Source organism: Collinsella bouchesdurhonensis (assembly GCF_900155365.1).
Taxonomy (GTDB): domain Bacteria; phylum Actinomycetota; class Coriobacteriia; order Coriobacteriales; family Coriobacteriaceae; genus Collinsella; species Collinsella bouchesdurhonensis.
The window spans coordinates 56,150-109,025 of the sequence record NZ_LT699738.1 but is presented as its reverse complement, the minus strand read 5'-3'; the positions used below and the strand labels follow the sequence as shown (position 1 = coordinate 109,025).

Below are 52,876 nucleotides of genomic sequence, written 5' to 3'. Positions count from 1 at the left end.
CGACGGCGGCGGCCAAGCGCCGTGACGACGCCGTGGCGGCCAAGAAGGCGGAGGAGGAGGCCGCAAAGCGCGCCGAGGAGGCAAAGCGGGCGCGCACGATCGACACCGACTACTTCACCATGGTCTTGCCCGACTGGTTTCCCATTGACGAATTTGAGTACAAAACCGAGGAGCGCCCTGACTATGGTGGCGGGACTGGCAATTGGAGCGTGACGAATTTCATTCGGAACGGAGATGCAAATGATGATGCAGACTTCATGATCGTGACGTATGAACAGGGCATGCCGGGTTACGGCTGCGGCTATGCAAAAGAGCTCGGATCTTCTAAGGGACGAACGGTACAGCTGCTTGTTGGCGGAGTGACCGCGCAAGAAGCCCTCGGAATGTCCCTGGAGGACTACGGCGATGCGCTGGCGGGCTGCATAACGCTCAAGTAGCCATCACGCAACAATCCAAGATCGCATTGAGATCAAGCGGTCCGCCTTGCCATCGAGTGGGGCGGACCGCTTTTTCGCACGTTGGCATCCCATTTTCGCGGGATTTTCACCCGCTGCCTGAGCTACTACGGCCGTTTGCCGATTACACTCCACATCAGCCTAGCGTTAACCAATGGAAACATTTTGAAGAAAATGGGCCTGCAAGCCTTCCCAAAAAGTTAACCACGTGCTAGTTTACTTAAGTAAACATAGAGACGGCTAACTTTTTGGCACACAGGCGTTGTCAAAAGCCAGCTCGATGTATGCAAAGGATGGAAGCGACATGACGAACAAACCCATGATGCCGGCAATGCCATTATCGCTGGTCAAGGCAGGGGAGACCGTCAAGGTTTCCCGCGTCAAAGGTGGCGATGACATGAAGCGCCACCTCAACGACATCGGTTTTGTCGAGGGCAACGAGATTCACGTGGTGAGCTCGAGCGGGGCGAACATCATCGTCACCATTTTGGGCGCGCGCTTTGGCTTGGACACCAAGGTTGCCCAACACGTTATGACTGTCGCCGCCTAGCCTATCCAAGCACATTTCGCAGCGAGATTCTTGGCGACCGAATGCACGCCGGCGGCCAAGATTCTCGTGCGTGAAGGTGATATGCAAATCGCAAGCACGAGTATCCGGAAGGGGGATGCAATGAAAACTCTGGGAGACGTCAAGGTAGGCGAGAGCTCCACGATCGTGAAACTGCACGGCGAGGGTGCGCTTCGTCGTCACCTTATGGACCTGGGCCTCATCAAGGGCACCTCGTTCAAGGTCGTGAAGGTTGCACCGCTGGGCGACCCTGTCGAGATCAACGTTCGCGGCTACGAGCTGTCTATCCGCAAGGAGGAGGCAGCTGTCGTCGAGGTTCAGTAAGTTGACCCAAACGAACATTTATGCAGGTAAAGTTAGGAATTTCTAACTTAAAGACATCCAACTCGGACGGTATGGAAGCAGTCCGAGCGCAATGGGAAGAAGGATTGCATGGCGGATTCTCAGATCCATGTTGCTCTTGCGGGTAACCCCAACTGCGGCAAGACCACGCTGTTCAACCTGATCACCGGTGCCAATGGCTACGTTGGCAACTGGCCGGGCGTCACGGTTGAGAAAAAGGAAGCCAAGCTCTTGAGCGACAAGAGCGTAACCATCACGGACCTTCCGGGCATCTATTCACTGTCGCCCTACAGCCCCGAGGAGCAGTGCTCGCGCGACTACCTCATGAGCGGCGAGCCCGATGTCGTCGTCCAGGTGATCGACGCCACCAACCTCGAGCGCAACCTGTACCTGGCTCTCCAGGTTATTGAGACGGGCCTGCCCGTCGTGGCTGCCCTCAACATGGCCGACCTTGTGGAGAAGTCCGGCGACAAGATCGACGTCAAGAAGCTCTCCGATCGTCTGGGCTGCCCCGTCGTCATGATCTCTGCTCTTAAGAACAAAGGCATCGACGAGCTGTTTGCTCAGGTCAAGAAGTCTGCTGCTACTAAGGGCCGCGTGCCCGAGCACAAGTTCGACTCCGCTATCGAGGACGTTCTCACCCATATCGAGAACTTGCTCCCCGCAAGCGTCTCCGCCGAGAAGCGCCGTTACTACGCCGTCAAGCTCTTTGAGCGCGACGAGGCTGCGTGCAAGCTTATCAACCTCACGAAGGACCACGCCGAACGCGTGGAGCAGCTCGTTGCCCAGTGCGAGAAGGACTGCGACGACGATGCCGAGTCCATCATCACCGGCGAGCGCTACGGCGTGATCGCCCATATCATCGACGAGTGCCTCACCAAGGCTCCGGCAAAGATGAGTACCTCCGAGAAGATCGACCGCGTAGTCACCAACCGTATCCTTGGCCTGCCGATCTTTATCGTCATCATGTTCGCTGTCTACTACATTGCCGTTTCCACGCTCGGCGGTACGGTGACCGACTTCACCAACGATCAGCTCTTTGGCACCGATGGCTGGTTCGTGCTGGGCCAGGGCCGCGATGCATATGACGAGGCTGCTGGCGAGTACACACAGGCCCAGGCCGAAATCGCCGCGTTTATCGACGCTGCCGACGCCAAGGGTATCGACGTTTCTGCCTATAACGACGCTGTCGACGCCGAGGACGGCGACGCTGCCGCCGACGCACTCAAGACCATCGCAGCCGAGCCCAAGGCCGCGTCCGTGAAGGGCGAGGTCGAGGAGGACGAGGACGCTGGCACGACTGCCGCCACCGTCACTGCGTCTCAGGCGGTCGAGGACCTCGATGTTGCCGAGCCCGACCCCGCCGACTACGGTCCGTTCGTCCCCGGCATCACCACCGCGGTGCATGACGCCCTTGTGGCGGGCGGCACCGAGGACGGCGGTCTTGTCGATTCCCTCGTCTGCGACGGCATCGTGGGCGGCATCGGCGCCATCATGGGCTTCGTCCCGCAGATGTTCCTGTTGTTCGTGATGCTCTCCTTCCTGGAGGACTGCGGCTACATGGCCCGCGTCGCCTTCATCATGGACCGCATCTTCCGTCGCTTTGGCCTGTCTGGTAAGTCGTTCATTCCGATGCTCGTCTCTTCTGGCTGCGGCGTCCCGGGCGTCATGGCCACCAAGACCATTGAGAACGAGAAAGACCGCCGCATGACGGTCATGACCACGACGTTCATTCCCTGCGGCGCCAAGCTGCCGATCATCGCCTTGCTCATGGGCTCGATCATCGGCGATTCCTCGACGAGCGCCAGCTGGATTTCTCCGCTCTTCTACTTCCTGGGCGTGTTTGCCGTCATCGCTTCTGGTCTGATGCTCAAGAAGACCAAGCTCTTTGCCGGCCGTCCGACTCCGTTTGTCATGGAACTGCCCGCCTATCACTTCCCGGCGATTCGCTCTTGGGCGCTGCATGTGTGGGAGCGCTGCTGGGCCTTTATCAAGAAGGCCGGTACGGTTATTTTCGCCTCCACCGTTGTGGTGTGGTTCCTTTCCAACTTCGGTATGTTCGAGGGCGCCTTTGGTTACCTGCCTTCCATGGAGGGCATCCCCGAGGAGTTCATGGACTACTCCGTGCTTGCCATGCTTGGCAACCTTGTAGCTTGGATCTTCGCTCCGCTTGGCTTTAGCACCTGGCAGGCAACGGCCCTTACCGTCTCTGGCCTTGTAGCCAAGGAGAACGTCGTTGCGACCGCCGGTTCGCTTCTTTCGGTGGGTGACGTGGGCGAGACCGATCCGAGTCTTTGGACCGCGTTTGCCGCTATGTTCCCCACGATGGGTGCCTGCGTGGCATTCGGCGCCTTCAACCTGCTGTGCGCTCCGTGCTTCGCGGCCATGGGCACCATCCGCAACCAGATGAACTCCGGTAAGTGGACGGCTATCGCCATCGGTTACGAGTGCGCCTTTGCCTGGGTGATCGGCCTTATCATCAACCAGCTCTACGAGCTGATCGTGCTGGGTCAGTTTGGTTTTTGGACGATTGTCGCCTTTGTACTGCTGGCGGGAATGCTCTTCCAGATCTTCCGTCCTATGCCTCACTTTGCATGGACGGATGAGGATGAGACCAACTCCTCCAGTGTGGTGAACGCCACCGCTTAAAAGGTGCGTAGGGTTTCAACTCCCCGCCTTCTCCCCAGCCGCTCGTGGGTCTGTGCCCGCGGGCGGCTTTTTTGAGAAGATGGCGTTGAAACTGGGCCTATAGGGTAAAGTTGCAGTAGGAAAACTTATGAAAGGGAGGCGTCGATGGCCCCTATCGATATCGTTATTTTGCTGCTTGTCGCCATCGCGTTTGTGGCGGTGTGCGTGCGCATCTACCGCAAGGGCACCTGCGCCGACTGCGCTCAGGGTGGCGTTTGCACGGGGCATTGCTCCAACAAAAAGACGTGCGCCGCGCTTAAGGACGTGGACAAAATCGCCGAAGACTTGGGCCGCGGTATCAAGTAAAGCTCAGACATCCAAGTGCCCCGCGGGCATCCGCTCGCGGGGCACTTTGCGCATTTGGACGCGAGCGCGGCGAGTTGAAGAGTATTTTTTGGGTATCGTTAACTATGTGGTCAACGGCCCGCTCGCGGTCGTCCATGCCGTGGCCGGCGCTAAACTCGCCGTCGAAGGTATGATTGCCTACCTGGGCCCCTAACTCCACCCCGCCCATCAGTTGCGGTGAAATACGGACTGTTTTGGCTGTCAAAGGCCTTATCTACTCCGTATTCCACCGCAACTTTTTTGTGCGGGTCGGGATTGAAGGTGGGGAGTGCGAGCGAGTGCGAATGCGGCGGGTACTGATACGATAGGTGTGTCAGCAACTGCCGCCGAGCGGCTCAAACGAAAGGAACCCTGTATGGAGTCCTCCGCCTACCCGATGCTCTTTAGTCCGATCAAGGTCGGTACGACCGAGGTCAAGAACCGCGTCTTTATGCCGCCGGTGTCCACCAACCTGGCCGATCATGGCTATGTGACCGATGACTTGGTCGATCATTACCGTGCCCGCGCCAAGGGCGGCGTGGGCCTGATCATCACCGAGGTCGTGACGGTCGAGCCTACCTATACCTATCTGCCGGGTGACATGTGCTGTTACGACGACACGTTTATCCCCGGCTGGGAAAAGCTCGCCGCGGCCGTCCACGAGTACGGCTGCAAGATCATGCCGCAGCTCTTCCACCCCGCCTAAATACCTCTCCCATCTCGCCGCAACTGAGGGGATGGGGGATGCGATAGTATTACGTGGCGATATTCGACAAACCGTGAGCTTCATCCGAGGGCTTTATGGAACAGCACCAGCATTATCAGAGCTTGCAAGATCAGGCATACAACGCATTGCGCTCCAAGATCATCTATGCCGAGCTCAAACCCGGCACGCGTCTTTCGGCGATTGGTCTGGAAAAGGAGACGGGAATCGGGCGCACGCCCATTCGCGAGTCTTTTGTGCGCCTGCGCGAGCAGGAGCTGGTGGAAACTCGTCCCAAAAGCGGCACCTATGTCTCAAAAATCAGCATGGAGCGCGCCGAGAACGCCTGTTTCTTGCGCGAGAAACTCGAAAGAAGCGTGCTTATTAAATGTTGCTCTGCCGCCACGCCCGAGCACAAGCATCGGCTCGAGCGGATTCTTGCCGAGTCCGAGTCGCTTGACCATAGCGAAACACGTCGCTTTTTCGACTTGGATAACCTGTTTCATGAGACGTGTTTTGAGATTGCCGGCCGCCATATGTTGTGGGATTGGATGAAGAGCGTCAATACGCATTTTGAGCGATACAACTGGTTGCGTATGGTGTCGCAGGATCTGGATTGGGAGCCGATTCGTCGGCAGCATCGCCGGATTCTCGAGGCCATTAAGAGGGGCGATACCGACACGGCGAGCTATCTGGCAGAGACGCACCTGCACCTGATGCCCGAGGAACAGGGCCCGGTTATCGCCTTACATCCCGACTATTTTGAGCCGTCTAAAGACTCGGCTATCTAGCCCATCATCGCATCTGCTCGAGACGCAAAAAGTGCGTTGCTTGGACGGGCATGTGGGCAGGCCTGTTGGTGCGCCTGATATAGGCGCGCCCGGGAAACTCCACCGAAACAATCGTGTGAGAAAGTAAAATGTCTAACGTATCGATTCGGCAACTTTGCTGTGTGCGTGAAGGGATGCCCCATGAATCAGCAGCAGAATATCGACTTCGTGCTCCGAACCGTCGAACAGCGTGACATCCGTTTTGTGCGCCTGTGGTTCGTCGACGTGTTGGGTCGTCTTAAGAGCTTTGCCATCAGCCCCGAGGACCTTGAGGTCGCCTTCGAAGAGGGCGTGGGTTTTGACGGCTCTGCTATCGAGGGCTTTGCCACGCCTGAAGAGGCCGACATGCTGGCCTTCCCCGATCCGTCTACATTCCAGGTTCTTCCTTGGCGTCCGAGCGACAACGGCGTTGCGCGTGTGTTCTGCGACATCTGCACACCCGATCGCAAGCCTTTTGCGGGCGACCCCCGCGAATGTCTGCGCGCTATGTTCTATCGTGCCGAAGAGGCCGGCTTTATCATGAACGTGGGCGCCGAACTGGAGTATTACTACTTTAAGAACGACCAGGTTCCCGAGCCCCTGGACAACGTGGGCTACTTTGACCTTTCCGAGTCCGATTCTGCTCGCGACCTGCGCCGCAACACCGTTCTTACGCTCGAGAAGATGAGCGTCCCGGTGGAGTATACGTTCCACTCTGCCGGCCCCTCCCAGCACGGCATCTCGCTGCGCCACGCCGAGGCCCTCACGATGTCCGATGCCATTACCACCGCGAAGCATATCATTCGCTTGGAGGCATTTGAGGCTGGGTGCCACGCCGCATTTATGCCCAAGCCTCTCTCGAAGGCTCCCTCGTCTGCGATGTTTTTGCACCAATCCCTCTTTGACCGCGAGGGCAATAACGTGTTCTATGGCGATGACGACCCGGTCTACCATCTGTCCGATACGGCCAAGCATTACATGGCGGGCATCCTGGCGCATGCACGCGAGATCTCGGCTATCACCAACCCCACGGTGAACTCCTATAAGCGTCTTACCACGGGCGAGGGCACGACGCCCGAGTACGCCATGTGGGGTCTGCGCAACCGCTCCGCAATGATTCGCATTCCCATCTACAAGCCGGGCAAGCAGCTTTCCACCCGTATCGAGCTGCGCAGCCCCGATCCCATGGCCAACCCCTATCTGGTGAACGCCGTAACGCTGGCGGCTGGTCTTGACGGCATCGAGCGCAAGCTCGAGCTTCCGGCGGAGACCACCGCGGCTGCCTTGCGCATGTCCGAGCGCGAGCTCGAGCAGGCGGGTTACACGCAGCTTCCGCGCAATCTTGAAGAGGCGCTGGACATCTTTGAGGATTCTCAGTTCATGAAGGATGCTCTGGGCGAGCATATCCACAGCTTCTTCCTTACCAAGAAGCGCTTGGAGTGGAAGAAATACGCTTCATGCGTCTCGCAATGGGAAGTCGACCGATATCTTTCCAACTCATAAAGGCCAGCCAAGGGCATATGGGGCCTGTGTGGCCCAAATTGCCTCGCCTTACCGTATGTGACCCGTATGAGCTGCTAAAATGTACCCTGTAAGGGGGTTTGGTATGTCAGAGAAAAACATCCTTTTCATGGCTCGCACTACGCGATACCACGAATTCACGCGTTCCCTCACTCAGACCATGGGAGCGGAGGTTTTTGCTGCGACTCCCGATTCGCCGACCGCGGCACACGACTTCGACCTGCTCGTGCTCGACGCCGACGGCATTCGCAATGATCGTATCGAGCAGATTGCCAAGTGGCTGGACGATCGTGGCAACATTCCCATGCTGCTGATTGTGGACGAAGATGCTTTGCCTGACTTGCGCATCCCCGCCCATGGTCATGCCGACTTCATCTGCTCGGGAGGTTCGACGGGGGAGCTTGAAGCGCGCGTGCGTCGTTTGCTGGGCGAGGAAGAGTCGTTTTCGGTCGATGATGTTTTGCATATCGACAATCTTGTGATTAATCTGGCAACCTACCAGGTGTATCTGGACGGCGAACCCGTTGACCTTACGCTTATGGAGTATTCGCTGCTCTCGTTCTTGGCTATGCATCCCAATCGTGCATATAGCCGCGAGGTCTTGCTGCATCGCGTGTGGGGCTTTGAGTACTGCGGCGGTACGCGTACCGTTGACGTACACATCAGGCGTATTCGTTCCAAGGTGGGCCCGCAGATTGCGGCGCACATCACCACCGTTCGCGGTGTGGGCTATCTGTTCAAGCTCTAAGTGCTTGTGGCAAAAGCGGAAGAATCATCTTTGGATGCGGCGGCAATGGTGTCGCCGCGTTTTTATATTGAAGCCTCTTTGTGCATACCTTAGATTTAGCTTAAGGTACTCGTTGTTGGGGACAATGGTGCTCGCAATGGGGTACAACGGTGCTTGATTAAGGGCATATGGAAAGGAAGACCAATCCATGAGTGAAGATATCGATTCGCGTCGCGACGACTCGGGTGCTACCGCGCCGGCGCCACGCGTCGCCGTTGAGCCCACACCGCAGGCGCCTGCCGGGCAGGCACAGCCAGGTCCTGAGGCTGCGACTCCAGGAGCTGCGACGCAGCCTCCCTTCAATGCCGGCAATCCGTACGCCGCCCAGACGCAGACCGTGGCGCACACGGTGGTGAAGACCAAGACCAAGAAGCTGCCGGTGTTCCTGTGCTCCTTGGCGGGCATGGTTGTGGGCGCTGTCTTGGTCGTGGCGCTTATCATGACGGGCGCGCTTAACGTCAACCGCGACGCCGGCACCGCAACCGCAACAAGCGAGTCTTCCGGCGGCTCTCAGACCATCAAGATCGATGCCGAGGACACGACGCTTGCCGAGGCTGTTTCGGCAAAGGCCTTGCCTTCCGTGGTATCCATTACGGCATGGAGCTCGGGTTCGTCCGAGAACGTCATGCAGGGCGATGATTCCGAGGCTTCCGGCTCCATCGGTTCGGGCGTGGTGCTCGACACCGATGGCAACATTCTCACGAACAACCATGTGGTCGAGGGCGCAACCGACATCACTGTTTCCCTTAATGGCGAGAGCTATGAGGCCGAGCTCGTGGGTGCCGACACCTCGAGCGATCTTGCAGTGATCAAGCTTAAGGACGTGGATGCCAAGAACCTCACACCCATCGAGGTCGGCGACTCCGATGACCTTAGCGTGGGCGAGTGGGTTATGGCTATCGGCAGCCCCTTTGGTAACGAGCAGTCTGTCTCGACGGGTATCGTGAGCTCGCTGTATCGTTCCACGGCGCTCCCCACCACGAGCGGCACGTATATCTACGCCAATATGATCCAGACCGATGCTGCCATCAATCCGGGTAACTCCGGCGGCGCACTCGTGAACGATAACGGTGAGCTTGTGGGAATCAACTCTATTATCGAGAGCTATTCGGGCTCCAGCTCAGGCGTGGGCTTTGCCATCCCGTCCAACTATGCGGTGAAGATCGCCAAGCAGATCATTAGCGGCAAGACGCCGGAGCATGCGTATTTGGGTGTTCGCCTGGGTACGGTGACCGCATCCAACGCGCGCCAGAATGACCTTTCGGTCAATGAGGGCGCCTATGTTGGCGAGGTTATTGCCGGCAGCCCAGCAGATGAGGCGGGCATCAAGAAGGGCGATGTTGTTACCAAGGTTAACGACGAGCAGATTTCCTCTGCAGACAGCCTGATCATCGCCCTGCGCTCTTACGACGTGGGCGACACGGTGACGCTCACTGTCCAGCGTGGCAAGAACGAGAAGAAGATCGATGTGAAGCTGGGCTCTGACGCCGATGCGCAAACGTCGCAAGGCGAGGAGACCAACACCGACAGCGCGGAGGGAGCCGGCAACGGCATGAGCGAGGAGGAGTTCCTCGAGTATCTACGGGAGCTCATGGGCAATGGCGGCGCCGGCAGATAGCTTCCCGTGAGAGGACGCTGGTTTTCCCAGCGCCCTCTTTTTATGTGACAGCAAAACGACAGGTTTATTTTGTCACATTCGACCGTTCGCCGAACGTCTCTTCGCGTTCACGGTGCTAGGCACTGATGATGCGCGGAAGGGGAAGGTCGAAGGTATCGACGGGTACGCGCGGGACCTGTTGTTCGCTAAAGGCGACGCCGACTACGAAGCAACGGGGCTGGAGCTTGGGAAGATAGCGGTCATAGCAGCCGCCGCCATAGCCTAAACGCATGCCAGTGGCGTCGAATCCCACAAGGGGGACTACGATTGCGTCGAGTTCATGCGGGGCGACAGCGGGATAGCGCCCATTTTCAGCATTACCGACAGGCAAAAAGGGCCGCACCGGATGTGCGATAAACGGGGCGGAACCGTCGAGATAATCCTTGTACGAGACAATGCGCATCTGCATGCGCTGACCATCTTGAAGATTTGGAAGCATGGCAGGGAAGGCGACGCGCGCTGGCGCATCGTAAAGGGCGGCGATGAATTCGCCCAAATCGACTTCACTTCCCATGGGGGAGTAGACGGCAACGATGAGTTGGCGGCTCATCCGTGTCGGGAGGGCTTGCTTGGCTGCATCTGCAAGATCGGTGCAAATTGCGCTCGATTTGCGGGAGCGAAGGGCAGGGGCCAAAGCATCGCGCTGCGCGATGATCCGGGCGCGAACCTCTCGTTTTAACTGGGCAATATCGTTATCGCGGGGGCTATTATTTAGCATGGCAGTTGCCTGCGGTGACGGCATGTACAATTGGTCGATACGCTTCTACAAGCTGGTCCAAGCGCACGCGCGCGTTTGCGGCGCTTGTGGATGGAAGGCCGGTGAGCGGAATATTTCGAGCGCTGAGCACCTCTCCATCCATGCGCTGACACAGCTGCGTGGCCTTTCCTCCTGTTGTGAAGACGTGCGTGATGGGTGCCGTGCCGAAGATGCGCGTGAGATCGTTGGGAATCGCGTCGACGATGCTTGCGTCGGCAGCCCCTTCGATGGTGCATGAGGCAAGCACATCCCAAAGGGCAATATGCTGCTTGAGGAGAAACGCGCGACGCGCATTGTTTTCGACAAGAGAATGGCTGGGCAGCTCGAATAGCGCCTCCATCACGCGCCAGAAGCGGTTTTGCGGATGCCCGTAATAAAAGCCGACTTCACGGGACTTGGGTGAGGGCATGGTCCCCAGCACGAGCACGTGCGAGCGCTCGTCAAAAATCGGTTCCAACGTATGTTCGATATGCTGAGCTTCCATCTACCCCACCTGCGATGTGACAAAAAGTCGACAGGTTTATTTTGTCACATTTTGCTGCTACTCTCCCAACGCCGACCGAGGGCTGCTGTAGCTTAGATTCAACATGGGCTAAATGCAGCAAAAAGTCCCACTTGGAGGACCCATGGGCGTTCCAAATGGGACTTTTTGCTGCAAATGCCGACAATGGAGACGGCAGCCTGTCTGCGTGCGCTTCTTTTGCTCGTGTGCCCTTGGCTATTCCTCCTCGCCCAGGCAGTACTGCTCGATTATCTCGCGCAGTTCCTCGATGCCTTGGCCCGATTCGGATGAGGTGACGATGACGTTTTTAGCGGGGACGTTGAGCTGGCGCTTGATCGCTGCTGTCTGTTTTGCCTGCTGATTGCGCGAAAGCTTGTCTGCCTTGGTGAGCGCCACGATAAAGGGGAACTCGCCTTCCTGCAGAAACTCAATCATCTGATGGTCGAGCTTGCTGGGGTCGTGGCGGATATCCACCAGCGAGACAACCAAGTTGAAGCTGCGATCCAGGTCAAAATAATCGCCGATAAGCTGCGCCCAGCGATCGCGCTCTCCCTTCGAGCGCTGTGCAAAGCCGTATCCAGGCAGGTCGACGAAGTGCACGCCGTCTGCCTCGAAGAAGTTCACATTGGCCGTTTTGCCCGGGGTGCTCGACACCTTAACGAGATTGCGACGATTGAAGATCTTGTTCATGATAGACGACTTGCCCACGTTTGAGCGGCCTACGAAGCTCACCTCGGGGCAGGTCGAAGGCGGAATCTGCGAAGCCTTGCCGTATGAAGCGACGAACTTGACGGTGTTGTAGTTGATCTGGTTTGCCATAGTGCTCCTTTACGCCTCGTTGCCGCAAATGACGCGACGGACGATGCCGAGAGTGATGTTGCTTGCGCGCTGTGCGTACTCCTCGAGGTCAAATTCACGCGTGCACAACGCGTCGTATGCTTCGTCGCAATTGTCGGAAATGGCACGCATGACCAGGCAGTCGATGCCGTTTTTGGCGGCGATGTGCGCGATGGCGGCGCCTTCCATCTCCACGCAGTCCGCGTGGGTTGCCTCGATGGCGCGCTCGCGCATCTCGGCGCCCGCAACGAAGCGATCGCCGGTGGCGATGATTCCGCGCAGGTATTGCAGGCTATCGGGACCTGCTGCTTGCTCGGCCGCGTTGCAGTAGCCGCGGCTCGTGAGAAGCGCCTCGGCAGCATCGACAAGGGCTGGGGTCGAGGTGTACTCCTCGAGTCCCGGGGCGGATTCGGCAAGAAGCGCCGTGTCGGTATCGAGGTAGCGCAGGCGCTCGCCGATCACGATATCGCCGATATGCAGCACGGGGTTAAGGCCGCCTGCGATGCCCGAGAAGATGAGGGCCTCGGGATGATAGGTGCTGATAAGGTGCTGTGCGGCGGCTGCGGCGTTGACTGTGCCCATGCCCGCCGTGGTGGCAACAAGACGGGCACCATGGTAGGTGCCGGCGAGCACCGTGAGGCCGGCCTCTTGTGTGGTGACGGCTCCGTCAACGGCGGATGCAACCTCGCGAACCTCTTTTTCAAGGGCGCCGATGATAGCGATTGTTTTCATGATTTAACCCCCATATCCTTAGGTTTTTCTGCCCTATGGTATCAAAGCGCCGGCCATCGCGCCTGCGTCGGGTGCCTTTCCAGAGGAAACCGACGAACGCTGCCGCCACGTGACCGTTCGCCGACTTGCGGCTACACTGATGCCGTGGCACAGCCGCCTGGAGCCGGCAGGGTACATTATTGCGCTGCCGCATGCGATGCCCACGCCTGTCCGCGGCGGCCGTGCGCTGACGCTTGTTTGCGTCTTGCTTGCCAAGACGCCCGAGAGAAGGGGGCCCTTGATGGCGCTCGTCAAAGTCGATTTCCTTTCCACCTCGCTCATGCGTACGGTGACAATTAACGCCGTTGTCCCCGCAGACTGGGCGTCCATCGATTCGTTGGGCTATGCACGGTCGGTGCCGCGTGATCAGCAACGACCTTTCAAGACGCTCTATCTGCTCCATGGCGTGTACGGCAACTATACGGATTGGGTTACGCGCACGCGCATCCAAAGCCTTGCGGAGGCGCGAAACCTTGCCGTTATCATGCCGTCGGGCGAGAACGGCTTTTATAACGACCGAGCCGACGGCGCGCGGTTTGGGGAATTTATCGGTCATGAGCTGGTGGAGTTCACGCGAAAGCTCTTCCGTCTTTCCTGCGAGCGCAAGGATACGTTTATCGGTGGCCTGTCCATGGGCGGCTACGGTGCTATCGTCAACGCCCTGCGCCATCCCGAGACGTTCAGCAACGTGGTGGCGTTGTCCTCGGGCCTTTCCCTTAATTCGAAGCGGGTTCTTGAAAGCACATACGATGCTCCAGGCATCCTGGGCAATCGTGGCTTCTACGAGTCGGTCTACGGCCCGCTGGATGCGGTGCGTGGCTCGCAAAACGATTATGATGCTCTGGCCGAGCGCGTTGGCGCCTCGGATGGTCCACGGCCGAGCTTTTATATGGCTTGCGGAGAGGACGATGACCTGCTCGAACCTAACCGCGCGTATCGAGACAAGTTGATAGGCGAGGGCTTTGAGGTGGATTATCACGAGGGTCCCGGCGCACACAATTGGAAGTTCTGGGACACCTGGATCGAGCGCTCTCTTGACTGGCTCCCGCTTGACGATTCTGATGACCCGTTAAGCAGCGGAAACGTGTTCTAGCGATCGCTGCCGTCCGTGTCGATGTGACAGCAAAACGACAGGTTTATTTTGTCACATCGACAAAAATGCAGCGTCGGGGGCATGCGGTGCTGCGCGGGCGCGTGGAGAGTGTGACAGAATAAACCTGTCGTTTTTTTGACACATGATGGTATGCGAGGGGATATGCGATGACGGAACAAATGAACCTGTTTGGCGATACGGCGGGTGCGGGATCTACGGAGCCTGCGCTGTCGCATGAACAGGCTGCGGCGCGTGCGGCGGAGCTCCGTCACGAGTTGGACTACCATGCGTACCGCTATTACATGCTCGACGCCCCAGAGATCACCGATGCCGCGTTCGATAAGATGCTTGTCGAACTTCAGGAAATCGAGTCGGCATACCCCGATTTAATAACCCCTACGTCATATACGCAGCGTGTAGGCGGCTACGTCTCCGATCAGTTTGCCCCCGTCACGCACATGGCGCGCATGTACTCCATGGACGATGCCATGAATCTCGAGGAGCTCGACGCTTGGCTCGAGCGCACGGAAAACGCCTTGGGTGCCGGTCACGTGACGTATACGTGCGAACTCAAGATCGACGGCCTGGGCGTAGCCATTACCTATGAAAACGGCGCCTTTGTGCGCGCTGCTACTCGCGGCGACGGTACGACCGGCGAGGATGTCTCGTTGAATGTCCGCACGATTCAAGACGTCCCCATGCATCTTTCTGAGAAAGCCCTGGCACACATGGGCACCGACCGTGACCGCGTGATCGAGGTCCGCGGTGAGGTCTATATGCCCAAGGGCAGTTTCGTGCGACTGAACGACGAAGCCGATGCCGAGGGCCGTGATCCGTTTGCCAACCCCCGAAACGCGGCGGCGGGCAGCCTTCGCCAAAAAGATCCCAAGGTTACGGCCAAGCGCGACCTCTCTACCTTTATTTACGCTATTGCCGATACGGCACCGCTGCACGTTCACAGCCAGCATGAGTTTTTGGACTGGTTGCGCGACGCCGGGTTCCACGTGAATCCCAACGTCGCGACCTGCAAAACGCCGACCGAGGTGCACGAATTTTGCGCTGATGCTCTGGCACATCGCGGCGACCTTGATTACGACATCGATGGCGTGGTCGTGAAGGTCGATTCCTTCCAGCAGCAGTCCGATCTGGGTTTCACTGCCCGCGCCCCACGCTGGGCTATCGCTTTTAAGTTCCCGCCGGAAGAAAAGACAACCGTGTTGCGCGAGATTCGCGTGCAGGTGGGCCGCACCGGTGTGCTCACCCCGGTTGCCGAGTTTGACCCGGTGACCGTTGCGGGCTCCACTATCGCTCGCGCGACCCTCCACAATATCGACGAGGTGCATCGTAAGGATGTGCGCGTGGGCGACACCATCGTGGTCCATAAGGCGGGCGACGTGATTCCCGAGGTTGTGGGCCCCGTGCTCGACAAGCGCTGGCCCGACGCCCGGCCCTGGCAAATGCCTGCGACGTGCCCCGTGTGCGGCAGCCCCGTGGTGCATGAGGAGGGCGAGGTCGCTTATCGCTGTGTGTCGCTCGACTGCGCGGCTCAGCTCAAGGAGCGTTTGCTGCACTGGGTGAGCCGCGGCTGCATGGATGTCGATGGCGTGGGCGATGAGCTGGTGGACAAGATGATTGCCGCTGGTCTGCTCCATGACGTTGCCGATTTCTATCAGCTGACGGTCGAGGACATCGCCGGCCTTGATACGGGCCGAACATATGCCGCTTCTAATGCGCGCCGTGGCGTGCGCGCGGGCGACCCGATCCTCGTGGGTCAAAAGACAGCGAAGAAGGCGATTGACGAGATTGCGCGCAGCAAACAACAACCGCTTGGTCGTGTGCTGTTTGCCCTGGGTATTCGCCTGGTGGGAAAGAGCGTGGGCGAGCTTTTGGCCCAGCGCTTCCTCTCCATCGACAAGCTCGTGCTGGCGAGCGAGGAGGAGATTGCAAGCATCGACGGCGTCGGTCCCAAGATCGCCGCGAGCGTTAAGGGCTTTTTAGCGGTGCCTGAGAACCTCGAGGTCCTGGAGCGCCTACGTCAGGCAGGTCTTACGCTTGAGGAAGATTTGGGCCAGATAGCGGCGGATGCCGCAGCTGCCGCGGGCGTCTCGGCGGACCTCGCATCCGAGCAACCGCTTGCGGGCCTCACCTTCGTGCTCACCGGTACGCTCGTGCGCCGTACGCGCGACGAGGCGGGGGCAGCGCTCAAAACCCTGGGTGCCAAGGTGACTGGTTCGGTCTCGAAGAAGACGAGCTTTGTGGTGGCAGGTCCAAAGGCGGGGTCAAAGCTCGCTAAGGCAGAGAGCTTGGGCGTGCCCGTTTTGGACGAGGAACAGCTTGAGATAATCCTGACGACAGGTGAGTTGCCCACGGCGTAGAAAAACATGCTGACATTTGGGTTTCAAGAAGACTCCTTCAAGCTCTAGACCAAAATGCTATATCATAATTGTGTACATAATTATGATAGGAGTGTGCCATGCCAGTTTGCGTGCCAATCAAAGATATGCGTGACACCGCCAAGTTCTCGGAGCTTGTCGAGTCTACTCCGGGTCCCATCACGGTGACGAAGAATGGCTATAGCAAGTTCGTCGTCATGCGCTCGGTGGACTATGATCGCATGGTCCAGGAGCAAGCCAAGGCCCGTCTTATGGAGCGAGTTGCGATTGCGGAGCGCGAGCGGGCGGCCGGTTTAGGACGCAGCGCCTTTGAGGCTTTGAGTGATCTTGAGACAAAATATGGCCTATAACGTCAAAATCCTCCCCACAGCAGAGCAAGAGGTTGACGATATCGTTGAGTATCTGATGGGTCATGGTGTAAATACCGCGCGTCGCTTTTTGGCAAAATATCGGCAACAACTCGAGATTCTGCAGAGCGGGGTTGCCGACTACGGGCTCTCCTTTCTGCGGGAGTTGAGAGGTCTTGGATACCACGCGTGCTCCGTGAACTCTTATGTCATGCTGTACTACTACGAAGGCAGCGATGTCGAAATTGCTCACGTGTTTCATCAAAGCCAGGATTATGCGTCGCTTGTCATCGCTTATGACGTTTGCAATGAACTTAAAGGGGGAGATGATTAGTCGCCTCGTCGTTCGCTCCCCTAACCCCATGCGGGCCAGTGGACGGACGTCGTGCCGCCGCGTGCTCTCTGAGGCCCCCTTAATGAAGCAGAAAATCCCTTTTAGCGCGTCTACCAGGCGGTCTAAAAGGGATTTTTTGCTCCATTTGGCGCGTGTGCACATCCCTCCCCGGCACCGCGCTGTGCCGCGTGCCCCTGTCGTGCACTTTGTTACTTACGTTACAAATTCGGGCGGGTACTTGACCCCGGGCCTCCTTTCACAATACTTGAGTAGTCATTAGTTGAGTATTCAAGGAGATGAAGATGGCACAGGATGATTCCATCTCAACAGACGCGCCGATGCAGCAATCGGCCTCCGACGAAGACATGCGTGAAGACATGCGTTTGGGCATGTCGCTCAACGATATCCATATGAGCATCAGCCGTGCATTCCATACCATGAACAACACGACGCGCCCGTGCGCCCGAAGCCTGGGGCTGGGGCAAGGCCAGCCTCGCATCCTTTCGTATATCGCGGTGCATGGCGTGAGCACACAGCGCGAGATCGCCCGCTTCTACTCCATCGATCCCTCGGCTGTGTCGCGCCTGCTCGATCCGCTGGAGCGCGAGGGCTTTTTGACGAGCGTTCCGGGTCGCGACCGTCGCACGCGCGCCCTCGATATCACCGAGAAGGGCAGGCATGCCCTTGCCGCTTGGGAAGATGAGTGCCGTCGCGTCGATCGCATCATGTTTCGCGGCTTTACCTCAGAGGAAGAAGCTACGTTGAGGGACATGCTCGAGCGCGTACGCAAGAATATGGCAGATGAGCTTGAGGCAGGCAAAAAGCATGAATAACCTGCGTCGCATGATTCATTACCTGGGAACATACAAGATCGACGCCGTGCTCGGCATCCTTATCGTGGCTATCGAGACCTCTATCGAGCTCTTTATCCCCGTGCTCATGGCGCGCATTATCGACGAGGGAATCGCGCATGCCGACATCCCCCTCATCCTACATCAGGGCGCACTGATGCTTGCCTGTGCGGTCACATCGCTTGCCCTGGGCTTTTTCTACGCGCGTTTTGCGTCGAGGGCTTCGGTGGGGCTCGGAGCGAACTTGCGTCAGGCGGAGTACGAGAAGATCCAGCGCTACGCCTTTGGAAACCTCGACCATTACCAAACGTCGTCGTTGATCACGCGCATGACCACCGATATCACCGTCATTCAAAACGCTATGGCAAACGGCTTTAGACCCTGTGTGCGCGGGCCGATGATGCTCGTCATGTCGCTTGTCTACGCGTTTTCGCTCAACCGCGAGCTTGCCATGGTGTTCGTCTGCATTCTGCCGGTCCTCGCGGTGGCCCTCGGCATTATCACCTGGCGCGTATCTCCGCTCTACCAGCGCCTTCAGACCTCAATGGACCACGTGAACCGCGTGGTGCAGGAAAACCTGACCGCCGTTCGCGCCGTCAAGGCCTACGTGCGCGAACCGCAGCAGTGCGACGTGTTTGGCAGCGTGAACAGCGAGCTTGCACAGGGGGCTACCAAGACGTTTGGGACCGCTCAGTTCAACCTGCCGGTATTCCAAGCGGCAATCTACACGGCAGCCACGCTCGTGCTGTGGGTGGGCGGCCAGATGATTTGCGCAAACACCCTGACCGTGGGCGAGCTCACGGGCTTCATGAGCTATGTCTTGCAGGTCATGAACTCGCTGATGATGATCTCGAATGTTTTCCTGCTGCTCACGCGTGCGCTTACGAGCGTGGAGCGCGTGGGTGAGATTCTTGACGAAGAACCCCTGATCGCCTCTCCGGCGGCTGCGCATGCGCTCACAGCCGTGCCAGACGGCTCGGTCTCCTTTCGCGATGTCACCTTTAAATATCGCGCCGAGGCGGAGGAGGACGTGCTCGAGGATATTTCGTTCGATATCGCAAGCGGCTCCACAGTGGGCATCTTGGGCAGCACAGGCGCGGGCAAAAGCTCGCTCGTGCAGCTCATTGCGCGCTTGTACGATGCAACGGCGGGCGAGGTGCTGGTGGGCGGCCATGACGTGCGCGAGTACGACCTGGCTGTTCTTCGCGACGCCGTGGGCGTGGTACTGCAGAAAAACGTGCTCTTCACAGGCACTGTGCGCGACAACCTGCGCTGGGGCAATGCCGAGGCAACCGACGAAGAGCTCCTTGAGGCGTGCCGTCTGGCATGCGTGGACGAATTCTTGGATCGTATCGGCGGTCTCGACGGCGACCTGGGGCAGGGAGGCGCCGGTGTATCCGGCGGCCAAAAGCAGCGCCTGTGCATCGCCCGCGCTCTGCTCAAGCGTCCGCGTATCTTGATCTTCGACGATTCGACAAGCGCCGTGGACATGGCCACCGAGGCTAAGATCCGTGCCAACTTGGCGAGCATCCCGGGCGTTACCTGCATCATCATCGCGCAGCGCATCACTTCGGTGATGGATGCCGACAAGATCGTCGTTTTGGATGACGGCCATCTCCATGCGCAGGGCACCCATGCGGAGCTTCTCGAGACCGATGCTATTTACCAGGAAATCTACGCTTCTCAGGTGGGGCATGCCGACAAAGCGACGCCTGATGATTTTTTGAGGGGAGGCGAGGCCCATGCCTAAGACTGCAGCTCAGGCACGCCCGGAAAACCTCAAGCATACGCTGCGTTGCCTGCTTTCCTACATGGGTCACGCCAAGATCTCGCTTGGCATCGTGAGCGTGCTTGCCGTTGTTTCGGCTCTCGCTAACCTGCTGGGTACCTACATGATCAATCCCGTTGTGACGGCGCTCACCACGGGACATGCCGCTAGACTGGGCTCGCTTATCGCGCTTACCGCCACCATCTACGCGCTGGGCGTGGCCTGCGCGCTGGGCTACACGCAGATTATGGTTCGCGCGGCGCAGCGAGTGGTGTTTGACATTCGCCGCGACCTGTTTGCGCATATCCAGACGCTTCCGCTTGCCTATTTTGACCGTACGCGGGCGGGCGACATCATGAGTTTTTTCACCAACGACGTGGATACCGTTTCCGAGGCGCTCAACAACAGCTTCGCAACGGTGATTCAGGCTGCCGTGCAGACGGTGGGAACGCTGGTCTTGATGTTTGTTCTCAATTGGCGTCTTGCGCTCATTACTGTGGCGTGCGACGTGGCCATCGTGGTGCACGTGCGCTATTCGGGCACGCGCAGCAAGAAGTTCTACGCGCGTCAGCAAAAGGCGTTGGGTGCGCTCGACGGCTATATCGAAGAGATGGTCTCGGGGCAAAAAGTTGTCAAGGTCTTCAACCATGAACAGGCAAATGTTGCCGAGTTTACCGACCGTAACGAGGACTTGCGCCAGGCGGGAACCTCGGCACAGACATATGCCGCAACGATGGTGCCGGTCACGGTGTGCATCGGGTACGTGAACTACGCGATTGTGGCCGTGGTGGGCGCAATCTTGGCCATCCATGGCCTGGCGACCGTGGGCGCGCTCGCAAGCTACCTGGTATTTGTACGCCAGGCGGCAATGCCGTTCAATCAGGTGACGCAGCTGGGCAACTTCTTGCTCAATGCCCTTGCGGGTGCCGAGCGTCTGTTTGCCGCGATGGAGCTTGAGGGCGAGTACGATGAGGGCCGCGTGACGCTCGCGCAGAATAGCGAGGACGAATGGTCGTGGAAGCTGCCGGAGGGTCAGGGCCTGGGAGCCTATGGCAAGCTCGTGCCCGTGGCTGCCGATGTGGATGCCGGAGAGCAGACCGCCCTCGCGGTTGATTGCGTGGCGGATGCCGAGGCATCGGGCGCACGTCCGCAACGTACAGCACTGGGCACAGATGGCACGCTGCTGGCAGTCGAGTCGGTTCCGCTGCGAGGTGACGTACGCTTTCATGGCGTGGACTTTGGCTACGTGCCGGGGAGGCTGGTCCTGCACGACCTCAACCTGTTTGCCAAACCAGGCCAAAAGATCGCTTTTGTGGGATCGACCGGTGCCGGTAAGACCACCATTACCAACCTCATCAATCGCTTCTACGAGCTTGACGCGGGCGAAATCACCTTCGATGGTATCGACGTGCGCAACATCGCCAAGGCAGATCTGCGTCGAAGCCTCGGTGTCGTGCTGCAGGATACGCATCTGTTCACGGGGACCATTGCCGATAACATCCGCTTTGGCAAGCTTGATGCTACCGACGAGGAAGTGCGTGCTGCAGCGCGTGCGGCTTGCGCCGATTCGTTCATTCGCCGTATGCCGCATGGCTACGACACGATGGTGACCTCCGACGGCGCGAACCTGAGCCAAGGACAGCGCCAGCTGCTTGCTATCGCTCGTGTGGCGGTGGCCGATCCTCCCGTGCTGATTTTGGACGAGGCTACGTCGAGCATCGACACGCGTACCGAGAAGCTTGTGGAGCGGGGCATGGACCGCATCATGGACGGCCGTACGACCTTCATGATTGCGCATCGCCTGTCGACTGTGCGCAACGCCAACGCCATCATCGTTTTGGAGCATGGACGTATCGTCGAGCGCGGCACGCACGAAGAGCTGCTGGCCCAGCACGGCGAGTACTGGCAGCTTTACCAGGGCCTCAAAGAACTCGACTAATGTGACAAAAAGTCGACAGGTTTATTTTGTCACATTTTCACAGGTCCTACATATTGAGCTCCGGCAGGACTTGTTGGGCCGCATGTAACGGTTCTGTACGCACTTGCATGCCGGACACGGAAGATGGATATAGTAGAAGCAGTAGAAGCGAACGCTATTACGATTGAAGAGGACCGTGCCCGCGCATGCGCGTTTTTGATTTCGACAACACCATCTACGACGGCGAGAGCCCTTACGACTTCTATTTGTTCTCGCTCAAGTACAATCCGAAAGTCGTGCGTTTCGTGCCGCCGCTTGCCTACTACGGCATGCGTTACTCCAAGGAAAAATGCACGTTGGAGGAGCTCGAGCATGCCATGGCCAAGTACCTCAAGGCGTATCTGAACTCCTTTGATGATATCGACGGTATGGTGAGCGCCTTTTGGGACGCGCACATGCATAAAATCAAGCATTGGTATCATCCGCAACCTGACGATGTGATCATGACCGGGTCGTTTGACTACACCATGAACGAGATTCAGCGGCGTCTGGGTATCAAGACTATGGTCTGTTCGACGGTCAATCGCGATACTTTGGAGCTCGAGCACCTCAATTTTGGAACTAACAAGGTCAAGGTGTTCCGCGAGATGTTTGGGCCAGATGCTGTGCCCGACGAGTTCTATAGCGATAACATGATCGACCTGCCCATGATGAAGCTCGCGCGCCGCGCTTATCTGGTGCATGGCAACCATATCAAGCAGGTTAACGTTTAGGCTGCGGTGCCACCCAAGCCATGTCATTTTGATTGACGCCGGGGTGACCAGAGAGTCCTTTTGGCTAGTGCCCGTGACTTCAATGAACAAAAGATGTTACGAATTTGTGCACATTTGTGCAATTTGCGCGGGTGCGGGCAACTCTTGTGTGACCCAAGCACGACAATGCGGGTGAATGCCGGCGATGAGGAGGACATCATGGAGTCATTCACGTTTTTTGCCCCGACTCGCTTGCTATTTGGACCAGGCAAGCTCAATGAGCTCGGAGACCAGGAGCTGCCGGGCAAGCGCGCCCTTTTGGTTACCACGGGCGGCAAGTCCGTTAAGGCAAATGGCTATCTTGCGCGCGTGGAGGCTCAGCTCGACCGCGTCGGCGTAGAGCACGTCCTCTTTGACCGCATCGAGCCCAACCCCTTGCGCGACACCGTGAACGCGGGGGGCTGGATGGCGCGTGTGGAACACTGCGATTTCGTGCTCGCACTGGGCGGCGGCTCCGTTATGGACGGCTGCAAGGGCATCTGCGTGGTGGCGGCCAACCCCGGGCATGATGTCGAGGGTAACGAGGTCGCTGGTGACATTTGGGACTATGCCATGGGCGGTACCGCAAAGGGTCTCCCCATTCCAAACGATCCGCTTCCGTTGGTGTGCGTGATCACGACGGCGGGCACCGGATCCGAGGTCGATGCGGGCGCCGTGCTTTCTTGCGAGGAGACCGACGAGAAGCTTCGTTTGGGCAACCCTCGCCTGTTTCCAAGTCTTTCGGTGGTCGATCCCGAGCTCATGCTCACGGTCCCTTCGCACCTCACGGCTTTCCAGGGGTTCGACGCCCTGTTCCACTGCGTGGAGTGCTATATCAACAATGCGCACACTCCCATGGGCGATATCATTTGCCGTGAGGGCATCCGAAGCGCTGCCATGGCGCTTCCCGCCTGCGTGCATGACGGGTTTGACCTCCATGCGCGCACGCAGCTTGCCTTTGCCAATACCCTGGGCGGCTACGCTATGGTTTGCTCGGGTTGCGCGGGCTGCCACGGAACGGAGCACGCCATGAGCGCGCACCATCACGACCTGCCGCATGGGGCGGGCCTCATCATGATCAGCGTGGCCTATCATCAGCATATGATCGACGCCCACGTGTACGATGACCGCTATGTCGACATGGCGCGTCTGATGGGCAATTGGCTTGCCAGCAAGCCCGAGGATTTTATCGTCGAGCTGGAGCGCTTGATTGACGAGTGCAACATGGGCGACCTCAAGATGAGTGACTGGGGCATCACGCCCGACGAGTTTGATGCTATGGCGAGCAACGCTCTTGACACCAACGATGCCCTGTTTGCGCATGACCCGGCACAGCTCTCTCATGATGACGTGGTGAATATCCTTCAAGCCTCTTGGGTAGAGTAGCGCGCAAACAATCATCCTGCTGGGAGCGGGGAGATCTTCTCGGTTTTGGCTCAATGTGGCATAGCGAGCCTGTGGCGGCTGCCTCATGTGAGATAGAGGGGAATGCGTGTGAAAAAAGGTTACGCAACAAGACGCGGCAAGATTGCTGTCGAGGATGCTGCGGCGTACGTGCGTGACCTTGCTCAACGTCTGGAGGCGCGAGGAAGGCTGGGCGCGACGCGCTCGTTTATTCAGCACGGTGACGTCTCGGTGTATGACCATGTGCTTGCAGTGGCAAAGACGAGCATTTGCATGGCTCGTGTGCTTTCTCGTGTGGGTATAGCTGTCGACGTGCACGCCTTGGTGCGCGGCGCGCTTTTGCACGATTACTTTCTCTACGACTGGCATGATTCCGATCCGAGTCATCGCCTTCATGGGTTCAAACACCCCTTTTTTGCTCTTGAGCGCGCCGAAGAAGATTTTGACTTGACCCCCATCGAGCGCAATATCATCGCTCGCCATATGTTTCCCCTTGTGCCGATTCCGCCTGCGTGCCGCGAGGCGTGGATCGTGTGCTTGGCGGATAAGGCGTGCGCGCTGGGCGAGACGATTGACGGGCGTATTGGCGGCAGTCGCCAGGTAAAACGAAAGAGGAAGCGCGCATGAACGGTGCGTTGAGGCATACGATGGCGGCAATCACTTCCGCTGTTCTGGCTATTCAAGTTGCGATTTCCATTCCGGGCGCTCCGCTTTCGGCACTCGTGCTTTCCTTTATGGTGTATGGCTTTGCGGGATGGCTGTGGGAGTCGACGGTTTGCGCCATGCTCAACCACGGCTCGTTTTCCAATAGCGGCTTTTTGCTTGGGCCGTGCTGTCCTATTTACGGCGCGGGCGCGCTTGTCTGTTGGTTTGCGCTGCGCGGCATCGAAAACGTGCCGGTGCAGTTTTTGGCAGCGGGCGCGCTGTGTTGTTGTATTGAGTACCTTGTGGGCGTGATTCTCGAGGTCACGACCCATGCGCGTTTTTGGGATTATTCGGACATGCCGCTCAATTTTCAGGGACGCATATGCCTGTACGGCTTTTTGATGTTTGGCGCAGGGTGCGTGCTTATTTGTCGTATTGCCGAGCCGGCGCTCTTGGGGATGCTTGCATCGATGCCGGTGTGGGCGGTGAGGGCGCTTGCCTTGGCCGCGCTGACGCTGCTTGCGGTTGACGCGGTGGCATCGATGGCGAGTTTCCGACGTCTTTCCGACTCGCTGGAGGAGCTGCGCGGCGAGCTTGCCGACCGCATCAACGATTCGCTCAAAGACGCTTCCGATTCGCTGGTCGAGCGTATTCCGGAGACAGCCCTCGATTCTGCGCAGACGGCGCATGTGCGTGGCCGCGCCATCAATGGTTGGCTGCTCGAGATTTCCGACGCGGTGATGGATTCTTTGCGCGAGAAGGTCGAGATACCGTCGTTTATTGCCGACGGTGCCCGTGGTTTGCGCCTGGTTGCACAGCGCCTTGCAGATGCGGCGCCTCGTCCGCGCCTGTCTAAACGTTCGGTGCGCGCGATTGCCATTTCCAAACGCGACCTGCGCTTCTTCAATGCGTTTCCGCATTTGCGCATGATGAAGTACGAAGGCGTTATCAGGGCGACGAGGCTTAAGGCCCACGCCTACGCCCTCTTCCGCCGCAAGGGGCTGTAGCACCGCATCTTGCCCCTCAAGCCTGCGGGTGCCGCACGCAAGGCGTGCACCCTTGTCTTCCGGGGCAACCTGCGGCGCTACAGCCCCTTGTGGGCGTTGACAGTGCCGGTGCATCTCGGCCCTCAATCGTCGGGCGCCGCATGCTCGGTGCGGTGTCCTCTTCTTTTTGGTCGGCCTACAGCACTGCGGTACTTTGCGCACTGCTTGCCCCTCACAGAAGTGTGGCCGCCCGCCAGGCTCATTTGTCAGATAATGGATTGCATCGGTGTGCGCAGTTTGCTGTTGACGTTGACGCGTGAGCAGCGCATAACATTGCCGAATGATGCGAGGGCCCGTCAACGCATGGATGGGCATGGCGAGCGCGAAAGGGGAGGTAAAAGGCATTGCAGGACGTTATCGCGTATTTTTCGACGCATGGTGCGGACTACATCCAGATGGTGCTCGAGCACCTGAATGTCAGCATCCTTTCGCTTGCGGTGGCCATCCTCGTTGCCGTGCCGCTCGGTATCGCCTGCAGCCGGTCCCCGTTGCTCGAGAAGATCTCGGTTGGGGTCTCTGGTATCCTGCGCATCATCCCGAGCCTTGCTGTGCTCGTCGTTTGCGTGCCGATTTTGGGCACAGGGGTGCTGCCTGCGGTCGTGGCGCTTACCGTGCTTGCCATCCCGCCCATTCTCATCAATACGGCTCTCGGCTTTCGTTCGGTGCCCGTCGATGTCCTCGAGGCAGCGCGTGGCATGGGAATGGACGAACGTTTGGTCTTCTTCAAAATCAAGGTGCCGTTGGCGTTTCCCGTGTCCTTTGCGGGCATTCGCACAGCGGCTTCCGAGGTCGTGGCCTCCGCGACGCTTGCCGCCTATATTGGCGCGGGCGGCCTGGGCCAGATCATTTTCACGGGCCTTGGCCTCATGCGTACCGACCTGCTTGTTATCGGCGGCGCATCAGTTGCGGCTCTTTCCCTTTTAGTGGGTATGCTTCTCTCGGCAATCGACCGGCGGATGCGTCCGTACGAATTTGCCAAGCAATGACGGAGCACCAACGTGTCATGTCAAATCGTCTTGATATAGATCATTCAGAAAAGGAGATGCACATGTCTCAATCTATCGATTCTGCGCCGCCGATGCCTGGTGGCCTCACGCGTCGCCAGTTTGTTCGCGCCGTCGCGGCGGCGGCTCTCGCTACAACCGTTCCTGCCGCGCTCACCGCTTGCGGTTCCAAGGGCGCTGCCGGCACCATCACCGTGGGCTCCAAGGATTTTACCGAGGGCGAGATCATCTCCGAGATCTATGCCCTGGCGCTCGAGGACGCTGGCTTTACCGTCAAGCGCTCGTTTGACATTGCGGGCTCGGTGATCGCCACGGCACTCGAGAAGGGCGAGATTGACCTGTATCCCGAGTACACGGGTACGGCGCTGCTCACCGTTCTCAAGGCGGAGATGGAAACCGACCCCCAGGCTGTTTATGAAACGGTCAAGAAGCAGTACAAGAAGAAGTGGGACCTGGTGTGGCTCGATATGGCCGAGGCGGCCGACAGCCAGGCCCTGGTCATCACCACCAAGGCTGCCGAGCAGTACGGCATCAAGACTATCAGCGACCTGCAGGCCCATGCTTCCGAGCTGCGCTTCGCATCGCAGGGTGAGTTCGACGAGCGCTCGGATGGTCTGCCGGCCCTTGAGGCAGCCTACGGGGCTTTTGACTGGAAAGAGCACACGAGCTTCAACAACGGCCTCAAGTACGAGGTCCTCAGGAACGACGAGGCCGATGTCGCGCCCGTCTATACCACCGAGGGCCAGCTCGTGGACGACGCATTCACCCTGCTCGAGGACGACAAGCACGTGTGGCCGCCCTACAACGTGGCGCCCGTGGTGCGCGGCGAAGTCCTCGACGCCAATCCCGATATCGAGGACGTTCTCAATGCTGTGAGCAAGCAGCTCACCACGAAGGGCCTGACCGAGCTCAACGCCAAGGTCGATATCGACAAGCAGGATTACGAGGACGTTGCTGCCGAGTTTTTCGACAGCCTGTAGAAGTGAAAGATGCGAGCGCCGGGCTCCAACGGGGCTCGGTCGATTCCCTGAAGGAGTGCCGAGATGACCGCGGCCGTCGAATTCAAGAACGTGACCAAATGCTTTGCGGGCATGTCGCACCCGGCGCTCGACGACGTGAGCCTCACGATCGACGAGGGGGAGCTCGTATGCGTGCTCGGCACCTCGGGCGGCGGCAAGACCACGCTGATCAAGCTCATCAACCGCCTGCACGACGCCGATTCCGGCCAAGTGCTCGTGGAGGGCAGGGACGTCTCGACGGTCGACCCGGTGGAGCTTCGTCGAGGTATTGGCTACGTGATTCAACAAATCGGCTTGTTCCCGCACATGCGCGTGGGGGAGAACATCGCCACCGTGCCGCGCATCCTCAAGTGGGACCGAGCCCGCACCGCCGCGCGCGTGGACGAGCTGCTCGACCTTGTGGGGCTCGACCCGGGGGAGTTTCGCGATCGCTGGCCCTCTCAGCTCTCGGGCGGCCAGCAGCAACGCGTGGGCCTGGCGCGCGCCCTCGCCGCCGAGCCCAGGCTCATGCTGCTCGACGAGCCCTTCGGTGCCCTCGACGCCATCACGCGCGGTGATCTGCAGGACGAGCTGCTGCGCATCCATCGCGGTTCGGGCAAGACCTTCGTCTTCGTGACCCACGACGTCGCCGAGGCGTTCAAGCTCGGCACCAAGGTTCTCATCATCGACCGGGGCCGCGTCCAGCAATATGACACTCCCGACCGCATTCGCGAACAGCCTGCTACGGAGTTCGTACGGGCGCTGCTGAGCTCCGGCGTGGGCGGCGGGACATTTTGCTCTGTTGCCGGCAGGGACGGTGCCTGATGGGTGATTTTGTTGCATACTGGGCGAGCCATCAGGACAAGTTCATGGCGGCGCTCGGCGAGCACCTCGTTATCATGGGGGTTGTGCTTGCGTGGTCCCTCGCGGTGGCGGCGCTCGTCACCCTCGCGATCAGGCGCTCGCGCCGCGTCGAGGGCGCGGTCCTGCAGGTCCTCGGCGCGCTCTACTCCGTTCCCAGCCTGGCCCTGTTCTCGCTGCTCATCCCGCTCACCGGCCTGGGGCTTACGTCTGCCACGATCGTCATGGTGGCGTACAACCAGTTCCTGCTCGTGCGAAACATCGTCGAGGGGCTGAACGGCGTGGACCCGGGCGTGGTCGAGGCAGCGACGGGGATGGGGATGAGTCCGATGCAGGTGCTCCTGCGCGTCGAGCTGCCCCTGGCCTTTCCGGTGATCATGGCGGGCATTCGCCTTGCCGCGATCAGCACCATCGGCATCGCCACTATTGCGGCGACTATCAACGCCGGCGGCCTGGGGACTATCCTCTTCAGCGGTCTGCGCACCATGAACGTCTACAAGATCGTGGACGGGACTGTCCTGTGCGCGGCGGTGGCGCTCGTTGCCGACGTCGTTCTCAAAGGGATCGAGAAGCTCGTTACCAAAAGGATATCGCGATAGGGACCGGCGTTTGCGCGTTCGTCGCGTTTGATGGACGCGCGCCGGCGCAGTCTGCGAGGCCAAAAACGCACCGTTTCCATGATGCGTGCTGCCTCTGATGGGCGGCACAATCCTCGCTTCGACAACGAACTTCCTGATTTCAGTAGCAGTATTGCGTTTTGCTGAGTAGACGCCGGCTTTCTTTAACAAAACCCCAGTTGGCGCGAGATTAAAGGAGCCGGCTACTCGCGCAGTTGCAATACTGCTACTGAAATCAGGAAGTTCGTTGCGTGATGGGGCATAAAGGGCAACGTGGGCGGTGAAATAGGACCCGGAAAAGCCATGCTTGCCGTTTGCGCACCGCCCGCAACGGGGCGCACGGCCTTTCGGCGCACACCGCCGCTCGCCCATTCGCCCCGGGCACTTGACGCTTGACCTGCTGCGCTGCCTTATCGCGCCTTCTTTTCCGCTATGCTGGGAAAAACGCGCGGAATGGAGCCCGGTATGATCAAACTGTTCGCTTGCGACCTGGACGGTACGCTGCTCAATCTCTTTCATACTACCGACGATAAAATCCTCGCAGCGATTCGCGAGATCACCGATGCAGGCGCGCATGTTGCCGCAGCTACAGGCCGCACGAGCGTGTGGTACACCGACGGTGGTTTCGAGCCCGGAACCATCGAGGCGATTTGCGCCAACGGTTCTATCATTCGCGGGCGCGACGGCGAGGTCCTTAAGTCCTACATCGTGGACCCGGCGTTTTTGGAAGAGCTTATCCCAGCTTTTCCTGGCATTTGCTTTGACTGCGTGACGAGCGATTCGATTCTTTCGAGCAACACGCGCGAGGTGCGCGAAGCGGGTTTTGTGACCGACAGCCCCTGGCGCCGCATTCTCATGCGCGGCATGCGCGCAAAAGCTTCCTTTTTGGCGCACCACCGCTACGAGGTGCCACTCGCCGAGATCTTGCAGCACGATGTGTGCAAGGTAAACTGCCGCGTGCCCGATCCTGGCATGGAGCGCGAACTTCACGCGTTTTTGGCCGAGCACGCCGACACCGTGGTCAACGCCCCGTTTAATCCGGCGATGTTCGAGATAACCGACCGCGCCTGCAATAAGGGCGAGAGCGTGGCTTGGCTTGCTAACTATCTGGGCTTCTCTGAAGACGAGGTGGCAGTCTATGGAGACGGCGGCAACGACATCGTCATGCTCGATCGCTTTGAGCACGCCTATGCCACGAGCAATGGTTCGGATGCTGCCAAGCGTGCGGCTGGCAACGTCATTGGTAACTGCGCGGCTCATGCTGTGCCGCGCCATATGGTTGCCACACTTCGTAACGACCGCAACCGTACCGTGATTTCCTAGCAGTAGGGAGACAGCGGGTGTGCCGGGCGACGCGCTGGCCTGCCGCTTGGCGCGGCGGAAAAGCAGGGAATCGTCGGGCGCACTGGGCAACGACGCGCCAAACCTGTCGACTTTGTGGCGCGTGGAATAAAATACACACAGTGTGAAATAATACTCGGAGTGTGAAATAGCACCCGAGGAGGCCTATGCCGCAAACAGATTTTAAGTGCGACCCCCGATCTCTGCGTTCGCAGACGTCGCTTCGGGACGCACTTGTGCAACAGCTTGGGGCGGGCGAGGATCTGTCGCGCATCACGGTGGCGTCGCTTACCGATTGCGCGGGCCTGACGCGCCGCACGTTTTATAGCCACTACAAAGACATTCCCGATTTTATCCAACAGGTCGAAGATGCCATTATGGATGAGATTCGTACGCTCGTCCGCAATATCGGCGCAGCCACGCTGCCCGAGCTTTATCACAGCATCGACGAGCTGGAGCCAGCGCCCGGCGCGGTTGAGCTGCTCGAGTACCTGGCGGGCAATCGCGACCTCATCGGATCGTTGCTGGGCCCTGGCGGTGACCCTGCCTTTATCAAGCGCCTAATCGACCTTGCGCGCGACGAGATTTCGGGTCGCATGCAGACGGGTATTTTCCCTGCGCTCTTGGGGTCGTTTTTCGATTATTACCTGAGCTATGTGGTTACCGCTGAGGTGGGCGTGGTCCAGCGCTGGTTCGAAAACGGCCTGCCCGAATCGCCCAAAACCATGGCGCGCATCATGACGGTGATCGCCTTTGTGCGTCCCGGCGACCTGTATGGCCAGCCTATTGATATCAACGTGCCGGCATATGGCATGAAACTGTTGAATCTTCAGCTCGACGACACCGACGAGCGCAACGAGAGGGAGTAACCGATGAACGAAGTGAACGAGGAGACGAGCGAGATCCGTCCCGGCGTGGTTCCCGAGGGCGCCATCTACAACGCCGAGGCCGCGACTGGCCAGCTGCACCTGGGCATCGACGTGGGCTCTACCACCGTCAAGCTTGCCGTGCTGAACGACGAGAACCAGATTGTCTACGCCAAGTATCAGCGCCACCATACCGATGTGCGTGCCTGCGCGCGCGACCTGTTTGTGGGCGCTGCGGGCCTGCTGCCCGAGGCTCAGATGACCTGCGCCATCACCGGCTCGGGCGGCCTGCTGCTTTCCCAGTGGCTGGGCCTCGAGTTCGTGCAGGAAGTCATCGCCAGCAAGCGTGCCGTCGAGACGCTCATTCCCGCTACCGACGTCGCTATCGAGCTGGGCGGCGAGGATGCCAAGATCATCTACTTCGATAACGGCATCGAGCAGCGCATGAACGGCACCTGCGCCGGCGGCACGGGCGCCTTTATCGACCAGATGGCCACGCTTTTGCACACGGATGCCGCGGGCCTAAATGAGCTCGCCAAGCAGGCCACGACTATCTATCCCATCGCCAGCCGCTGTGGCGTCTTTGCTAAGACCGATGTGCAGCCCCTGCTCAACGAGGGTGCGGCTCCCGCAGACGTCGCTGCCTCCATCTTCCAGGCCGTGGTGACCCAGACCATCTCCGGCCTTGCATGCGGCCGTCCCATCCGCGGCAATGTCGCCTTCCTGGGTGGTCCGCTGCAATATCTCTCCGAGCTCCGTCATCGTTTCTACGTGACGCTTGAACTGGACGAGGAACATCGCATCGTTCCCAATAACGCCCACCTGTTTGTGGCCTCGGGTGCCGCGATGGCTCATGAGTCTAACAAGCTCTCAACGTTCCCGCAGCTTATCGATGCAATCGATGCCTTGGGTGACACGCAGGGTTCCGAGGTCGCGCGCCTGGAGCCGCTTTTTGCCACGCCTGCGGAGTACGACGAGTTCAAGAGCCGCCACGACAAGGAGGTTGTGCCCAAGGGCGACCTCGGCAATTACCAGGGCCGCGTGTTCATCGGTATCGACGCTGGTTCTACCACCATGAAGGCCGCGCTTGTGGGCGAGGACGGCCAGCTGCTGCATACCTGGTACGGTAACAACAACGGCGACATCCTGGGTACGGCCAAGGTCATCATGGCCGATTTCTACGAGCACATTCCCGCGGGCTGCACCATCGGCCACGTAACCACTACCGGTTACGGCGAGGCGTTGCTCATCGAGGCCCTCAAGGCCGACTCCGGCGAGATCGAGACGGTCGCGCACCTGCGCGGCTCCAAGGCGTTCTTGCCCGGCGTGCAGTTTATCCTCGACATCGGTGGCCAGGACATGAAATGCCTGCGCGTGCGCGACGGCGTGATCGAGCACATCATGCTCAACGAGGCATGCTCCTCGGGCTGCGGCAGCTTTATCGAGAGCTTTGCCGTGTCGATGAATATGGACGTGCGCGCCTTCGCGGCTGCGGCGGTGAATGCCAAAAACCCCGTCGACCTGGGCAGTCGCTGCACCGTCTTTATGAACTCCCGTGTGAAGCAGGCGCAAAAAGAGGGCGCTACCGTGGGCGATATCGCCGCCGGCCTCTCGTACTCCGTGATCAAGAACGCTCTGTTTAAGGTCATCAAGCTGCGCGACTCCAAGGAGATCGGCACGAGCGTGATCGTTCAGGGCGGTACCTTTATGTCTGACGCCACCCTGCGTGCCTTCGAGAAGCTCACGGGCGTCAACGCGGTTCGTCCCGACATCGCCGGCTGCATGGGCGCCTATGGTGCGGCCCTACTCGCGCGTGACCGCGCGGGCGAAGACGGCGTCTCCACCATTCTCTCTGCCGAGGAAGTGGCTGCCCTCACCGTCACGCAAAAGCATGCGCGCTGCGGCCGTTGCTCCAATAACTGCCAGCTCACCATCAACGACTTTGGCGGCGGTCGTCGCTTTATCACTGGCAATCGCTGCGAGCGCGGCGCGGGCCACAAAAAGAAGAAGAGCGAGGCCCCGAACCTCTTCAAACGTAAAAACGAGCTGCTGTTCGACCGCGAGTGCCTGGCACCCGAGGACGCTCCGCGCGGCACTGTGGGCATTCCCCGCGCACTCAATATGTACGAGAACTACCCGTTTTGGCATCGCTTCTTTACCGAGCTCGGCTTCTCGGTCGTGCTGTCCGACCAGTCCAGTAAAAAGACCTACGAGGCGGGCATCGAGTCCATGCCGTCCGAGAGCGTGTGCTATCCGGCCAAACTCAGCCACGGCCACATCATGAACCTGCTGGACAAGGACCCCGATTTTATCTGGATGCCCTGCGTGCGCTGGGAGCGTAAAGAAGATCCCACGGCGGGCAACTGCTACAATTGCCCGATCGTCATGAGCTATCCCACCGCGCTCGGCCTCAACATCGATGAGCTCTCCGAGCAGCACGTCGAGTTCATGTATCCCTTCGTGCCGTATCACGATAAGGTTGAGCTCAAGCGCCGCCTGTATCAGCTCATCGCTGTCGACCGCGTGGCCGATGCCGAGGCCGGCCGCGGCCGCGTGACAGGGCCTAAGATCACGCGTTCCGAGATTGACGCTGCCGTGAACGCCGCCTATGAGGAGGATGCTCGCTTTCACGAGGCCATCCAGACCATGGGCGAGGAGACCATCCATTGGATCGAGGAACACGGCGGCCATGGCATCGTGCTCGCCGGTCGCCCCTACCATAACGACCCCGAGATCAACCATTCGCTGCCCGAGCTCATCAGCTCCTTTGGCTTTGCCGTGCTCACCGAGGACTCGGTGGCACATCTCATCAAGCCCGAGCGTCCCATCCGCGTGGTCGACCAGTGGATGTTCCACTCGCGCCTCTACGCGGCGGCACGCTTTGTGACCATGCGCAACGACCTCGACCTCATTCAGCTCAACTCGTTTGGTTGCGGCCTTGATGCCCTTACCACCGACCAGGTGCAAGAGATCATGGAGGCATCCGGCAAGATCTACACGGTGCTCAAGATCGACGAGGTGTCAAACCTCGGTGCCGCGCGCATTCGCGTTCGCTCGCTCATGGCTGCCCTTAAGGACCAAGAAGCCGAGCGCCGCGCCGAGGCCGAGGCCGCGGGCGAGGCCTACAAGGTGGGCGAGGCAAGTCCGGTCGAGCCTTCGGACGAGCAGCCGGTCTTTGACACTCACAAGTACCGCATCGAGCCGCAACGCGAGAGCAAGTCCACGGCATGGGATAAGGTTCCGTTTACCGAGGAGATGCGCCGCGAGGGCTACACCATCTTGTGCCCGCAGATGGCGCCCATCCACTTTGACCTGGTCAAAGAGGTATTCCACGCTTATGGCTACAACCTGGAGCTCCTGCCTTCGACCGACCGCGGTGCCGTCGAGGCGGGTCTGCGCTATGTGAACAACGACATCTGCTACCCCTCGATCCTCGTGACGGGCCAGATTATGGAGGCCATCGAGAGCGGCAAGTACGACCTCACCAAGACCGCTGTGGTTATCAGCCAGACGGGCGGCGGCTGCCGTGCCACCAACTATATCGCGCTCATTCGCAAGGCGCTGCGCGATTCGGGCCATCCCGAGATCCCGGTCATCTCGCTTTCGGCCGTGAAACTCGACGAGAAGAATCCCGGTTTCAAGCTGACGGTTCCCATGCTCAAGGCTGCTGTCTACTCCATCCTGTTTGGCGACGTGATGATGCAGATGCTCTATCGCTGCCGCCCGTATGAGGTGACGCCTGGTGCTGCCAATGCGCTCTTTGACGAGTACATGGCGCGCGCCCGTGCACTGGCGCCCAAGTTCAATCGTCGCAACTTCACGCGTCTGGCGCGCGAGGCTATCGAGGCGTTCGATACCATGCCGCTTGAGGGCGAGGGGACCAAGCCGCGCGTGGGTGTGGTGGGCGAGATTCTCGTCAAGTTCCATCCCACGGCAAACAACCACGTGGTTGAGGTTATCGAAAACGAGGGCTGCGAGGCCGTGGTTCCGGGTCTGCTCGACTTCTTCCTGTACTCCATGAGCAATTCCAACCTGCAGAAGGACGAGCTGGGAAGCTCTGCCGTCACGCGTGCGGGCATGGATGCGCTCATTGGCATGGTGGACTGGATGCGCAAACCGGTGGAGGATCTGCTGGAGAAGTCCGATCGCTTTGAGGCTCCCGAGCCCATCAGTGCTATGGCGGATAAGGCTTCGCAGGTGCTGTCGCTGTGCAACAACATGGGCGAGGGTTGGTTGCTTACGGCCGAGATGCTCGACCTTATTGACCACGGCGCGCCCAATATCATCTGCACACAGCCGTTTGCGTGCCTGCCCAACCACGTGGTGGGCAAGGCGGTGATCAAGGAGCTGCGCCGTCAGCATCCCGAGAGCAACATCGTGGCGGTGGATTACGACCCAGGTGCCTCGGAGGTCAACCAGCTTAATCGCATCAAGCTGATGATCAGCGTGGCCAAGGAGAACATGCGCGCCGGCAAGGGCTTCGTGATGGAGCACATCGCCCCGCTCGAGATGGACGCAGTGGACTCCAAGTTCCGCCCGCACCATTAACCCGAATGTGACAAAAAGTCGACAGGTTTATTTTGTCACATTTTGCCGTTCACCGGTCGTTACCTGCCACTCGGCACATTGCCAGACCGCCGTGGGGTTGCCCACGGCGGTCTTTTTTACAGACAAAAGATAGCTAACAGATGTAACCGTTTCCCGATGACCCACCGCCGCTGGGCGAGGGGTGTCTTCCATGTATCGCCGCATCATTTTTAATGGTGTCTATTGCAAGGTTGCCAAGAGCAGAAGGAGACCCCCATGAGCTACAAGAACGTTTGCGTGGCCGGAGGCGGCGTATTGGGAAGTCAGATTGCGTTCCAAGCAGCGTATTGCGGCTTTGATGTCACTATTTGGCTGAGGAGCGAGGGCTCCATTGGCCGTACGCAGCCCAAGATCGACCATGTGCGCGAGGAATACGTCGCAGCTATCGAGGGTATGGCGGACGGTACGGGCGAGTGGTGCCCGGGCATTGCCGATAGCGATGAGCCGTTCGATAAGCAGGCGGCGCTCGATGCGGTGGAGCGCGCGTATAACTCGCTCAAGCTTGAGCTCGACCTGCCTGCCGCTGTGGCAGATGCCGACTTGGTAATCGAGAGTATGGCCGAGGACACGCAGGCAAAGACTGAGTTCTATCAAAAACTTGCGCCGGTGCTGCCGGCAAAGACGGTCGTGGTCACGAACTCGTCTACGTTGCTGCCCAGCACGTTTGCCAAGTACACGGGCCGTCCAGAAAAGTACCTGTCGCTCCACTTTGCCAATTCCATCTGGAAGAACAACATGACCGAGGTCATGGCACAAGCGCAGACCGACAAGCGCTATTTTGACGAGCTCGTCGAGTTTGCAACCGAGATTCGCATGCTCGCGCTTCCCGTCAACAAGGAAAAGAACGGCTATCTGCTCAATTCCATGCTGGTGCCATGGTTGCTTTCCGGCCTTGACCTGTACGTGTCGGGCGTCTCGGATCCCAAGAGCATCGACCTTGCTTGGACGCGCGGTACCGGCGCGCCCAAGGGTCCGTTCCGCGTGTTCGACACCGTGGGCATCCAGACGGCTTACAACATCGTAATGCAGTATCAGAAGGTTCCCGGCCTTGTGAGCCCGCTGCTCAAAAAGATGATGATGCCGTACAACTTCAAAGCCATGGCAGCCGTTCTTAAGAAGATGCTCGACGAGGGCAAGCTTGGCGAGTCTTCGGGCGAGGGTTTCTTTAAGTACTAGGTATGGGCTCCAAGGCGAGCATTCTCCCGCATATATGAAGCCAGGGTGAAAATGTGACAAATTAAACCTGTCTTGCTGGTGTTACGGAAGCTCGTTGCAGGCCGCCTCGATAGGGCGATCAACAAGGCCGGCATGCCGTCTTTTGGAACAGCATGCCGGCCTTTCTTTGTGCCGCTATAAAGCTCAGAGGGTGGTTGCTCGCCAACGCTTGCACGGCAGTTATGAAGCCTCTGTGAAAATGTGACAAAATAAACCTGTCGACTTTTTGTCACATCAAGATTCGGTGCTACGGCAGGCCGATCTGGTTGAGTTGACTTTTAAAAGTCGGCGTTGCCTACGGTGCGCGGGTGCGGCAGGACGTCGCGGATGTTGCCCACGCCGGTGAGGTACATCACCAGGCGCTCGAAGCCCAGGCCGTAGCCAGCGTGCTTGCAGGAGCCGTAGCGACGCAAGTCCAGGTAGTACTTGTACTGCTCGGGATTCATGCCCAGGTCCTTGATGCGGCCCTCAAGCAGATCCAGGCGCTCCTCACGCTGAGAACCGCCGATGATCTCGCCGATGCCGGGAACCAGGCAGTCGGCCGCGGCGACGGTCTTGCCGTCGTCGTTCATGCGCATGTAGAACGCCTTGATCTCTGCCGGATAGTCGGTTACGAAGGTCGGACGGCGGAAGTGCTCCTCGGTAAGGAAGCGCTCGTGCTCGGTCTGCAGATCGATACCCCAGCTAACGGGGTAATCAAACTTGTGGCCGGCAGCAACGGCCTCTTCCAAGATCTTGACGGCCTCGGTGTAGCTCACGCGGGCAAAGTCGGAGCTGGCCACGTGCTTCAGGCGCTCGAGCAGACCCTTGTCCACAAACTTGTTGAGCATATTGAGCTCGTCGGGGCAGGTGTCCATCACCTTGTTGAGCACGTACTTGAGCATAGCCTCGGCATTGTCCATGTAATCGTTGAGGTCGGCGAAGGCCATTTCGGGCTCGACCATCCAAAACTCTGCGGCGTGGCGCGTGGTGTTGGAGTTCTCGGCGCGGAACGTGGGGCCAAAGGTGTACACATCGCCAAACGCCATGGCAAAGTTCTCGGCATTGAGTTGGCCAGAGACGGTGAGGCTTGCGTGCTTGCCAAAGAAGTCCTGGCTCCAATCGACCTCTCCTGCGTCCGTCAGGGGCGGATTTTGGGGATCGAGCGTGGTCACGCGGAACATCTCGCCGGCGCCCTCGCAGTCGCTCGTGGTGATGATGGGCGTGTTCACGTAGACAAAGCCCTGCTCCTGGAAGAAGCTGTGGATGGCCGCCGCTGCGACGGAGCGGATGCGGAAGACGGCACGGAAGAGGTTCGTGCGCGGGCGCAGGTGCTGCTGCGTGCGCAGGAACTCGACGGTGGCGCGCTTCTTTTGCAGCGGATAGCTGGGGTCGGAGACGCCCTCGACCACAATTTCGGTCGCGGTGAGCTCAAAGGGCTGCGGCGCGTCGGGCGTGAGCTTAACCTCGCCGGTGCAGATGAGGGCAGCCGAGACGTTTTGATGTGCGATCTCGTCGTAGTTGGAAAGAGCATCGCGGTTCATGACAACCTGCAGGTCGGCAAAGCAACTGCCGTCATTTAGGGTCACGAAGCCAAAGTTCTTCATATCGCGAATGGACTTGACCCAACCGGCAACCGTGACGGTCTGGCCGCCAAACGCCTTGGCGTCGGCGTGAAGCTGGGCGATCTTCGTGCGTTTCATGCATCCTCCTTTAGGCACGATATACAAGGCGAAGTACCTGCGTTGCGTATCGTGCAAAAACCAATCAGCTCATCATTCTAGCAGGGACACCGCGTGCCGATGGCCGGGTTTGGCACGCGGTGTCCGTCGTGGCGATTTCGCGGTCAGCGCCGCTTTGCCTCTATTGCCCGCACAGGGCGCGGCGCACCATGAGGGCGTAGGCGTCCCTACCCGCGCTGGTGAGGTGAATGCCATCGTCGGCAAGATATTCGTCGTGCCCCTCGCTTGTGCCGTACCAATCGATGATGCCCACGTTGTCGTTCTTGGCGGCAAAGTCGCGGAAGACCTGGTTGTTGGGATCTTGCAGATCAAGGGGGCAGCGGATGGTAACAAAATAGAGTGGCTTTCCGCCCACGGCATCAACGAGCGCCTGTACCGTGGACGTGTCGCGAATCAGTCCATTTGTTCCCAGCGCAAACACCACAACGTCGGGGTCGTATCCGGTGGCGACATCTTGCGCGTAGACGTCTTGTCCTACAAAAAGCTGGCGACTTACCTTGCCATCGACATAGGCACAGGGCAGGTATTGTTGCAGCGCGGGTGCGGCTCCCTCGGTTACCGAGTCGCCAATATAGAGAACCTTGGCGCTGCAGGTGCCCTTGTTGGGGTCGAAGGTCCAGCGGCTGGGGTCGAGATTTTTAGGCACAACCTCGGCTGCGGGTTTAGGACTTTTGTCCTTTTCCTTCTTCTGTTTTGCGTCGGCCTCCTTTGCGTCTGCTTTGGAGGTTGCCTTTTGCTTGGGCGTCGCTTTTGTTTGTGCAAGCTCGGGGCGCAGCTTCTCCGCACGTGTTTGGGCAATATCGCCCCAGTTCACGGGCACGATGGCGAGCGCAAGCACCATTGCGCAGGCGACGACGCAAGCGATGCGCCTACTCGCGGCGATGGGCTTTTGCGAGGCAAAGGGCTGCTCAAACAGGCGATAAAACACCTCGGCCGCCAGCAGGATGACGACAATCTGGATAATCCATCCCCACCAGGGGAGCGCCTGGGTGCGCGTTGCTGGGTTCATGATCTCGAGCAGCGGGTAGTGCACCAGGTAGATGGAAAACGAACGGCTGCCCAGATAGACAAGCGGGGCAGACGAAAGCACGTGTCCGACCTTGCAATCCGGGTGCTGGACGGTGCAGATAAGCAGGCCGCAGACAAGCGCCGTCGCCAAAAAGCCCCCGCGATAAAGCCAGGTGTCCTGGCCCGTTGCCAGGATAAAGCCTACGAGGAGCGCAAAAAGCGTGACCTTTGCCACCGTGTCCACATGCCTGACCAAGTGGGCGCGCCCGGCAATCAGTCGCTTTACATAGGGAAAGCCCAGCGCGAGCTCGGCGCCCACGAGCAGCTCCGCCGCGCGCGTGTCGAGTCCGTAATAGACGCGTGCCGTGTCTTGACCGGGGACGAACTGCAGTGCCATGGCGATCGTAGAGAGAAGTGCCAGCGCGGTAACGCAGACCATGAGCGGCTTTCTTTTATGCGTGAACTTTGCCAGGCCCAGGAACACAAGCGGCCAGACGATGAAGAACTGCATGCTTACGCCCAGGTACCACAGGTGGGTGAGGGGCGAGGGGAGACCTGCGGCATCAAAATAGGAGACCTTACGAAAGATATAGGACCAGTTGCTTACAAACAGCGCCGAGGGCAGCGCATCGGCCTGCAGCTTGGGCAACAGGCTGGGGCTTGCAATGTAGACCGCAAGGGCCGTAAGCGCGATTGTCGCAAGCACGGGCGGCATAAGCCTGCGCAGGCGTTTGACCAGGTAGCGTTTGTAATCAAACGATCCGGTATCTTTAAGCTCGTGCACCATGCTCCGGGTAGCAAAGTAGCCTGCGAGTACAAAGAACAAGGTAACGCCCAAAAAGCCGCCGGAGAGCAGCGATGGACGCGTGTGGTAAAAGATGACGCCGATGATGGCGAGCGCACGCAGGCCATCAAGCGGAAGGATTCGCGAAGAAGGGGAAGCTGCCTTTTTCGCATGGGCCCCAGTATTTGTTTGCTTTGATTGCCAGGGGGCAAAGCCCTTGATGTCTTTTTTGCCAAATCGCTCGGCAGCCAGTTTTTGCTCTTTCGTCAATTCGGTACGACTCGGTTCCGTCGTCATGTACATCCATCCCCCTTGAGTTCATGAACTCAGTCTACACGGGAAGGCGAAGAGGTGCGCGCCCTTGCGAGAGACTCTGCAGAAGTTTGACGGCGATTGCTCAAATTGCACGGCGAAAGCGGGCGGTGAGGGTAAGCTAGTGCCCGATTAACAACAAGGATAGGTGGACAGCATAATGATCATCGAGCAGCTTGCCCTTTGGGGAGACGAGGCCACGCAGGAGCATCCCGCGACGTTCACGACGTATTTGGCAGACCCCATGCCAGAGCATGAGGACGCGCGTCGGCCGGCGGCGATTATCTGCGGCGGCGGAAGCTTCACGCATGTGGGGGTGCACGAGAAGGAGCCAGTCGCCCTGGCTTTTTTGCAGGCTGGCTACCAGGCGTTCACACTCGATTACGTGACGAGTTCTACCGGCGATGTTTCCTATCCCAATCCCGAGGCCGATCTTGCGCGCATGGTCGCGACTGTTCGCGCAAACGCTGCGGATTGGCGCGTAGACCCTGCGCGCGTTGTCGTTGTGGGTTTTTCTGCTGGCGGCTTTGTATGCGCCAGCCTTGCAACCTCATGGAGGGGAAACGCGCTGCCTAAGCTCGTGGGGGCTCCTTCGGAATCCATTCGCCCCGATGCGGTGGTGCTTGGCTATCCTGCGCTGGACTATGCGCATTTGTGCCGCATGCAGCTTAAAGATCCCCGTATTGACCTGCGCGTTCCCAAGACGGGCGGCAAGACAGGTCGTGACCTTCTTAACGATTACGGCCGCATGATCGCCGAGGGTGAGCCGACGGACGATGAGCTGCTTGCCGCGCTTGATTCCATCTGTCCCACCATGCATGTCGATCGTCATGTCCCGCCGGTGTTTATGTGGGGCACTGCCGATGACGACACAGCGCCCGTGGCGCAGCTCTATCCGTTCGCGCAACGTCTTGCCGAGGCGGGCGTGGTGCATGAGCTGCATGTTTTTGACCGCGGAGGACATAGCCGCTCGGTTGCCAATGCCAATTCCGAACACGGCGATGCCGAAAAACAGGAGGCCGTGCGCCCCTGGTTCAATCTCGCGCTGTCCTTCCTTGCCCGCGTGATGTAGCGAGCGGGCCCTGCGCCCACCCGCCGTCTGCGAGATTTGGGACTTCTGGCCCGTTTTTCGAGACGTCCCGTCGGTAAAATTGAATAGCTATGAGAACGCGTGAGCGACATACCCGCCGCATGGCAAATCCTTTCATACCTGCTGCAGATTTGCGAAGCAACAGGCTTTTTGCCATGCCGCGCTTTCTTTCCGACGTGCCGCACGAGATATATCGTCATCGCGCTTTTGCGATTGCGGCTATCGTTACGGGCCTGTTTTTGCTCCTGTTCGCCAGTCTCCCGTTGCTATTTCGCTCGAATCCGTTCCTCTCCTTAAGGACGCCCGCCTATGAGGAAATCGCTACGGAGGTGCTCGAAAATCTTGTGCGGTCGAGTTCCTTTCCGTTGCTGATCGCCTCTATCGTTTTTTCCATCTGGGGCGTAAGCGTCTATCTTCGCTGCTTGGATGCCGTGCTCAGGCGGCGCCTCGTTGCCATTGCTGCGATTTGTACGCTTTGGATGATCGAGGTCATCGTTAAGTACAAGTCGTTCACGCCGGCATACGCTTCGCTGCTGTGGTACCTCTACTACGTCCCCATGACGCTCATTCCGATTTTGTGCCAGCTGTGCGGCTTTAGGCTTGCGGGCCTGGAGCGGCGTCGCCCTTGGCGCCGCTATCGCAACGTCTTGTGGGCTCTAGCGGGCATCATTATTCTTTTTGTTCTTACCAACGACTTTCACCATCAGGTGTTTTGCTTTGATCCCGCGAGCGATAACTGGAGCAGCGACTATACCTATGGTTGGGGATATGTCCTTGTTCTCGTGTGGAGCGTTGCCAACTTCGTGGGCTTCTTTATCTTGATTGGCCTATCTTCTTCGTATCGAATCAGGCGCTTTACGTTTACTGCTGTGCTCGTCTTCTGTGCGGGCGTATTCTTTGCCGTCTCTTACGCACTGCGCGTTCCGTGGGCGTGGAGGCTCAATTTTTCCCTGGTATATTGCATCTTTTGCGTGGTGGTCCTCGAGATCTGCCTGGAAAGCGGCGTTTTCCCCTCGTATCACGACATTGCGGGCATCTTCGATACACTGCCGCTTGACCTCAAGGTCATGACACGTGATTTTGAGGTGGCGTACGCTACGCCAGCATCGGAACCTCTTGCCGATGGCGTGTGCGATGAGCTGCGCGCACAAGAGCACGGTCGTATGCATGCCTTTACCGTGATTTCGAAGCCCGATGTGATTTATCGTGCCTTTCCGCTGATGGGCGGGTGCGCCCTTCTTGCCCAGGACGTTCATGAGCTCAATGAGCTCAACGGCGAGCTGGCGCATCGTCGCGCTGAGCTTCAGCGTCAAAACGAGCTGCTTGCTGCCGACTACGACCTCAAGGCGCATCTCGCCGACCAAGAGGCCGAAGCGCTGCTCATACAGGATGTCGACCAGGCGCTCGCGCGCTCGTTGAGCAGTCTCTACGATCTTTTGAGTTCGCTTCCGCCGCTTACGGACGGAACGTCTTTGGATGAGCGGTACCGGCTGCTGCAGTGTGCCAAAATGCATATCGCCTACTGCAAGCGTAAGGGGTCCCTCACGCTCGCCCAGCACGGCGAAAGTGGCTTTGACCGCGACCGCATCCAGCTGATCGCAAACGAGCTGGCAAGTGACCTGCGCACGCTTGGTGTCGATTGCGCCTCGATTATCGCAATTGGACAGCCGATGCATGCAAGCACTGTGAGTGCATTGTACGACTGCGTTTACGATTTTGCATTCTTTGCCTATACGACTGAGCGCCCTGCCCTTATGTACCACCTGAGCGACCATGATCCAGGTAACGTAGAGCTGCGCGCGACGTTGGTCTCGACTGATGACATCGATCTTTCTGAGGTTCCTGCGGCGCGTGAGCTTGAGCGTGCCCTGCAAGGAAGAGACATCGCGTATCGCCTGGAAGGCGAGCCGGGCGAGCTGCGCATGATTGTCTTGATGCCGCGGGCGGGTGAGTGACCATGCGATTTGATCTGATCCTTCCCCAGTTTGTACTGCTCGATGTGATCTACGTTCTGGCAGCCTGTATGCAGACCATCCATGTGCCGCTTATCACTTCGCGGCGCATGCCCTATAGCCGCATAGCGGTATGCATCTATGAGGCAAGCCTGGTTGTGCATCTGGCCATCGTAGCCGATATCCTCTTATGCTCGACGGGCAATCGTTTGCTGGCACCGCCGTTTGCCATCGCGCATGCTCTGACGGGCATCTTGTGGCTTAACCTGCTGCTTGTCGCCTTTGGTATTGGGCTTGCTGCGTACTACCGCCGTCCTTGCATGATTCCCGAGTTGGCGCTTATCGCGGCGTCGATTCCTCCCGTCGTGAAACTGCTGGGGCCGGCATGGGTCGGAGCTGCCATCATCGAAGGGGCGTTTTTCCTCTTCCGCTCTATTTCGGCGCTTCTTTTGGATGCGTGCCATCGGCAAGAGGACGTCACTGCATTCTCGACGATCGAGACTATCAATGTGATTCCGGTTGGCATTCTTTACCTCGACCTGCAGGGTCGCCCGCTGCTTATGAACCGCTGCATGCGCTCGAATCTTACCGACTTGCATCTCCCCACCGATCTGCGCGATATGAGCGAAACGTGGAACGAATTGCGCAAGCTGGGGGCGAAAGAGTCCGACGAGAGGGGAGGAGGCCACCGCCTTGACTTTGCGCGCTTTGGCGACGCTCGTTCGGTTGTCGAGCTCTCGCCTTCGGAGATTCGTCTGTTCGTGCGGGACAATCTCATCATCTCGGGCCGTCCGTTCGAGCGGATTATCGGTCTCGACGTGACTGAGTATGCCCATGCCTATGACCGCCTGGCCCATGCGAACCATTTGCTCGAGCTTGCGGCAAAAGAGCTTCGCGTGCAGATCGAAGAGGTCAAAAAAGTTGCCGACAATGCTGCGTACCTGCGCATGCGCGCCCGTGTTCACGACGTTATCGGGCAGCGTCTCTCCATCATGCACCGTTATTTGGAAGAGGGGCGCCTGGATGACGAATCGCTCGAGCAGATCGAGCCGCTGCTGCGCTCCATTGCTATCGACTTGCATGGAAAAGACGGAGACGGCACGCGCGACGCTGCCGAAGAGCTAGGCGATATCGTTCACGCTTTTGCCTTGGTGGGCGTGCGCATCGTTGTTGACGGCAAGCTTCCTGTCGATGTGCGCACTGCTGCGGCCTTCTTGCAGATTGTTCGCGAGGCCTCGACCAACGCAACCAAACATGCGCAGGCCCATCAAATCCAAGTACGCTTTTGGGAAGAGGGCGCCGAGTCGTGGCGTACGGCGCGCATGACCGTCTCGAACGACGGAACTCCAGCCCCGGCATCGATTCGCGAGGGAACGGGTATTCCAGGTATGCGGCACGTTGCTCAAGACTTGGGAGGGTCACTTGAGGTTGACCCAGGACCGCCGTTCACGCTCGTTGTATCCATCCCGCTCTCTTCCGATATCACCGCCCAGAGGAGGAACTCATGATCAGCGTCCTTATCGTCGAAGATCAAGCTATCCTGCGTGAGAGCCTTGCGCGCTCCATTGCCGATCAGCCCGATATGACGGTGGTTGCCGCTATCGCAGACGCCTCTTGTGCTCTCGATGTCGTGCGCGAGCAGCATCCCGATATGATCTTGATGGATGTGTGCACCGAGCATGATTCCAGCGGCATCGTTGCGGCTGGGCACATCAAGGAGGAAGTGCCAGAGTGCCGCATCGTTATCATGACGGGCATGCCCGAGATCACCTTTGTCGACCAAGCACGCGAGGCGGGTGTCGATAGCTTTGTGTACAAGAACGTAGGCATCGAGGAGCTGCTTGCCGTGATGCGCTCCACGCTTGCGGGCTACTGCACCTTCCCTAAGCCGCCACAGAGCATCTTCTCGGGCACAGCAGCACTCGACGAGGTGGAGGTCTCGATTTTGCGACTCGCCTGCGAGGGGAAGAGCCGCCGCGAAATCGCAGCCGAGTTGTTTATGAGCGAGGGTACGGTCAAGCGCCGTATCTCGGAGATTCTCAACAAGACCGGCTACGACAACATCATGCGTCTGGCGGTCCATGCGGTGACGGAGGGGAGCATCGTTCCCAACATGGAGCGTTAGTTAGCGTTTGAGAACGTATGCATAAAAGCGGCGGGGCCGCGGGGGAGTGTTCCCTCGCGGCCCCGCTTGCTGTTCGAGTGGGCGCTGCTCGTTGTTGCCTGCTGCGCGCATTACGGGATGAGAGCGCTGTAGGAAGCGACGTCCTCATAGGTCTCGGTCTCATAAGCATCGATGCCGATGGTGATGTTCACGAGGTCGTCGATGCTATCGAGGTCGCCAGTCGAGAACGTGAACTCCTCGGTGGCGTTGGTGCCGGGCATCAGATCGCAGGAGAACCAAGGCTCCTTCATGGTGCCGTCGACATTGGTCTTGCCGCTGGGGGAGTAGAACGTCAGGTCCTTGTCGCTCTTGTTGGTGATCTCGACGGTCAGGCCGATGGTTCCCCACTCGTCCTCGAACTTCTCGGTGACGGTGATGGTGCACAGGTCGTCGTCGGCAACGGTGACGGCGGGAGTGATGGCCTTGCGGGTACCCTTGCCCTCAGCCTCTTCCTCTTCGGCCTCTTCGTTGGCCTTCGCCATATCGCGGTCCTTCTTCACGGTGTCGGAGAGGTCCTTCTTGGACTTGGTGAAGGAGATGTTGTCGTCGCCGTCCTTGAGGGTGAGGGTGTCGTCCTTGAGGGTTGCCTTGAAATCGACGCCTTCGGCGCTGATCTTCGCGGTGCCGTCGCTCTTGACCTTCCAGGTGATGTCTTCGACATCGCCAAAGAGGTCAAGCTGGCCCTCGCCGTCCTCATCGAGGATCAGGATGCAGTTGAGGCCCCACTCTTCCATGGTCTCGATGGTCTCGTCATCGAGTTCCTCGCCGTAGATCTCGCCGCCGGAGAGCTTCCAGCTACCCAGGAATGCTTCCTCGGGGTCGGCCTTTGATCCGCCGCAGCCCACCAGGGCAAAGGCGAGCGCTAGGATGCAAGCCATGAGGGCGAGAGCCGATTTCTTGATCGTTGTGGTCTTCATAGTGTCCTCCTTACGGTTGGAAAACCCATGTATGCAAGGCGCGGGGCTTATGCTTCCGCGCGGGTTGCCGATGCTTGGGCGCTAGGGCCTCGGGGTGCCGCAGTTGCTGCAGAACTTGCCGTTGTTTTCGGTGCCGCAGTTAGGGCAGTACCATTTGGTGGGCGCCGGCGCAGGCGCGGGGCTGCCGCATTCGGAGCAGAACTTGCCCGTGTTGGTGGCGCCGCAGCTGCAGGTCCAACCACCGGCTGCGGGGGCAGGTGCCGGCGCAGGCGCGGGCGCTGCCTGCTGGACGGGTGCCTGCTGGACAGGCATCGGCTGCGCCTGGGCTGCCGCCTGCTGTGCCTGGCCCGCAGCGAAGAGCTGGGTCGCATTCATGCCGCCCATGCCGCCTGCCATGCCCATGCCCATGAAGCCGGCCATGGCACCGTTGGGGTTCGAGGCCGCTGCGCGCATGGCGTCACTCTGGGCGCTTGCGAGGTTCGCTGCCGCCATGGTCGGGTCGCGCATGACCGCTGCCTTCTGCAGGTCCTTGATCATCTGCTCGTCTTCCTGCGAAGCTGCGATGGAATTCACGCCAAAGCTCACGATCTCCACGCCGCGCAGGTCGCGCCAGTCGGCCGAGAGCACATCGTTCAGTGCGCGAGCGACCTCGGTGGTGTGGCCGGGGATGGCGCTATAGCGAATGCCCATTTCGGAGATTCGGGCAAATGCCGGCTGAAGTGCCGTGAGCAGCTCGGATTTAAGCTGGCTGTCGATCTTGTCGCGCGTGTAGTCTTCGGTCACATTGCCGCAGACGTTGGTGTAGAACAGCAGTGGGTTGGTGATGCGATAGGAGTACTCACCGTTGCAGCGCACGGAGATATCGACGTCGAGGCCGATGTTGTTGTCGACCACGCGGAAGGGGACAGGCGCGGCGGTGCCGTACTTGTTGCCGATGATTTCCTTCATGTTGATAAAGTAGACACGCTGGTCCTTGCCGGCGTCGCCGCCAAAGGTAAAGCGGCTGCCGATGCGCGCGAAGGTGTCCTTGATGGTGTCGCCAAGGTTGCCCGAGAACACGCTGGGCTCACTGCCGGTGTCGAAGACGAACTTACCGGGCTCGAGGGCCACTTCGATAATCTTGCCGTCTTGTACCACAAGCATGCCTTGGCCGTCGTTGACGGCGATGACGGAACCGTTGGAGATGACGTTGTCCTCGCCGTGAACGTTGGAGCTGCGATCGCCGGTGCGCTTGCAGCCCTTGCACGCCAAGACGTCAGCGGGCATCGATTCGCAATAAATATACTCTTTCCACTGGTCGGCCATAACGCCGCCGGCAGCTCCCATTCCAGCTTTCAAGAGTCCCATAGCAGTCTTCCTTTCCTATCGAGGGTGGTATACGGGATGGGTGATCGTTTACTTCTTTTGCTGCTTCATCTCGACGCGGGTCTCGGTGCGGATGAAGGTATCGCTTTCGTCTGTAAGGTCGAACTGTCCGCAATAGCTATCGGCATTCGTCGCTTCGACCGCGGTCTTGAGCTGGCCCACCAAGAACAGGTCGGCGATGGCTGCAATCACAAGGGGAATGACGATGTTGATGAGAATGCCCTCGAGGTCAAAGTCGAAATACGCCGGATTGAAGGCATTTGATCCCATGCAGGCAAAGCGCGTGACGACAAAGGCCACGATAAAGAAAATCAGCGTGGCGAGTGCGAGCTTGGGCTTGGAGCAGGGGAGCTCGCCCACCATGCGGCCCGTCTGTCCGTTCATGGCAAACAGGTAGTTCTTGCCGTTCCACGAGGTGGAGAGCATCCAAACGGGGAAGAGCGCATAGTCGGCATCCTCCCAGTTGTAATCGAGGTTTTGGCTCATGAGGGACGCGGTGTTGTAGGAGCTGACGGTCTGTCTGAAGGCCGAGATCAAGCTGCCCTCCATGCGCTTTTCGGCGCGGTCCCTGCATATGCTGCTGTCCTCGTCGTAGCGATTGGCGATAAATCCGGGCATGTACGCTACCGAGAACGGGCGCAGCGAGCTGTAATCAAAGGGTTCGATGGCGTCCATGTGACCATCCGGCATCTTGGTCGATCCGTCGACGGGCACACGCTCAAATGACATGTTTCCCTTGCGATAGGCATCGTAGTGATTGATGGTCGTGACGGTGCGATCGGAGTACTCGGTCACGCGGTGGTTTTCGGCATCGAAGTGCACCTCGCCGTCCACATGTGCTCCGTAAAGCCAAAACGGCACGTAGACACCCTGGACCTCGTCGATATGATTGCCGGAGATAAAGCTCTTGGGAAGCAAGATCTTGCCTTTGTAGTGCTCTTGGAGAGCAGAGAGGGCGTCCTTGCGTTCGAGCTTGAACGGAATCACAAGGTCGGGGGAGAACGAGCCCGAGAGCTGTCCGGGCGCTACGGCAGGGTTGCCGCAGTAGGGGCAGGTGCTGACGGCGACGGTACCGTCCGAAATCAGCTCGGCTCCGCACGAAGAGCAGATATAGCCAGCGTTCATGCCGAGTACTTCGGCTTCGCTGGGAGACGCGGCCTGCGCCGGTGCAGGCGCTGCGTCTGCCTTGGCATCAGCCTTTGCTTGGCGTTCGCGGTAGAGAGCCTCAACTTCTGCCACCTCGAAGCGAGAATCGCAGTAGTCGCATGCCAGTTTTTGCTCTGCGCTCGAAAAATGCAGAGGTCCGCCGCATGCGGGGCATTGATAGTTGACGCTCTCGTTCGCCATGACCGGTCCTTCCCAGTTGTCGCGTTATGCGCCCGTTATGCGCCGATGGCGCCGCCGCAGTATTCGCAACGGCCGCTGGCATCGGGGATGGTGGTGGCGCCGCAGAAGGGACACGTTACCGCGGTCTTGGGGGCCTGAGCAGCAACGACGCTGTCGCGGGTCTCCTGGCGCAACTGCATCAGGGCATCGCGGATCTCGTTTGTTTGGCGTTCCGCCTCGCGGTACTCGATGGAGCCGCGCTGCTCGATGGTCGAATCGTTGACGCGCAGGTTGATCTCGGTGAAGTACGGCGTGTTGACATGGATCGTGACATGGAAGTCGTAATCGAGGTCGTAGCGCGGGGGATTGTAGCTCACGCGCTCGCCATCCTTGTTTTCGCGATACTGCTCGGTGCGATGCTCCTCAATCTCTGTATCACAGCCCAGTACCTGGGTGAACTCGATGATGTCGGGGTTGGCGTCGCGCCAGCGGGCCGCCGAGGTGATGATCAGGAGCTTTGCATCTTCATCGAGCATGATGTTGGTGCGACCGGCCGAAAGCGTGCGCGTAGGATTGAAGGAAGCCAGGCGCTGCGCGTTCGCCTCGCGATAAGCGAGCTGCTCGCGAATGTCGTCTGCAGTGCTCGAGCGATGGCCGCGGAAGAAAGGCGAAAGCTTGCCTGCGCACTCCTTGCACAGATACCCTTCGTTGATTTTGGTCTTTCCCAAAAGTCCCAACTCGGTACCGCAGATTGCGCACTCTTTCTTTTCGAACATCTTGTCAAAGAAGCCCATGGCAGCCTCCAATCATCTTGAGTTGCTCTTCGCTTTAGATGATGGGGGTGCGCGGAGTTTTGCACGATGCCCCTGCGGCCCGAGGTGCTCAACCCAGTGGGACATATGGCCCAATGTGCTGGTCAATTAAGGGATATAGGGCTATGAGCTGGGAAAACGCTTCAAAATGACGGGGCCCGCCTGCGGTTTGTCGCGGTGTGCGATATACTGTGCGTTAGCCGATGGGGTCGCGGTAGAAGCCGCCGTAGAAGTCCTCGGTGCGCAGCACGTTGATCACAGCGCGCTCGTCTTGGGTGCGCACGAGCGCCACGATGTCGCCCACTTCATAGGAGGAGACAACGGTTGAGATGAGCCAGTACTTGTTGCCGCTGTAGCCGCCCGTTGCCTCGATGCACGAGGAGCCGTGGCGGTATTGCATGCTATAGGCTTCGAGCACCTGCTTTGGCTTGGACGTGGTTATCTGCAACGTCATGCGATCGTAGCGGTGATAGAACGTCTCGATCGTTTTGGTCGAGATGAACTGGAAAATAATCGAGTAAGCGGCAAGGTCCCAGCCAAACATGGCGCCAAAGATGCAGATGACGGCGCAGTTGCCCGCAAATATCAACCCCCAGATGGAGTGGCCGGTGCGATTAGAGACCATCAGCGAGATAAAGTCGGTGCCGGCCGTGGAGGATCCGCCCTTGAGGGCGAGCGCGATGGAGAGGCCGTAGAGGAATCCGCCGAACACAACTTCAAGCAAGATGTTGTGGAAGGGCGGCAGAATATGCATCTCGGTGAAGGTGCGCAGAAAGAACGAGGATAAAAAGACCTGCGCCATGGAGAAGAGCACGAAGCGGCGGTTGATGGACCTCCAGCAGATCGCCGCGACGGGGATATTGAGCGCCAGCATGCCTACGAAGGTAGGGAATGAGAATCCCACGAGCGAGGTGATGCGGTCGATGAGAATGGCGAGTCCGGTAAAGCCGCTGGACAGAAGGTTTGCAGGAGTCACAAAGGCGCGAATGGTAAAGGCCTGCAGCAGCGCAGACAAGAAAACCAAGCTTGCAGTGATCAGGTTGCGTACAAACGCAATGCGGCGCAGGCGGCGGAGCTTTTCGAATTCTTCGCCCAGATTGGGAAGATGCGCGTGCCCTTCTTTGCCGACATTCTTCTTTTTTGAGACCGATGTGTCTTTCGAATCCCTGTCCGTCTGCATATATGTGCTTTCCTCTGCAAAACCATCCTTGTTGCCGGGTTATTCGGCAACCAAACTATAGCAACGCCCGCAACGGTGACACTAGGCGAAACGTCGCGGGCGGTATTGAATCGTATGTGAGTGAACGGGTGCCTATTGTGCCGGGTCGTTAATGACCTCCACCTGGCAGCTGCGCAGGGTGGCGAGTGCCGCCTTGTGGCTGTCGGGCGTGACGCCGGCGCAAAGCGACGCGTCCACCTTGAGCGGGACCTCGGGAATCCAGCCCTTGATGAGAAGCGCATTGCTGACCACGCAGATGTCGGTGCACAAGCCGATAAGCTCGATGGACTCGATGGGTTCGGCGACGTTTTCCTCGGCGAGCCACATGGCAAGGTCGAGCGAGGCGAAGGTCGTTTTCTCGAAGACAAAGGAGTTGCGCTCGTCGCGAATCGCCTGGAGCTCGGGCATGAGTTCCCAACCCGGCGTGCCGTGTAGGCAGTGCTCGACGGGCAGGTTCTTGCCTTCAAGGGTCTGAAGGTAGTCACTGTAGTGCGTGTCCTTGGTGAACACGACAGTGCCATCAAAGGCTTGGGCCTTAGCGGCGACACTTGCTACGATGGCCTGCGCCTCGGGCGTTCCCAGCGCACCGTCGACAAAATCGTGCTGCATATCAACGACAACTAAATACCTCTGACCCATGATGCCCCTCCTCATTCGTGGATGTACCTGGAATAGTACACCCCATGTTTGCGGTACCGCAGCGCATGATGGCAGCTATCGGCGAATGTTCAAAAAAGATTAGGTAACGAAGGGGGCCGGTTAATGACGACGCCTGGCAAACCTTACGAAAGGGAAAGCGGCGTGTAAGGCAAATCGATGGCACGGGTAATCGTCGCGCGCGAGTATGGATGACAAGGTAAGACCTTGTTTGAAGGAGGAACGCCATGAGCGCGCGTGGACCGTATGACATCGACCGGTATGCAGATACTGCTTCGGAGGTGCCGGGCAACCCCTTCGTAACCCTGGGCAGCAGGCTATGCTGCTTGGCAGCCATGGCCGTGCTTTGCCTGGGCGCGATCGTGATGCTGTGGAGGGTCTCGGGACGCTAGAGAGTGTTGACGATTAGCTCAAAATCCCTGCGCAGGGGGCATCGTGCTTCTTGTGATGCGTGCCCAACGAGGGGTATTCATTGCTGGCATGCGCGTATAATCGCGCAGGCATTGATGGATACCATAAAGGCATGGCGGAGGAAAACCTGTGGCGCAGCGAGGAATCACGATACGGCAATGGCTTCCATTGATTGGTTTGACGTGCGCCGCCTTTATCTTTAACACCTCCGAGTTCATGCCCATCGGTCTTTTGACCGATATCTCCGCTTCTTTTCATATCAGCGAGGCGGCGACAGGCGTGATGATCTCGGTCTATGCCTGGGGCGTCATGCTGCTCTCTTTGCCGCTTATGGTGTT

General features: G+C 59.0%; 47 protein-coding genes (1 of these 47 only partly in view). 35 read left to right on the top strand and 12 right to left on the bottom strand.

Translation table 11 applies throughout. The annotated features are described in order from the left end of the window. From BQ9843_RS01125 to BQ9843_RS01080, 10 genes are all read left to right on the top strand, one after another. Window positions 1-437: hypothetical protein (locus BQ9843_RS01125; RefSeq protein WP_195906590.1), on the top strand; the 437-nt coding region annotated here is incomplete at its 5' end. A gap of 322 nt (window positions 438-759) precedes the next feature. Then, window positions 760-1,005: a FeoA family protein gene (locus tag BQ9843_RS01120; RefSeq protein ID WP_075843543.1), complete on the top strand. Its 246-nt coding sequence runs from the start codon at window positions 760-762 to the stop codon at window positions 1,003-1,005. A 120-nt stretch (window positions 1,006-1,125) separates the two neighbouring features. Then, window positions 1,126-1,347, top strand: a complete 222-nt coding sequence (locus BQ9843_RS01115; RefSeq protein WP_006234774.1) for a FeoA family protein — start codon at window positions 1,126-1,128, stop codon at window positions 1,345-1,347. A 108-nt stretch (window positions 1,348-1,455) separates the two neighbouring features. Further along, window positions 1,456-4,014 (top strand): ferrous iron transporter B, encoded by a 2,559-nt coding sequence (gene feoB, locus BQ9843_RS01110; RefSeq protein ID WP_075843542.1) that lies wholly within the window; start codon window positions 1,456-1,458, stop codon window positions 4,012-4,014. A 144-nt stretch (window positions 4,015-4,158) separates the two neighbouring features. After that, window positions 4,159-4,359, top strand: a complete 201-nt coding sequence (locus BQ9843_RS01105; protein WP_040219852.1) for a hypothetical protein — start codon at window positions 4,159-4,161, stop codon at window positions 4,357-4,359. Between the two features lie 394 nt (window positions 4,360-4,753). Further along, a complete protein-coding gene (locus BQ9843_RS01100; protein ID WP_230205520.1) occupies window positions 4,754-5,083 on the top strand; it encodes an oxidoreductase in 330 nt (109 codons plus the stop codon). 95 nt (window positions 5,084-5,178) lie between these two features. Next, window positions 5,179-5,871 carry a GntR family transcriptional regulator gene (locus BQ9843_RS01095; RefSeq protein WP_075843541.1) on the top strand — a complete coding sequence of 231 codons (693 nt, stop codon included), beginning with the start codon at window positions 5,179-5,181 and terminating at the stop codon, window positions 5,869-5,871. 180 nt (window positions 5,872-6,051) lie between these two features. Beyond that, window positions 6,052-7,392 (top strand): glutamine synthetase family protein, encoded by a 1,341-nt coding sequence (locus BQ9843_RS01090; RefSeq protein ID WP_075843540.1) that lies wholly within the window; start codon window positions 6,052-6,054, stop codon window positions 7,390-7,392. 103 nt (window positions 7,393-7,495) lie between these two features. Continuing rightward, window positions 7,496-8,158 carry a response regulator transcription factor gene (locus tag BQ9843_RS01085; RefSeq protein WP_075843539.1) on the top strand — a complete coding sequence of 221 codons (663 nt, stop codon included), beginning with the start codon at window positions 7,496-7,498 and terminating at the stop codon, window positions 8,156-8,158. 187 nt (window positions 8,159-8,345) lie between these two features. Then, the gene (locus BQ9843_RS01080; RefSeq protein ID WP_075843538.1) at window positions 8,346-9,815 is read left to right on the top strand and encodes a S1C family serine protease; all 1,470 of its coding nucleotides are present in this window, start codon (window positions 8,346-8,348) and stop codon (window positions 9,813-9,815) included. Between the two features lie 115 nt (window positions 9,816-9,930). On the opposite strand, the gene BQ9843_RS01075 is transcribed toward BQ9843_RS01080, so the two are convergent. From BQ9843_RS01075 to mtnN, 4 genes are all read right to left on the bottom strand, one after another. After that, a complete protein-coding gene (locus BQ9843_RS01075; protein ID WP_195906589.1) occupies window positions 9,931-10,572 on the bottom strand; it encodes a 5-formyltetrahydrofolate cyclo-ligase in 642 nt (213 codons plus the stop codon). Further along, complete coding sequence (locus tag BQ9843_RS01070; RefSeq protein ID WP_075843537.1) at window positions 10,562-11,095, bottom strand: DNA-deoxyinosine glycosylase; 534 nt, start codon at window positions 11,093-11,095, stop codon at window positions 10,562-10,564. Before BQ9843_RS01070 ends, BQ9843_RS01075 begins: the two co-directional genes overlap by 11 nt. 234 nt (window positions 11,096-11,329) lie before the next feature. After that, window positions 11,330-11,932, bottom strand: coding sequence for a ribosome biogenesis GTP-binding protein YihA/YsxC (gene yihA / locus BQ9843_RS01065; protein ID WP_022387027.1), 603 nt, complete (start codon window positions 11,930-11,932; stop codon window positions 11,330-11,332). A gap of 9 nt (window positions 11,933-11,941) precedes the next feature. Next, window positions 11,942-12,685, bottom strand: a complete 744-nt coding sequence (gene mtnN / locus BQ9843_RS01060) for a 5'-methylthioadenosine/S-adenosylhomocysteine nucleosidase (RefSeq protein ID WP_143327598.1) — start codon at window positions 12,683-12,685, stop codon at window positions 11,942-11,944. Between the two features lie 106 nt (window positions 12,686-12,791). Here mtnN and BQ9843_RS01055 point away from each other — a divergent pair, with 106 nt between their 5' ends. The 19 genes from BQ9843_RS01055 (at window position 12,792) to BQ9843_RS00965 (ending at window position 36,761) form a co-directional block, all read left to right on the top strand. Next, window positions 12,792-13,814 carry an alpha/beta hydrolase gene (locus tag BQ9843_RS01055; RefSeq protein ID WP_230205518.1) on the top strand — a complete coding sequence of 341 codons (1,023 nt, stop codon included), beginning with the start codon at window positions 12,792-12,794 and terminating at the stop codon, window positions 13,812-13,814. A 167-nt stretch (window positions 13,815-13,981) separates the two neighbouring features. Beyond that, a complete protein-coding gene (gene ligA / locus BQ9843_RS01050; protein WP_075843534.1) occupies window positions 13,982-16,189 on the top strand; it encodes an NAD-dependent DNA ligase LigA in 2,208 nt (735 codons plus the stop codon). A 98-nt stretch (window positions 16,190-16,287) separates the two neighbouring features. Continuing rightward, the gene (locus BQ9843_RS01045; RefSeq protein ID WP_075843533.1) at window positions 16,288-16,557 is read left to right on the top strand and encodes a type II toxin-antitoxin system prevent-host-death family antitoxin; all 270 of its coding nucleotides are present in this window, start codon (window positions 16,288-16,290) and stop codon (window positions 16,555-16,557) included. Next, entirely contained in the window at window positions 16,547-16,888 is a 342-nt protein-coding gene (locus BQ9843_RS01040; protein ID WP_075843532.1) for a type II toxin-antitoxin system RelE/ParE family toxin, read from the top strand. The genes BQ9843_RS01045 and BQ9843_RS01040 overlap by 11 nt, the downstream gene beginning before the upstream one ends. A 302-nt stretch (window positions 16,889-17,190) precedes the next feature. Beyond that, on the top strand, window positions 17,191-17,721 hold the full coding sequence (locus BQ9843_RS01035) for a MarR family winged helix-turn-helix transcriptional regulator (RefSeq protein WP_195906588.1): 531 nt from the start codon (window positions 17,191-17,193) through the stop codon (window positions 17,719-17,721). Next, window positions 17,690-19,489 carry an ABC transporter ATP-binding protein gene (locus BQ9843_RS01030; RefSeq protein WP_230205517.1) on the top strand — a complete coding sequence of 600 codons (1,800 nt, stop codon included), beginning with the start codon at window positions 17,690-17,692 and terminating at the stop codon, window positions 19,487-19,489. Before BQ9843_RS01035 ends, BQ9843_RS01030 begins: the two co-directional genes overlap by 32 nt. Then, on the top strand, window positions 19,482-21,446 hold the full coding sequence (locus BQ9843_RS01025) for an ABC transporter ATP-binding protein (RefSeq protein WP_075843530.1): 1,965 nt from the start codon (window positions 19,482-19,484) through the stop codon (window positions 21,444-21,446). The genes BQ9843_RS01030 and BQ9843_RS01025 overlap by 8 nt, the downstream gene beginning before the upstream one ends. Before the next feature lie 185 nt (window positions 21,447-21,631). After that, window positions 21,632-22,198: a haloacid dehalogenase-like hydrolase gene (locus BQ9843_RS01020; protein WP_040219869.1), complete on the top strand. Its 567-nt coding sequence runs from the start codon at window positions 21,632-21,634 to the stop codon at window positions 22,196-22,198. 198 nt (window positions 22,199-22,396) lie between these two features. Continuing rightward, a complete protein-coding gene (locus BQ9843_RS01015; RefSeq protein ID WP_075843529.1) occupies window positions 22,397-23,602 on the top strand; it encodes an iron-containing alcohol dehydrogenase in 1,206 nt (401 codons plus the stop codon). 108 nt (window positions 23,603-23,710) lie between these two features. Next, complete coding sequence (locus tag BQ9843_RS01010; protein WP_407641403.1) at window positions 23,711-24,247, top strand: HD domain-containing protein; 537 nt, start codon at window positions 23,711-23,713, stop codon at window positions 24,245-24,247. A gap of 20 nt (window positions 24,248-24,267) precedes the next feature. Continuing rightward, window positions 24,268-25,272, top strand: coding sequence for a putative ABC transporter permease (locus BQ9843_RS01005; RefSeq protein WP_075843670.1), 1,005 nt, complete (start codon window positions 24,268-24,270; stop codon window positions 25,270-25,272). A gap of 383 nt (window positions 25,273-25,655) precedes the next feature. Beyond that, window positions 25,656-26,297 carry an ABC transporter permease gene (locus BQ9843_RS01000; protein WP_075843528.1) on the top strand — a complete coding sequence of 214 codons (642 nt, stop codon included), beginning with the start codon at window positions 25,656-25,658 and terminating at the stop codon, window positions 26,295-26,297. A 62-nt stretch (window positions 26,298-26,359) separates the two neighbouring features. Further along, window positions 26,360-27,295, top strand: coding sequence for a glycine betaine ABC transporter substrate-binding protein (locus tag BQ9843_RS00995; RefSeq protein ID WP_230205516.1), 936 nt, complete (start codon window positions 26,360-26,362; stop codon window positions 27,293-27,295). A gap of 63 nt (window positions 27,296-27,358) precedes the next feature. Further along, complete coding sequence (locus tag BQ9843_RS00990) at window positions 27,359-28,138, top strand: ABC transporter ATP-binding protein (protein ID WP_075843527.1); 780 nt, start codon at window positions 27,359-27,361, stop codon at window positions 28,136-28,138. After that, on the top strand, window positions 28,138-28,773 hold the full coding sequence (locus tag BQ9843_RS00985; protein WP_075843526.1) for an ABC transporter permease: 636 nt from the start codon (window positions 28,138-28,140) through the stop codon (window positions 28,771-28,773). Before BQ9843_RS00990 ends, BQ9843_RS00985 begins: the two co-directional genes overlap by 1 nt. A gap of 483 nt (window positions 28,774-29,256) precedes the next feature. Beyond that, the gene (locus BQ9843_RS00980; protein ID WP_022387007.1) at window positions 29,257-30,114 is read left to right on the top strand and encodes an HAD hydrolase family protein; all 858 of its coding nucleotides are present in this window, start codon (window positions 29,257-29,259) and stop codon (window positions 30,112-30,114) included. A 185-nt stretch (window positions 30,115-30,299) separates the two neighbouring features. Next, window positions 30,300-31,001 carry a TetR/AcrR family transcriptional regulator gene (locus tag BQ9843_RS00975; RefSeq protein WP_075843525.1) on the top strand — a complete coding sequence of 234 codons (702 nt, stop codon included), beginning with the start codon at window positions 30,300-30,302 and terminating at the stop codon, window positions 30,999-31,001. 3 nt (window positions 31,002-31,004) lie between these two features. Then, window positions 31,005-35,546: a 2-hydroxyacyl-CoA dehydratase gene (locus tag BQ9843_RS00970; RefSeq protein ID WP_075843524.1), complete on the top strand. Its 4,542-nt coding sequence runs from the start codon at window positions 31,005-31,007 to the stop codon at window positions 35,544-35,546. A 255-nt stretch (window positions 35,547-35,801) separates the two neighbouring features. After that, window positions 35,802-36,761, top strand: coding sequence for a 3-hydroxyacyl-CoA dehydrogenase (locus BQ9843_RS00965; RefSeq protein WP_075843523.1), 960 nt, complete (start codon window positions 35,802-35,804; stop codon window positions 36,759-36,761). Between the two features lie 317 nt (window positions 36,762-37,078). Here the strand turns inward: BQ9843_RS00965 and asnS are convergent, their stop codons facing one another. Both asnS and BQ9843_RS00955 read right to left on the bottom strand, forming a co-directional pair. Beyond that, entirely contained in the window at window positions 37,079-38,482 is a 1,404-nt protein-coding gene (gene asnS, locus BQ9843_RS00960; protein WP_075843522.1) for an asparagine--tRNA ligase, read from the bottom strand. A gap of 160 nt (window positions 38,483-38,642) precedes the next feature. Then, the gene (locus tag BQ9843_RS00955; protein ID WP_083647875.1) at window positions 38,643-40,610 is read right to left on the bottom strand and encodes an acyltransferase family protein; all 1,968 of its coding nucleotides are present in this window, start codon (window positions 40,608-40,610) and stop codon (window positions 38,643-38,645) included. Window positions 40,611-40,785: 175 nt separating this feature from the next. Here BQ9843_RS00955 and BQ9843_RS00950 point away from each other — a divergent pair, with 175 nt between their 5' ends. The 4 genes from BQ9843_RS00950 to BQ9843_RS00935 all read left to right on the top strand — a co-directional run bounded on the left by BQ9843_RS00950 (window position 40,786) and on the right by BQ9843_RS00935 (window position 45,792). After that, on the top strand, window positions 40,786-41,697 hold the full coding sequence (locus BQ9843_RS00950; protein ID WP_075843521.1) for an alpha/beta hydrolase: 912 nt from the start codon (window positions 40,786-40,788) through the stop codon (window positions 41,695-41,697). 173 nt (window positions 41,698-41,870) lie between these two features. Beyond that, complete coding sequence (locus BQ9843_RS00945) at window positions 41,871-43,670, top strand: histidine kinase N-terminal 7TM domain-containing protein (RefSeq protein WP_195906587.1); 1,800 nt, start codon at window positions 41,871-41,873, stop codon at window positions 43,668-43,670. Window positions 43,671-43,672: 2 nt separating this feature from the next. Next, a complete protein-coding gene (locus BQ9843_RS00940) occupies window positions 43,673-45,175 on the top strand; it encodes a sensor histidine kinase (protein ID WP_075843519.1) in 1,503 nt (500 codons plus the stop codon). Further along, the gene (locus tag BQ9843_RS00935) at window positions 45,172-45,792 is read left to right on the top strand and encodes a response regulator transcription factor (RefSeq protein ID WP_075843518.1); all 621 of its coding nucleotides are present in this window, start codon (window positions 45,172-45,174) and stop codon (window positions 45,790-45,792) included. Before BQ9843_RS00940 ends, BQ9843_RS00935 begins: the two co-directional genes overlap by 4 nt. 110 nt (window positions 45,793-45,902) lie before the next feature. Here BQ9843_RS00935 and BQ9843_RS00930 read toward each other — a convergent pair whose 3' ends face one another. The 6 genes from BQ9843_RS00930 to BQ9843_RS00905 all read right to left on the bottom strand — a co-directional run bounded on the left by BQ9843_RS00930 (window position 45,903) and on the right by BQ9843_RS00905 (window position 52,109). Continuing rightward, a complete protein-coding gene (locus BQ9843_RS00930) occupies window positions 45,903-46,748 on the bottom strand; it encodes a hypothetical protein (RefSeq protein WP_075843517.1) in 846 nt (281 codons plus the stop codon). 81 nt (window positions 46,749-46,829) lie between these two features. Beyond that, window positions 46,830-48,095, bottom strand: a complete 1,266-nt coding sequence (locus tag BQ9843_RS00925) for an SPFH domain-containing protein (RefSeq protein WP_075843516.1) — start codon at window positions 48,093-48,095, stop codon at window positions 46,830-46,832. Window positions 48,096-48,143: 48 nt separating this feature from the next. Beyond that, the gene (locus BQ9843_RS00920) at window positions 48,144-49,460 is read right to left on the bottom strand and encodes a TFIIB-type zinc ribbon-containing protein (protein ID WP_075843515.1); all 1,317 of its coding nucleotides are present in this window, start codon (window positions 49,458-49,460) and stop codon (window positions 48,144-48,146) included. A gap of 35 nt (window positions 49,461-49,495) precedes the next feature. Then, window positions 49,496-50,233: a DUF4428 domain-containing protein gene (locus BQ9843_RS00915; RefSeq protein WP_075843514.1), complete on the bottom strand. Its 738-nt coding sequence runs from the start codon at window positions 50,231-50,233 to the stop codon at window positions 49,496-49,498. Between the two features lie 214 nt (window positions 50,234-50,447). Then, a complete protein-coding gene (locus tag BQ9843_RS00910; protein WP_083647853.1) occupies window positions 50,448-51,431 on the bottom strand; it encodes a YitT family protein in 984 nt (327 codons plus the stop codon). A gap of 132 nt (window positions 51,432-51,563) precedes the next feature. Then, on the bottom strand, window positions 51,564-52,109 hold the full coding sequence (locus BQ9843_RS00905; RefSeq protein ID WP_075843513.1) for a cysteine hydrolase family protein: 546 nt from the start codon (window positions 52,107-52,109) through the stop codon (window positions 51,564-51,566). Between the two features lie 245 nt (window positions 52,110-52,354). Here BQ9843_RS00905 and BQ9843_RS08695 point away from each other — a divergent pair, with 245 nt between their 5' ends. Together BQ9843_RS08695 and BQ9843_RS00900 are read left to right on the top strand one after the other, a co-directional pair. Further along, window positions 52,355-52,519, top strand: a complete 165-nt coding sequence (locus BQ9843_RS08695) for a hypothetical protein (protein WP_154665536.1) — start codon at window positions 52,355-52,357, stop codon at window positions 52,517-52,519. 148 nt (window positions 52,520-52,667) lie between these two features. Further along, window positions 52,668-52,876 carry the 5' end (the start) of an MFS transporter gene (locus tag BQ9843_RS00900; protein ID WP_075843512.1) on the top strand. 973 nt of this gene lie beyond the right edge of the window, so the window shows 209 of its 1,182 coding nt (coding positions 1-209); its start codon is at window positions 52,668-52,670; the stop codon falls past the right edge of the window.

Coding starts and splice junctions, on each gene's coding strand:
- BQ9843_RS01120 (WP_075843543.1), top strand. CDS start 760: ATGACGAACAAACCCATGATGCCGGCAATGCCATTATCGCTGGTCAAG.
- BQ9843_RS01115 (WP_006234774.1), top strand. CDS start 1,126: ATGAAAACTCTGGGAGACGTCAAGGTAGGCGAGAGCTCCACGATCGTG.
- feoB (WP_075843542.1), top strand. CDS start 1,456: ATGGCGGATTCTCAGATCCATGTTGCTCTTGCGGGTAACCCCAACTGC.
- BQ9843_RS01105 (WP_040219852.1), top strand. CDS start 4,159: ATGGCCCCTATCGATATCGTTATTTTGCTGCTTGTCGCCATCGCGTTT.
- BQ9843_RS01100 (WP_230205520.1), top strand. CDS start 4,754: ATGGAGTCCTCCGCCTACCCGATGCTCTTTAGTCCGATCAAGGTCGGT.
- BQ9843_RS01095 (WP_075843541.1), top strand. CDS start 5,179: ATGGAACAGCACCAGCATTATCAGAGCTTGCAAGATCAGGCATACAAC.
- BQ9843_RS01090 (WP_075843540.1), top strand. CDS start 6,052: ATGAATCAGCAGCAGAATATCGACTTCGTGCTCCGAACCGTCGAACAG.
- BQ9843_RS01085 (WP_075843539.1), top strand. CDS start 7,496: ATGTCAGAGAAAAACATCCTTTTCATGGCTCGCACTACGCGATACCAC.
- BQ9843_RS01080 (WP_075843538.1), top strand. CDS start 8,346: ATGAGTGAAGATATCGATTCGCGTCGCGACGACTCGGGTGCTACCGCG.
- BQ9843_RS01075 (WP_195906589.1), bottom strand. CDS start 10,572: ATGCTAAATAATAGCCCCCGCGATAACGATATTGCCCAGTTAAAACGA.
- BQ9843_RS01070 (WP_075843537.1), bottom strand. CDS start 11,095: ATGGAAGCTCAGCATATCGAACATACGTTGGAACCGATTTTTGACGAG.
- yihA (WP_022387027.1), bottom strand. CDS start 11,932: ATGGCAAACCAGATCAACTACAACACCGTCAAGTTCGTCGCTTCATAC.
- ligA (WP_075843534.1), top strand. CDS start 13,982: ATGACGGAACAAATGAACCTGTTTGGCGATACGGCGGGTGCGGGATCT.
- BQ9843_RS01045 (WP_075843533.1), top strand. CDS start 16,288: ATGCCAGTTTGCGTGCCAATCAAAGATATGCGTGACACCGCCAAGTTC.
- BQ9843_RS01040 (WP_075843532.1), top strand. CDS start 16,547: ATGGCCTATAACGTCAAAATCCTCCCCACAGCAGAGCAAGAGGTTGAC.
- BQ9843_RS01035 (WP_195906588.1), top strand. CDS start 17,191: ATGGCACAGGATGATTCCATCTCAACAGACGCGCCGATGCAGCAATCG.
- BQ9843_RS01030 (WP_230205517.1), top strand. CDS start 17,690: ATGAGCTTGAGGCAGGCAAAAAGCATGAATAACCTGCGTCGCATGATT.
- BQ9843_RS01025 (WP_075843530.1), top strand. CDS start 19,482: ATGCCTAAGACTGCAGCTCAGGCACGCCCGGAAAACCTCAAGCATACG.
- BQ9843_RS01020 (WP_040219869.1), top strand. CDS start 21,632: ATGCGCGTTTTTGATTTCGACAACACCATCTACGACGGCGAGAGCCCT.
- BQ9843_RS01015 (WP_075843529.1), top strand. CDS start 22,397: ATGGAGTCATTCACGTTTTTTGCCCCGACTCGCTTGCTATTTGGACCA.
- BQ9843_RS01005 (WP_075843670.1), top strand. CDS start 24,268: ATGGCGGCAATCACTTCCGCTGTTCTGGCTATTCAAGTTGCGATTTCC.
- BQ9843_RS00995 (WP_230205516.1), top strand. CDS start 26,360: ATGTCTCAATCTATCGATTCTGCGCCGCCGATGCCTGGTGGCCTCACG.
- BQ9843_RS00990 (WP_075843527.1), top strand. CDS start 27,359: ATGACCGCGGCCGTCGAATTCAAGAACGTGACCAAATGCTTTGCGGGC.
- BQ9843_RS00985 (WP_075843526.1), top strand. CDS start 28,138: ATGGGTGATTTTGTTGCATACTGGGCGAGCCATCAGGACAAGTTCATG.
- BQ9843_RS00980 (WP_022387007.1), top strand. CDS start 29,257: ATGATCAAACTGTTCGCTTGCGACCTGGACGGTACGCTGCTCAATCTC.
- BQ9843_RS00975 (WP_075843525.1), top strand. CDS start 30,300: ATGCCGCAAACAGATTTTAAGTGCGACCCCCGATCTCTGCGTTCGCAG.
- BQ9843_RS00970 (WP_075843524.1), top strand. CDS start 31,005: ATGAACGAAGTGAACGAGGAGACGAGCGAGATCCGTCCCGGCGTGGTT.
- BQ9843_RS00965 (WP_075843523.1), top strand. CDS start 35,802: ATGAGCTACAAGAACGTTTGCGTGGCCGGAGGCGGCGTATTGGGAAGT.
- asnS (WP_075843522.1), bottom strand. CDS start 38,482: ATGAAACGCACGAAGATCGCCCAGCTTCACGCCGACGCCAAGGCGTTT.
- BQ9843_RS00955 (WP_083647875.1), bottom strand. CDS start 40,610: ATGACGACGGAACCGAGTCGTACCGAATTGACGAAAGAGCAAAAACTG.
- BQ9843_RS00950 (WP_075843521.1), top strand. CDS start 40,786: ATGATCATCGAGCAGCTTGCCCTTTGGGGAGACGAGGCCACGCAGGAG.
- BQ9843_RS00945 (WP_195906587.1), top strand. CDS start 41,871: ATGCCGCGCTTTCTTTCCGACGTGCCGCACGAGATATATCGTCATCGC.
- BQ9843_RS00940 (WP_075843519.1), top strand. CDS start 43,673: ATGCGATTTGATCTGATCCTTCCCCAGTTTGTACTGCTCGATGTGATC.
- BQ9843_RS00935 (WP_075843518.1), top strand. CDS start 45,172: ATGATCAGCGTCCTTATCGTCGAAGATCAAGCTATCCTGCGTGAGAGC.
- BQ9843_RS00930 (WP_075843517.1), bottom strand. CDS start 46,748: ATGAAGACCACAACGATCAAGAAATCGGCTCTCGCCCTCATGGCTTGC.
- BQ9843_RS00925 (WP_075843516.1), bottom strand. CDS start 48,095: ATGGGACTCTTGAAAGCTGGAATGGGAGCTGCCGGCGGCGTTATGGCC.
- BQ9843_RS00920 (WP_075843515.1), bottom strand. CDS start 49,460: ATGGCGAACGAGAGCGTCAACTATCAATGCCCCGCATGCGGCGGACCT.
- BQ9843_RS00915 (WP_075843514.1), bottom strand. CDS start 50,233: ATGGGCTTCTTTGACAAGATGTTCGAAAAGAAAGAGTGCGCAATCTGC.
- BQ9843_RS00910 (WP_083647853.1), bottom strand. CDS start 51,431: ATGCAGACGGACAGGGATTCGAAAGACACATCGGTCTCAAAAAAGAAG.
- BQ9843_RS00905 (WP_075843513.1), bottom strand. CDS start 52,109: ATGGGTCAGAGGTATTTAGTTGTCGTTGATATGCAGCACGATTTTGTC.
- BQ9843_RS08695 (WP_154665536.1), top strand. CDS start 52,355: ATGAGCGCGCGTGGACCGTATGACATCGACCGGTATGCAGATACTGCT.